The organism is Pseudalkalibacillus sp. A8, from assembly GCF_045920555.1.
Lineage (GTDB): Bacteria > Bacillota > Bacilli > Bacillales > Fictibacillaceae > Pseudalkalibacillus.
The window spans coordinates 749,462-807,132 of record NZ_CP174509.1; the positions used below are offsets into that span (position 1 = coordinate 749,462).

At 41.2% G+C, this 57,671-nt stretch carries 60 protein-coding genes and 1 pseudogene (2 of these 61 running past the window's edge); 37 read left to right on the forward strand and 24 right to left on the reverse strand.

From position 1 onward, the window contains the following. On the reverse strand, positions 1-260 hold the 5' portion of the coding sequence (gene asd / locus ACJROX_RS03995) for an archaetidylserine decarboxylase (protein ID WP_408009471.1). Its footprint begins 595 nt before the window's first position; 260 of the gene's 855 nt are visible here — the first part of the coding sequence; the start codon lies at positions 258-260; its stop codon lies off the left edge, out of view. Between the two features lie 234 nt (positions 261-494). On the opposite strand from asd, the gene ACJROX_RS04000 reads away from it, so the two are divergent. The 3 genes from ACJROX_RS04000 to ACJROX_RS04010 all read left to right on the forward strand — a co-directional run bounded on the left by ACJROX_RS04000 (position 495) and on the right by ACJROX_RS04010 (position 2,629). Beyond that, positions 495-1,844: a TrkH family potassium uptake protein gene (locus ACJROX_RS04000; protein ID WP_408009472.1), complete on the forward strand. Its 1,350-nt coding sequence runs from the start codon at positions 495-497 to the stop codon at positions 1,842-1,844. Between the two features lie 161 nt (positions 1,845-2,005). After that, positions 2,006-2,209 (forward strand): small, acid-soluble spore protein, alpha/beta type, encoded by a 204-nt coding sequence (locus ACJROX_RS04005; protein ID WP_408009473.1) that lies wholly within the window; start codon positions 2,006-2,008, stop codon positions 2,207-2,209. 159 nt (positions 2,210-2,368) lie between these two features. Continuing rightward, the gene (locus ACJROX_RS04010) at positions 2,369-2,629 is read left to right on the forward strand and encodes a hypothetical protein (protein ID WP_408009474.1); all 261 of its coding nucleotides are present in this window, start codon (positions 2,369-2,371) and stop codon (positions 2,627-2,629) included. 32 nt (positions 2,630-2,661) lie between these two features. Here ACJROX_RS04010 and ACJROX_RS04015 read toward each other — a convergent pair whose 3' ends face one another. The 8 genes from ACJROX_RS04015 to ACJROX_RS04050 form a co-directional block, all read right to left on the reverse strand. Continuing rightward, positions 2,662-3,318, reverse strand: coding sequence for an amino acid ABC transporter permease (locus tag ACJROX_RS04015; RefSeq protein ID WP_408009475.1), 657 nt, complete (start codon positions 3,316-3,318; stop codon positions 2,662-2,664). Continuing rightward, positions 3,311-4,096 carry a transporter substrate-binding domain-containing protein gene (locus tag ACJROX_RS04020; protein WP_408009476.1) on the reverse strand — a complete coding sequence of 262 codons (786 nt, stop codon included), beginning with the start codon at positions 4,094-4,096 and terminating at the stop codon, positions 3,311-3,313. The genes ACJROX_RS04015 and ACJROX_RS04020 overlap by 8 nt, the downstream gene beginning before the upstream one ends. Positions 4,097-4,311: 215 nt before the next feature. Beyond that, the gene (locus ACJROX_RS04025; RefSeq protein WP_408009477.1) at positions 4,312-5,412 is read right to left on the reverse strand and encodes an ABC transporter ATP-binding protein; all 1,101 of its coding nucleotides are present in this window, start codon (positions 5,410-5,412) and stop codon (positions 4,312-4,314) included. Between the two features lie 129 nt (positions 5,413-5,541). Further along, positions 5,542-6,432, reverse strand: coding sequence for a PucR family transcriptional regulator (locus ACJROX_RS04030; protein WP_408009478.1), 891 nt, complete (start codon positions 6,430-6,432; stop codon positions 5,542-5,544). Between the two features lie 142 nt (positions 6,433-6,574). Further along, positions 6,575-6,760, reverse strand: a complete 186-nt coding sequence (locus ACJROX_RS04035) for a hypothetical protein (RefSeq protein ID WP_408009479.1) — start codon at positions 6,758-6,760, stop codon at positions 6,575-6,577. Positions 6,761-6,763: 3 nt separating this feature from the next. After that, entirely contained in the window at positions 6,764-7,981 is a 1,218-nt protein-coding gene (locus ACJROX_RS04040) for a YheC/YheD family protein (protein WP_408009480.1), read from the reverse strand. Then, positions 7,978-9,351 carry a YheC/YheD family protein gene (locus tag ACJROX_RS04045; RefSeq protein ID WP_408009481.1) on the reverse strand — a complete coding sequence of 458 codons (1,374 nt, stop codon included), beginning with the start codon at positions 9,349-9,351 and terminating at the stop codon, positions 7,978-7,980. The genes ACJROX_RS04040 and ACJROX_RS04045 overlap by 4 nt, the downstream gene beginning before the upstream one ends. After that, positions 9,344-10,744 carry a YheC/YheD family protein gene (locus tag ACJROX_RS04050; RefSeq protein WP_408009482.1) on the reverse strand — a complete coding sequence of 467 codons (1,401 nt, stop codon included), beginning with the start codon at positions 10,742-10,744 and terminating at the stop codon, positions 9,344-9,346. Before ACJROX_RS04050 ends, ACJROX_RS04045 begins: the two co-directional genes overlap by 8 nt. Before the next feature lie 119 nt (positions 10,745-10,863). Here ACJROX_RS04050 and ACJROX_RS04055 point away from each other — a divergent pair, with 119 nt between their 5' ends. Both ACJROX_RS04055 and ACJROX_RS04060 read left to right on the forward strand, forming a co-directional pair. Further along, the gene (locus ACJROX_RS04055; RefSeq protein WP_408009483.1) at positions 10,864-12,003 is read left to right on the forward strand and encodes a DUF445 domain-containing protein; all 1,140 of its coding nucleotides are present in this window, start codon (positions 10,864-10,866) and stop codon (positions 12,001-12,003) included. Positions 12,004-12,067: 64 nt separating this feature from the next. Further along, positions 12,068-12,430: a YlbF family regulator gene (locus ACJROX_RS04060; RefSeq protein ID WP_408009484.1), complete on the forward strand. Its 363-nt coding sequence runs from the start codon at positions 12,068-12,070 to the stop codon at positions 12,428-12,430. A gap of 235 nt (positions 12,431-12,665) precedes the next feature. On the opposite strand, the gene ACJROX_RS04065 is transcribed toward ACJROX_RS04060, so the two are convergent. Beyond that, complete coding sequence (locus tag ACJROX_RS04065) at positions 12,666-13,487, reverse strand: aminoglycoside N(3)-acetyltransferase (protein WP_408009485.1); 822 nt, start codon at positions 13,485-13,487, stop codon at positions 12,666-12,668. 150 nt (positions 13,488-13,637) lie between these two features. Here ACJROX_RS04065 and ACJROX_RS04070 point away from each other — a divergent pair, with 150 nt between their 5' ends. The 3 genes from ACJROX_RS04070 (at position 13,638) to ACJROX_RS04080 (ending at position 16,999) form a co-directional block, all read left to right on the forward strand. Beyond that, a complete protein-coding gene (locus ACJROX_RS04070; RefSeq protein WP_408011571.1) occupies positions 13,638-14,486 on the forward strand; it encodes a Cof-type HAD-IIB family hydrolase in 849 nt (282 codons plus the stop codon). A gap of 521 nt (positions 14,487-15,007) precedes the next feature. Further along, positions 15,008-16,495 carry an aldehyde dehydrogenase family protein gene (locus tag ACJROX_RS04075; RefSeq protein ID WP_408009486.1) on the forward strand — a complete coding sequence of 496 codons (1,488 nt, stop codon included), beginning with the start codon at positions 15,008-15,010 and terminating at the stop codon, positions 16,493-16,495. Between the two features lie 159 nt (positions 16,496-16,654). After that, the gene (locus ACJROX_RS04080; protein ID WP_408009487.1) at positions 16,655-16,999 is read left to right on the forward strand and encodes a c-type cytochrome; all 345 of its coding nucleotides are present in this window, start codon (positions 16,655-16,657) and stop codon (positions 16,997-16,999) included. An 89-nt stretch (positions 17,000-17,088) separates the two neighbouring features. On the opposite strand, the gene ACJROX_RS04085 is transcribed toward ACJROX_RS04080, so the two are convergent. After that, positions 17,089-17,598 (reverse strand): NUDIX hydrolase, encoded by a 510-nt coding sequence (locus ACJROX_RS04085; protein WP_408009488.1) that lies wholly within the window; start codon positions 17,596-17,598, stop codon positions 17,089-17,091. A 157-nt stretch (positions 17,599-17,755) separates the two neighbouring features. Beyond that, positions 17,756-17,941, reverse strand: a complete 186-nt coding sequence (locus ACJROX_RS04090; RefSeq protein ID WP_408009489.1) for a YhzD family protein — start codon at positions 17,939-17,941, stop codon at positions 17,756-17,758. 141 nt (positions 17,942-18,082) lie between these two features. On the opposite strand from ACJROX_RS04090, the gene ACJROX_RS04095 reads away from it, so the two are divergent. The 9 genes from ACJROX_RS04095 (at position 18,083) to ACJROX_RS04135 (ending at position 29,256) form a co-directional block, all read left to right on the forward strand. After that, complete coding sequence (locus tag ACJROX_RS04095) at positions 18,083-18,982, forward strand: ABC transporter ATP-binding protein (protein WP_408009490.1); 900 nt, start codon at positions 18,083-18,085, stop codon at positions 18,980-18,982. Next, the gene (locus ACJROX_RS04100; protein ID WP_408009491.1) at positions 18,975-20,243 is read left to right on the forward strand and encodes an ABC transporter permease; all 1,269 of its coding nucleotides are present in this window, start codon (positions 18,975-18,977) and stop codon (positions 20,241-20,243) included. The genes ACJROX_RS04095 and ACJROX_RS04100 overlap by 8 nt, the downstream gene beginning before the upstream one ends. 198 nt (positions 20,244-20,441) lie before the next feature. Next, the gene (locus tag ACJROX_RS04105; RefSeq protein WP_408009492.1) at positions 20,442-21,671 is read left to right on the forward strand and encodes an exonuclease SbcCD subunit D; all 1,230 of its coding nucleotides are present in this window, start codon (positions 20,442-20,444) and stop codon (positions 21,669-21,671) included. 8 nt (positions 21,672-21,679) lie between these two features. Continuing rightward, on the forward strand, positions 21,680-24,661 hold the full coding sequence (locus ACJROX_RS04110; protein ID WP_408009493.1) for an AAA family ATPase: 2,982 nt from the start codon (positions 21,680-21,682) through the stop codon (positions 24,659-24,661). A 21-nt stretch (positions 24,662-24,682) separates the two neighbouring features. Then, positions 24,683-25,354 (forward strand): response regulator transcription factor, encoded by a 672-nt coding sequence (locus ACJROX_RS04115; RefSeq protein ID WP_408009494.1) that lies wholly within the window; start codon positions 24,683-24,685, stop codon positions 25,352-25,354. Next, positions 25,351-26,688, forward strand: coding sequence for a sensor histidine kinase (locus ACJROX_RS04120; RefSeq protein WP_408009495.1), 1,338 nt, complete (start codon positions 25,351-25,353; stop codon positions 26,686-26,688). Before ACJROX_RS04115 ends, ACJROX_RS04120 begins: the two co-directional genes overlap by 4 nt. Positions 26,689-26,719: 31 nt before the next feature. Further along, a complete protein-coding gene (locus ACJROX_RS04125) occupies positions 26,720-27,925 on the forward strand; it encodes an MFS transporter (protein WP_408009496.1) in 1,206 nt (401 codons plus the stop codon). A gap of 19 nt (positions 27,926-27,944) precedes the next feature. Beyond that, positions 27,945-28,913 (forward strand): 3'-5' exoribonuclease YhaM, encoded by a 969-nt coding sequence (gene yhaM / locus ACJROX_RS04130; protein WP_408009497.1) that lies wholly within the window; start codon positions 27,945-27,947, stop codon positions 28,911-28,913. A 70-nt stretch (positions 28,914-28,983) separates the two neighbouring features. Further along, positions 28,984-29,256 (forward strand): sporulation YhaL family protein, encoded by a 273-nt coding sequence (locus tag ACJROX_RS04135; RefSeq protein ID WP_408009498.1) that lies wholly within the window; start codon positions 28,984-28,986, stop codon positions 29,254-29,256. A gap of 424 nt (positions 29,257-29,680) precedes the next feature. On the opposite strand, the gene ACJROX_RS04140 is transcribed toward ACJROX_RS04135, so the two are convergent. Continuing rightward, positions 29,681-30,583 carry a peptidylprolyl isomerase gene (locus ACJROX_RS04140; protein ID WP_408009499.1) on the reverse strand — a complete coding sequence of 301 codons (903 nt, stop codon included), beginning with the start codon at positions 30,581-30,583 and terminating at the stop codon, positions 29,681-29,683. 191 nt (positions 30,584-30,774) lie between these two features. On the opposite strand from ACJROX_RS04140, the gene ACJROX_RS04145 reads away from it, so the two are divergent. Beyond that, positions 30,775-30,885, forward strand: coding sequence for a YjcZ family sporulation protein (locus ACJROX_RS04145; RefSeq protein WP_408009500.1), 111 nt, complete (start codon positions 30,775-30,777; stop codon positions 30,883-30,885). A 96-nt stretch (positions 30,886-30,981) separates the two neighbouring features. Further along, entirely contained in the window at positions 30,982-31,071 is a 90-nt protein-coding gene (locus ACJROX_RS04150; RefSeq protein WP_225065281.1) for a YjcZ family sporulation protein, read from the forward strand. A gap of 143 nt (positions 31,072-31,214) precedes the next feature. Here the strand turns inward: ACJROX_RS04150 and ACJROX_RS04155 are convergent, their stop codons facing one another. Continuing rightward, positions 31,215-31,400: a hypothetical protein gene (locus ACJROX_RS04155; protein WP_265738482.1), complete on the reverse strand. Its 186-nt coding sequence runs from the start codon at positions 31,398-31,400 to the stop codon at positions 31,215-31,217. 113 nt (positions 31,401-31,513) lie between these two features. Between ACJROX_RS04155 and ACJROX_RS04160 the strand changes: the two genes are divergently transcribed. Then, complete coding sequence (locus tag ACJROX_RS04160) at positions 31,514-32,101, forward strand: YpmS family protein (protein ID WP_408009501.1); 588 nt, start codon at positions 31,514-31,516, stop codon at positions 32,099-32,101. A gap of 434 nt (positions 32,102-32,535) precedes the next feature. On the opposite strand, the gene ACJROX_RS04165 is transcribed toward ACJROX_RS04160, so the two are convergent. The 3 genes from ACJROX_RS04165 to ACJROX_RS04175 form a co-directional block, all read right to left on the reverse strand. Then, positions 32,536-33,072 (reverse strand): DUF3267 domain-containing protein, encoded by a 537-nt coding sequence (locus ACJROX_RS04165; protein WP_408009502.1) that lies wholly within the window; start codon positions 33,070-33,072, stop codon positions 32,536-32,538. A 616-nt stretch (positions 33,073-33,688) separates the two neighbouring features. After that, on the reverse strand, positions 33,689-34,321 hold the full coding sequence (locus ACJROX_RS04170; protein ID WP_408009503.1) for an HTH-type transcriptional regulator Hpr: 633 nt from the start codon (positions 34,319-34,321) through the stop codon (positions 33,689-33,691). A gap of 367 nt (positions 34,322-34,688) precedes the next feature. Further along, complete coding sequence (locus ACJROX_RS04175) at positions 34,689-35,105, reverse strand: YtxH domain-containing protein (protein ID WP_408009504.1); 417 nt, start codon at positions 35,103-35,105, stop codon at positions 34,689-34,691. Between the two features lie 194 nt (positions 35,106-35,299). Here ACJROX_RS04175 and ACJROX_RS04180 point away from each other — a divergent pair, with 194 nt between their 5' ends. Beyond that, entirely contained in the window at positions 35,300-35,497 is a 198-nt protein-coding gene (locus tag ACJROX_RS04180; protein ID WP_408009505.1) for a hypothetical protein, read from the forward strand. Between the two features lie 142 nt (positions 35,498-35,639). After that, on the forward strand, positions 35,640-36,059 hold the full coding sequence (locus ACJROX_RS04185) for a YkvA family protein (protein WP_408009506.1): 420 nt from the start codon (positions 35,640-35,642) through the stop codon (positions 36,057-36,059). Between the two features lie 70 nt (positions 36,060-36,129). Here the strand turns inward: ACJROX_RS04185 and ACJROX_RS04190 are convergent, their stop codons facing one another. Both ACJROX_RS04190 and serC read right to left on the reverse strand, forming a co-directional pair. After that, entirely contained in the window at positions 36,130-36,651 is a 522-nt protein-coding gene (locus ACJROX_RS04190) for a tryptophan transporter (protein ID WP_408009507.1), read from the reverse strand. Positions 36,652-36,821: 170 nt separating this feature from the next. After that, entirely contained in the window at positions 36,822-37,907 is a 1,086-nt protein-coding gene (gene serC / locus ACJROX_RS04195) for a 3-phosphoserine/phosphohydroxythreonine transaminase (protein ID WP_408009508.1), read from the reverse strand. A gap of 100 nt (positions 37,908-38,007) precedes the next feature. Here serC and ACJROX_RS04200 point away from each other — a divergent pair, with 100 nt between their 5' ends. After that, a complete protein-coding gene (locus ACJROX_RS04200; protein WP_408009509.1) occupies positions 38,008-38,949 on the forward strand; it encodes a hypothetical protein in 942 nt (313 codons plus the stop codon). A 304-nt stretch (positions 38,950-39,253) separates the two neighbouring features. On the opposite strand, the gene ACJROX_RS04205 is transcribed toward ACJROX_RS04200, so the two are convergent. Beyond that, entirely contained in the window at positions 39,254-39,676 is a 423-nt protein-coding gene (locus tag ACJROX_RS04205) for an HIT family protein (RefSeq protein ID WP_408009510.1), read from the reverse strand. Positions 39,677-40,618: 942 nt separating this feature from the next. Here ACJROX_RS04205 and ACJROX_RS04210 point away from each other — a divergent pair. From ACJROX_RS04210 to ACJROX_RS04220, 3 genes are read left to right on the forward strand one after another with little or no spacing between them, the layout of a single operon-like run. Further along, on the forward strand, positions 40,619-41,356 hold the full coding sequence (locus ACJROX_RS04210) for an ABC transporter ATP-binding protein (RefSeq protein WP_408009511.1): 738 nt from the start codon (positions 40,619-40,621) through the stop codon (positions 41,354-41,356). Between the two features lie 2 nt (positions 41,357-41,358). After that, the gene (locus tag ACJROX_RS04215) at positions 41,359-42,597 is read left to right on the forward strand and encodes an ABC transporter permease (RefSeq protein ID WP_408009512.1); all 1,239 of its coding nucleotides are present in this window, start codon (positions 41,359-41,361) and stop codon (positions 42,595-42,597) included. 18 nt (positions 42,598-42,615) lie between these two features. Continuing rightward, entirely contained in the window at positions 42,616-43,356 is a 741-nt protein-coding gene (locus ACJROX_RS04220; RefSeq protein ID WP_408009513.1) for an EcsC family protein, read from the forward strand. A gap of 152 nt (positions 43,357-43,508) precedes the next feature. Here ACJROX_RS04220 and ACJROX_RS04225 read toward each other — a convergent pair whose 3' ends face one another. Continuing rightward, the gene (locus ACJROX_RS04225; RefSeq protein WP_408009514.1) at positions 43,509-43,943 is read right to left on the reverse strand and encodes a ferritin-like domain-containing protein; all 435 of its coding nucleotides are present in this window, start codon (positions 43,941-43,943) and stop codon (positions 43,509-43,511) included. A 172-nt stretch (positions 43,944-44,115) separates the two neighbouring features. Between ACJROX_RS04225 and ACJROX_RS04230 the strand changes: the two genes are divergently transcribed. Beyond that, a complete protein-coding gene (locus tag ACJROX_RS04230; RefSeq protein ID WP_408009515.1) occupies positions 44,116-44,643 on the forward strand; it encodes a type 1 glutamine amidotransferase domain-containing protein in 528 nt (175 codons plus the stop codon). Further along, on the forward strand, positions 44,636-44,971 hold the full coding sequence (locus ACJROX_RS04235) for a DUF3243 family protein (RefSeq protein ID WP_408009516.1): 336 nt from the start codon (positions 44,636-44,638) through the stop codon (positions 44,969-44,971). The genes ACJROX_RS04230 and ACJROX_RS04235 overlap by 8 nt, the downstream gene beginning before the upstream one ends. 59 nt (positions 44,972-45,030) lie before the next feature. Here the strand turns inward: ACJROX_RS04235 and ACJROX_RS04240 are convergent, their stop codons facing one another. Both ACJROX_RS04240 and ACJROX_RS04245 read right to left on the reverse strand, forming a co-directional pair. Next, on the reverse strand, positions 45,031-45,936 hold the full coding sequence (locus tag ACJROX_RS04240) for a diacylglycerol/lipid kinase family protein (RefSeq protein WP_408009517.1): 906 nt from the start codon (positions 45,934-45,936) through the stop codon (positions 45,031-45,033). Between the two features lie 63 nt (positions 45,937-45,999). Further along, the gene (locus ACJROX_RS04245; RefSeq protein ID WP_408009518.1) at positions 46,000-46,512 is read right to left on the reverse strand and encodes an antibiotic biosynthesis monooxygenase family protein; all 513 of its coding nucleotides are present in this window, start codon (positions 46,510-46,512) and stop codon (positions 46,000-46,002) included. Positions 46,513-46,680: 168 nt separating this feature from the next. Between ACJROX_RS04245 and ACJROX_RS04250 the strand changes: the two genes are divergently transcribed. The 4 genes and pseudogenes from ACJROX_RS04250 to ACJROX_RS04265 all read left to right on the forward strand — a co-directional run bounded on the left by ACJROX_RS04250 (position 46,681) and on the right by ACJROX_RS04265 (position 51,092). Continuing rightward, entirely contained in the window at positions 46,681-48,816 is a 2,136-nt protein-coding gene (locus tag ACJROX_RS04250; RefSeq protein ID WP_408009519.1) for a transglycosylase domain-containing protein, read from the forward strand. Positions 48,817-49,075: 259 nt separating this feature from the next. Further along, complete coding sequence (locus tag ACJROX_RS04255) at positions 49,076-49,204, forward strand: hypothetical protein (protein ID WP_408009520.1); 129 nt, start codon at positions 49,076-49,078, stop codon at positions 49,202-49,204. Positions 49,205-49,216: 12 nt separating this feature from the next. Continuing rightward, on the forward strand, positions 49,217-49,714 hold the full coding sequence (locus ACJROX_RS04260; RefSeq protein WP_408009521.1) for a cache domain-containing protein: 498 nt from the start codon (positions 49,217-49,219) through the stop codon (positions 49,712-49,714). A 77-nt stretch (positions 49,715-49,791) separates the two neighbouring features. Continuing rightward, positions 49,792-51,092: pseudogene (locus tag ACJROX_RS04265) on the forward strand (methyl-accepting chemotaxis protein). 100 nt (positions 51,093-51,192) lie between these two features. Here ACJROX_RS04265 and ACJROX_RS04270 read toward each other — a convergent pair. Further along, positions 51,193-51,936 (reverse strand): hypothetical protein, encoded by a 744-nt coding sequence (locus ACJROX_RS04270; RefSeq protein WP_408009522.1) that lies wholly within the window; start codon positions 51,934-51,936, stop codon positions 51,193-51,195. A gap of 333 nt (positions 51,937-52,269) precedes the next feature. On the opposite strand from ACJROX_RS04270, the gene hemE reads away from it, so the two are divergent. The 5 genes from hemE to ACJROX_RS04295 all read left to right on the forward strand — a co-directional run. Continuing rightward, the gene (hemE, locus tag ACJROX_RS04275; RefSeq protein ID WP_408009523.1) at positions 52,270-53,301 is read left to right on the forward strand and encodes a uroporphyrinogen decarboxylase; all 1,032 of its coding nucleotides are present in this window, start codon (positions 52,270-52,272) and stop codon (positions 53,299-53,301) included. 20 nt (positions 53,302-53,321) lie between these two features. Further along, complete coding sequence (gene hemH / locus ACJROX_RS04280; RefSeq protein ID WP_408009524.1) at positions 53,322-54,260, forward strand: ferrochelatase; 939 nt, start codon at positions 53,322-53,324, stop codon at positions 54,258-54,260. Positions 54,261-54,262: 2 nt separating this feature from the next. Further along, entirely contained in the window at positions 54,263-55,648 is a 1,386-nt protein-coding gene (gene hemY / locus ACJROX_RS04285; RefSeq protein WP_408009526.1) for a protoporphyrinogen oxidase, read from the forward strand. 612 nt (positions 55,649-56,260) lie between these two features. Beyond that, entirely contained in the window at positions 56,261-57,520 is a 1,260-nt protein-coding gene (locus ACJROX_RS04290) for an ATP-binding protein (RefSeq protein ID WP_408009527.1), read from the forward strand. 145 nt (positions 57,521-57,665) lie between these two features. After that, positions 57,666-57,671: the 5' end (the start) of a CapA family protein gene (locus ACJROX_RS04295; RefSeq protein WP_408009528.1), read on the forward strand. It continues 1,107 nt past the right edge of the window; only the first 6 of its 1,113 coding nucleotides appear in the window; its start codon is at positions 57,666-57,668; its stop codon lies off the right edge, out of view.

Here is a 57,671-nt window from a genome sequence, read left to right on the forward strand (position 1 = left end):
GTACCATCTGCAGGGCTTACAAATGAATCGATATGGCGATCAACTGGCCGTACATGCAGCTTGATTTTCCTCTTGAAGAATTCATTTAGGTTTTTGAATTCATGAATTGGTTTTTCTACATTGCTCATATCGATTCCATAAATCCGAGCATATGTATTGATTGCATATTTACTGATTCCAGACTTCATAAAAGAACCTATAAGATAAGTAAGTGCATGATGAGGTAAACAAAATAAGAGGTATTTCAAAAAAATTTTCATTCGCTTCTCCTAAAAATCGTACTTCTACCATTTATAGTATTAGTATTTTTATGTTATGAACAATACCAATATTATACTGCTTTATCCCTACCGTGTTAATAAGAAATTAATAAATTAAATAAATCAATTCAGAAAGAGGGGAAGACTATTTTAATAAATAGGGTTTTCAGGAACCCATAAATTAGGTACGATAGATTCGTCATGAGTCCAAAATTCCTAAAAGGTTGTTAGAAAATGAAAAGAAATCGGCGGCTACGTAGAATCCGTTTAACTTCAGTACAATTAATCATATTATTTTATCTATGCGCAGTAGTTTTAGCTACTTCATTGCTTAGTTTGCCATTTGCTCATCGTGGCGGTATAGAATGGTCGTTCATAGATGCATTATTCACTGCAGTAAGTGCCATCAGTGTGACTGGGTTGACAGTTGTGAATACAGCAGAAACGTTCAATGAATTCGGTTATTTCATACTGGCATTCGTTTTACAATTTGGTGGGATCGGTATTATGACCCTGGGTACCTTTATTTGGCTGCTTGCTGGGAAGAAAATTGGACTTAGGGAAAGACAATTGATTATGACCGACCAAAATCGATCAACACTTTCAGGGCTTGTCAGATTAATGCGTGAAATCCTTTCTTTAATTTTAATTATCGAAGCAATAGGAGCCTTGATATTGAGCGTTTACTTTTTAAATTATTTCGATACTTGGCAAGAAGCAGTGATACAAGGTATGTTCGCTTCCGTCAGTGCCACAACCAATGCGGGATTTGATATTACTGGACAATCCATGATTCCTTTTGCTCATGATTATTTTGTGCAATTTATCAATATACTGCTTTTAATTTTAGGTGCTATTGGATTTCCAGTTTTACTGGAAGTCAAAGAGTATTTGTCGTCTAAAAATGGAAAGTATCAGTTTTCGTTATTTACCAAATTGACTACAGCGACGTTTTTTATTCTAGTTGCAATAGGAACTGTTCTCATCTGGTTGATTGAATGGGATCAATTTTATAAAGATAAATCCTGGCATGAAGCATTCTTTTATTCCTTGTTTCAATCCGTTACCACTCGAAATGGCGGGCTTGCTACGATGGATGTAGGTTTATATACAGAACCAACTCAACTTTTACTATCGGGATTAATGTTTATTGGGGCTTCACCGAGTTCCGTTGGTGGTGGAGTAAGAACAACGACTTTTGCCATCATTATTCTTTCTATATTGACTTTTGCAAAAGGCAACCAAACAATTAAGGTTTTCAAAAGAGAATTAATTGAAGAGGATATTATTAAGTCATTTATAGTCTTCAGTGTAGCCATAATCATCTGTGGATCCGCCACGATTGGATTAATGGTTATTGAATCTTTTCCGTTAATGCCTGTTATATTTGAAGTAAGCTCGGCTTTTGGTACGACGGGATTATCTATGGGGATCACACCTGAATTGAGTACTTCAGGAAAAGTAATCATCATACTTTTGATGTTTATCGGACGTGTAGGAATTCTTTCCTTCTTGTTCATCATACGAGGAAAGATTGTAAAGGAAACGTATCATTATCCAAAAGAACATGTCATCATCGGTTAAAGCGATCAGGCGAAGTGCCTGGTCGTTTTTTCTTTCCTATTGGTATCACGTTTATTTTCCAGGTGATATGTCAATAGCTGTCTAATAATTTCCAATTAAATTATATGAATAAGGCATTCTCAATAACGCAAACTATGTATACCAAGGAGGAGGTGAGATACATGGCTCGTAACAATAACAGAAATCAATTAGTAGTACCAGGTGCTCAAGCTGCATTAGACCAAATGAAGACTGAAATCGCTTCTGAATTTGGTGTACAACTTGGCGCTGACACAGCTTCTCGTGCCAACGGATCTGTTGGTGGAGAAATCACTAAGCGCCTTGTTCAACAAGCTCAATCACAAATGGGTGGAAGACAACAATAATAATACTTGGCTTCCGAAGGGGTGGAGAGATCCATCCCTTCTTTCTACATTTTCTTTACAATTGACTCTGTAATTCTGAATATAGAAATTAAAAAAATCAACATTAACCTCACCCTTCAACAAAATCTTACAATAATATTTCTTAAAGGAGTAGGTAACATGTCAATGTGCCCTGTTTGTAACCAACTGAGTGCTACGCAATATCGATGTCCTTCATGCTTAGGGCTGATGGAGGATAACGGTAGAGTAATGGACTACTATGATGATTATAGTCCATATTATGAAATCGATGCTCTGAAAATGGAAGATGGTTATCCAGAGGATGAACAGGAAAAACAATGTCCGCATGTGTTCTATTGCCCACAATGTGCTTCAGATAATATTCTGTTGATCCATGAGTGGAGAGCGGAGTTTAATTAAAAAGAGCAACAGCACAAATCGCTATTGCTCTTTCAGGCACTTACCCTTAGCTTGCGCTCAAGGTATGTCTGTATGAAACTCAGGATGGTTGTCAATGCCCAATACATAAATAAAATCTCTAGGAAGATCCAGAAAACTTCTAAGTTTGAAGCAGCAACCTGTTCAGCTCTACCTGTCAGTTCTTGTACTGCTAAAACTGAAGCAAGGGAAGAGGCTTTCACGATGTCGATCAGCGAATTCCAAACTGGCGGGATTGATCTTCTCCAGGCCTGAGGCAGGATGATTTCTTTTAAAACCTGAGCAGTATTCATACCTAAGGAATAACCCGCCTCCCATTGTCCTTTTGAGATAGACAAAATAGAGGCACGATAGGATTCGGAAATATAGGCACTAAAGTGCAGGGTCAACCCGAGAATCGCAGCTTGCCAGCCTGTAAAGGCATACAGCCATGTCAATCCGAAATAGATGACAAGAAGTTGGGTAAGCAATGGTGTCCCACGGAAAAAAGATACATAAAATCGAGCAAACCCAGAAAGTATCTTTGAATTCGAGATCCGGAATAAAACGATCACCAGCCCTAACGCTAAAGATGCAAAGATAGCAATGACACTCAACATGACGGTAATTTTAACTCCCTCCAGTAGGAACGGGAGGGAGTTAATCATCAAATCTAAGGTACCTTTATTCACTTACATCTTCCCCAAAATATTTTTCGGAGATTTCAGCGATGGTGCCGTCTTCTTTCATTTCTTGCAATGCATTATTCACTTTTACGATAAGGTCTTCCTGGTCTTTACGGAAAGCGAAGGCCATTTCATTTTCATTGAATGTATCACCGACAGATTTCACTTCATAATTGCTGTCCTTCAATTCTTGTTGGATGAAAAGTCTGTCATTCAATGCTGCATCGATACGTTTGACGTTCAAGTCAGCAAGCACCTGGGCAATCCCTTTATAATATTTGATTTTAGCACCAGTTTCTTCAGCCGCTTTTGCATAATTGCTTCCTTGTGTCGTACCGACGGTCTTTCCTTTCAGGTCTTCAATCCCTTTGATTTCATCATTGCTTTTATGGACGATGACCTGACCGCCTGATTTCGTATAAGGCTCAGAGAAAGCATATTTTTCTTTTCGTTCGTCAGTAATCGTCACTTGATTGGCCACCATATCAAAGCGTTTGGAGTCCAAAGAAGAGAACATTCCCTTCCACTCGGTAGGGATGAATTCAGGTTTCATACCGATTCGCTTCGCGACTTCACGGGCAATCTCCACGTCATATCCAGTCACTTCATTCGACTCAGAATCACGATAACTGAATGGGGGATAGGTCGCCTCCGTGCCGATCTTCAATACTTCACGTTCGTCGTTACCTGTACTTTCCTCATCGTTGTTGGATGCCCCGCATGCTGTAACGGCGCTCAGCATCAGAAAAGTCAACAGTGAAAGCAAAAAATATTTCCTATTCATGTATATTTCTCCCTTATATGTTATTTAATCCCGATTAAATTCATAGGGTAACTACGATTCATAAACTATATTCTAATCAGATATACCAGGGAAGTCAATCATAAAGTAGTATGTACATTTTCAAGTGAAACCATGAAGCCAGCCTACCTTAAAATCAAACGAAAAACACCATCGAGCAATGATTGCTCAGATGGTGTATCGTTTTTTGTTGGAGATTAATCACGAATTCTGCTTTCTGTTTGTGGATCGAAGAAATGACATTTGTTCATGTCAAAAGCGAGCTCAAGCTTTTGTCCGTTTTGGATATCTGAACGAGAGTCAACCCGTGCAATGAAGCTTTGGCCAGCAACCGTAGAGTAAAGGTAGGTTTCAGCACCCATTAGTTCTGCAACATCGATCGCTGCTGTAATCTTCGAACCTGTGGAGGCTTCGGTGAAAACTGGTTCATCATGGATGTCCTCTGGACGGATTCCAAGGATGACTTCTTTCCCAGCATAACCTTTTTCACGTAAGAGTTTCATCTTTCCTTCAGGAACATTGATTTTGATATTGTCCATCACGAATGATTCGTCCTGAAGCTTACCATGCAGGAAGTTCATTGAAGGAGAGCCGATGAAACCACCGACGAATACGTTTTCTGGTGTATCATAAACTTCCTTAGGTGTTCCGAGTTGTTGGATGACCCCATCTTTCATGACAACGATTCGAGTTGCCATTGTCATCGCCTCGGTTTGGTCATGTGTTACATAAATCGTTGTCGTTTGTAGGCGTTGGTGAAGCTTTGTGATTTCCGCACGCATTTGTACACGGAGTTTCGCATCCAAGTTGGAGAGCGGCTCATCCATCAAGAAAACTTGAGGGTCACGGACGATTGCACGACCTAGTGCGACACGCTGGCGCTGACCACCTGAAAGTGCTTTAGGCTTACGATCTAAATATTCTTCAAGCCCTAAAATACGAGCAGCATCTTTTACACGCTTGTCCATTTCTTTTTTATCAAACTTACGAAGTTTCAAGCCGAAAGCCATATTGTCATAAACATTCATATGAGGATATAGGGCATAGTTTTGGAAAACCATCGCGATATCCCTGTCCTTAGGAGCGACATCGTTCACGCGTTTTTCCCCGATATAAAGATCCCCATCCGATATTTCTTCTAAACCAGCAATCATACGGAGTGTTGTTGATTTACCACATCCCGATGGACCAACGAACACGATGAATTCCTTATCTTTGATATTCAGGTTAAAGTCTTGTACTGCGATTACTTTCTTGTCGTATTCCTTCACGATACTCTTCAATTTGATTTCTGCCATTTAATAAAGCCCCTCTCTTGAAAACGTTTTCCTTAATACATTCAAGTGTAGACCTATGTGGGGGAAACGTAAATTGGAGGGATGCACAAAAAATCAAAGATTGATTAGGCGATTTGTACAAACGGTTTCTTACTCTTCCATGGACAGAAGTAAATAGATTGTGACCGCATCCTCGAATGTCTTCGGATCCAGTCCAGTAAGGTCGGTGAACTTTTCCATTCGATATTGGAGACTGTTCCGGTGGATGAATAGTTTTTTTGCTGCAAGTGTGTGATTCAAATTACAATCGAGCAGGGTGTTGACTGTTTTTAAAAGGTCGGGCTCCACATGACTTAGTATTTTCTCATATATATATCGGGTATCCTCTTGTTTTGACTGATGGAGGAGGACCATTGGAAAAACGCTGGAAAGTGTATGTATCCGTTTGCTTTGTGGATGGTCGGCAATACATTTATAAAAGGAGGATTCTTTATCGAATTGCTGTTTCGCCTCTGTTAAATCAGTGAACGTCGAACCGATGAACAGGTACGATTTCATATAAAAATCACTCTCAATGGAGTCAAGTAATTTAACTAACTGATCTATAGAAGCATAAGTCTCAGAAGTGGGCTCTACGAACACACCTGTATAACGATCTTTCCAAACAGGGACCACCTTCTCAGAAAGCATGTTTTGAAAGGCTTCGACGAATAACTCATGTTCAACATCCTGGCTGCGGATACTGAAATGCAAAAAACGTCCTGGCTCAAAATCGTGGTTGGAATCAGGAGTACGATTATTATAAAGCAATTCATACCAGGCTTGTTGCCTTTCATCTTCTTGGATAGGTCTTTCCGATAATGGGGTCAGAAATACTTCAAGCAATTTTTCTGAATCAATCGATAAGGTGTCCAAGTCTATTCCGATCTCTTCACCTTCGGAGGTGCGGTACCAAGTATAATCTTCAGGGTCCTCGACGTCAGTTGCTCGTACAAACGCTTTTCTACCGAATATCTTCTGTAATTTTTTTATTTCAGACATGAACGTTTAAATCCCTTCAGCTTAGTCGTACATACATTATAACAATTCAATCAGGATAAAAGGAAAATGGAAGTGACCTAAGGAAAAATGACCTTGAAAGATCGGTATCCTTTCAGGTCACTCCACTAATCCTCTGTATTTATCAGTGTTTATTTTTCTCTTTGTATTCAACAGGCGGCTCTTCTTTTATAAGCGGACGGTTTTCATCGATTTGTTCAGGATCATGCCGGTTGATGACCGTTCCGCCAGCCATACCTTCATTGATCATGCGATCGACATCCATATGTGCTCGATCTCTTCCTTCGTATTGTGAACCTTTTTCAGTCATCGTTCACCCTCCTTTTACAATAGTATGAGTGGGGGAGGGTCCTTTTATGTCAGAAGCGGCAAAACCGGTCATCCATAGTATTTGCTGATACCAGCGCTCAATGGATTTTTTTTGGATATCATTCTCATCAAACACCATCGGTTTCGAATTGATTTCAAAAATCCAATAGCGATTTTCTGAATCTACACCGAGATCGATTGAAAACTCACCTATTGGACCAGTGGCACGATCAAGGGCTTTCCCTATTTCAGAACTCATTCTGCGAATGATTTTCATATCAAGGGGCGCTGTCTCAGCAGGAAGTAATTTTCCGCCTGATGGAACATGTGTCGTCAATCGGCTTCGACCTGTACACCGTATGCCATAACCTGTTACATGCCAATCCTCCTCTAATTTTTGGACAAGAATACGATAGTCAAACGGTCTTGCATGATACTGTTTCCTCTTCACAAAAGGCTGCATGATCAGGTCTTTTCTATTGTGTATGATGCTCCATAAATGATCAAGGTGTGTATAAGCTATTCCATTATTCGATTTATATGAAATGGTTCCATCCTGTTTCCATTCTAAAGAGAAAATGCCTTTTCCTTTAGATTTTGCACAGGGTTTGATCATAATCTGATTATGTTCATTTAGAAAGTCTCTAAGCTGTTGTTTGGATGAAAGACGCATTGTTTCTGGTAAAAATCGCTGTAAATAGGGGTTATCGTTCATGATCAAGTAGGTTTGCCACTTTGAAAAAAAGCAGTGGTTGAAATAACGGATAGAGAAATTATCCAACCATGCTATTAAGCTTTGGAACTCCTGGCTGGCTTCGTCTTTATGATAAGGGATCCTGTTATAGACAAAATCAGGAGGAGGAATCTTTACTCGTCTCCACTTGCTATCACCCGGACTTAAGGTATAGCCGTGAATAGATGAAAGGGAAACGTCCATGGCTGAAAAAACGACGGCTAAGCCACCCTGCTCATGTACATATCGGGTCAATCGAATGAATGTATCGATATTGCCAATAAAGGGTAGATTTTTTTTAGAGGACGTTAATATCCCGATGATAGGGCCGGCTTTGTTGAAATCATTCTTTTTTAGAGTAAAGCTGAAATCTTTCTTTAAAGATGGTGAAAAGGGAAGGGGGTCATCTGCCGCTCCCCATACGACCATAACGTTTTGTTCATGGTGATACCATCTTTTAGAGTCAATGTCCCAACTGATACGGATCATTTCTTAATGGCAACCTGTCTCTGGATAAGTTGTTCATACAGATAAATGGAGAATTCGAATGGCAGGGCAGACGTTTTTTTATCATACACACTCAAATTTGGATGGCTGAAAATACCGCGGCCCGGCTTGGCATTCGCTTCAAACAGCCAAACTGAACCCGACGTATCGATACCTAAGTCAAAACCGATCTCCCCGACAATTCCAGCCATATTTTCTGTTAAGGTTTCACTTAATAGCAATACTGCACGCTTTATATCCTGCGTAATGGACTTGGATTTTCCCAGTTCATTGATGATATCCTGCAAGGTAAGGATTTTACCGCCACTCGTTACGTGAGTTGTAACACTGCCGGTTCCTGCAAGTTTAGCAGCCAGGGCACTCACTTCCCAAGCTCCATATCGGTTCCTGTTCGTATGGACTCTGAAATCAATCGGTTTTCCGTTCCAACTCAAAAGATTGATGCCACGTTGGGCCATATAACCTTCAAGCCCTTTCGAGAATTGTTGGCGTAATAATCTTTTCAAGGAACTATATCGCCTCAATCTATTTTGACCATTCGTACGGAACTTACAATAGTAGCTTTGATCCTTCCTTCGTTTGAGGATTTGCTGGATCCCGATTCCAAGGCTCCCGTTCGTCGGTTTTATATAAACATTTCTATAACGGTAGAGTAATTCCTCGATCTGACCTTGTGTAGGAGCATTGACAGTCTCCGGCAAGTAATGTTGAACTTGTTTGTTATTTGCCATAATTTCATGGACGGACCACTTATCGAAAAAACCTGGATTGAACCAAAGCAGGTTCATCTCCTTTTCAAGCCTCGTTTTCGTATCGTGGGTGGCAGGTAACCCTTCGATCCGACGGTTTGGAAGGCGATCATAAACGACATTCGGAAAAGGAAGGGTATTTTGTCGCCAACCTGACTGATCATAGATATAAGCGTTGATCTGCTTTTCTTCCCAATTGATATGATGTGTTCCGAATACATAGGCAGTAACACCGAGCTGCTTGGCTTCTGAAAGGAGTTTGGCAAACAACGAAGACCGTTCGCCTATCGGCTTATAGGTGCCACCTGTGAAGCCGGCAGTAAAAATGCCGACGACTGGACCAATGTGCAGAATATCATTTGATTCATAAATATGGTGCTTCTGGTCTTTTAATAAATTCAACTTCTTACAAAGCGCTGTTGAAACCATATAGTGTTCTTCACGATCAGGATTAGGTTGAAAGGTAACAGGTAATTGCCGTTGCCCATACATGACTTTTACGGGGAAAGAGCGGTTCTTCACCCATTGCTGAAAAAGGCTGAATGGGGTATAGACGATAGCCTCATTCGCGTCGATATTGGGAATCGATTGAGGGTTAAGCATGATCATACTCCTTTCGGAACTCGTTAGTCTTGAAATTTGTATATAAATAGTTGGCAAAAAGGAAAATTCCTCGAGCAGACGGACGGATATCAGCTTGTTTTTGGGCTGACATATACTGTTTAGAGGGTTTTGTATTCACTTCCAGAATCCATGGATGACCCATCAGATCTACACCGAAGTCGATGCCGAACTCTCCGAAAATACCATCTGCCAACATGTTTATGCTCTTAGATGTTTCTAATGCGAGTTCGTATAGGAGTGCCTTTATTTGACTAGCTTTCATTTTTTCGAAATGGTTAAGAAGCATATCTGACAAGAGGTGAATTTGGCCACCACATGCCATATTCGTAACGATGGAATTGGTATCACTGACCCTTGCGATACTTGAGGTTACACACCAATCACCTTTTTCGTTACGATTACAGAGAATCCTAAAGTCGACATTTCCGTTTGAATGGGTAATCAATGATATTCCTTGTTGGATAATGTAATCTTCCATAGGAACAAATTGATTGATGAACTTCAATACACCTTCTGTGGATAGTAACGGAATCGGAAGATCGATCTTTGAGGTTGATTCCAATTTGAATTTTCCTTCTTCAGTTTTATTGATCCGAATAATTCCTCTTCCTTCTCGGCCATGGTTTGGCTTCAAATACAGCGAGTTATGTTTTGCCATCAATTTTATCAATGTTTCCTCATCAAGCTCTTTATGGGTTTCAGGTAAGTAGGCAGCTAAAGCATTACGTTCTACTAATATGTGAAATACATCCCACTTAGATATGAAATGATCATTAAAATATGGGATCCCCCACTCCTGACAATGTTCGAAAAATTGAACGCATGCTTCGGAACGTTCCACGGTACGGTTTGAAATACGATTATGAATGATGTCCGGGTACGGGAACACTTGCTGGATGAGTTTTCCTTCTTTCATCGTATATCCGTATATACAATCGGATAGGACATCCTCTAAAGAAAACAAATAAAACGTGACAAGATGATCGCGACATAGGGAAGCGATCTCTTTAGAAAAAGCAGTGATATTGCCGAAAGGCTTTGCCATGTGATCGGTCTTTTCAGCAAACACTGCAAAAATGGGCCCTATTCTCAATTCTTTTGATAGCTGATCGTATGTGAGTGTATGGTATTGATCAGGTTCAGGGAAATAATGTTCAAACCGTATCTCCTGGGGGACCAATAACGTGAAGCAAGTTTCATCCGTCTTTACTTTACAAGTAACTTGTATCCGTTCACTTCCATATCTCACCCAGACTTTTTCGTTTAATTGAATCCCGAAATATGTGAGTAAATGGTTACTTAGCCAGATCATGTAAGGGTTTGAGGAAGATGTTTGTGTATATGTGAAATAAACTCTCATTTTCTTGTCCATGATGCACCCTCATTCATCTGCAATTAAAAAAATAATGATTTCTTTATAGGCAAGTGTGGATATCGTATACTATGGTAAGGCACGCTAAACGGTGACATTTGTACGGAAGGTTGGTATTGATGGAATTTATATTGATTATATTAATGATGGTCGCAATTGGAGCGGCGATCGGGGGCTTTACTAATTCACTAGCGATCAAAATGCTGTTCCGTCCTTATCAAGCGTTATACATCGGGCGCTTCAGGCTTCCCTTTACACCAGGTCTGATACCGAAAAGGAGAGAAGAGCTCGCGGTCCAATTAGGTCAGATGGTCGTCAACCACCTGATCACAAAAGAAGGACTGCAACAGAAATTAGCCCAATCCCGCTTTAAAAGTGAACTTGTCAAATGGGCACAAACAGAAGTCGGTAAACAGCTTGAAACGGATAAATCAATGAATGATTTTGCTTCAGGACTTCTGAAACAAGACCATTTCAATGAAAAAATTGATAATAAACTCAAAACCTTTTTACAGAAACGTGTTCGTGGTACATTTGAGCAATTGGAAGAAAAACCGATCAAGTCTCTCATCACAGAATCAATGAATCAACGGATCGAATCGTACATACCAGACACAACTAAGTTCATTCAAAACAGGATGATAGATTTTGTGACAAGTGCAGAAGGAAAACGGCAGCTGAAACAACTGATTGATGAATTTCTAGCTGGAAGGGGCATGCTAGGTAACATGCTCAATATGTTTCTTGGCAATGAAAGCCTGATTGATAAAGTCCAATCCGAGTTGATCAAAATTCTAAGGAAAGATACGGTTGCATACATGATGGAGCGGGTTCTGGTGAAAGAATGGCATACTCTTAAGGAACGCCCTTTGTCAGAATTTATCGAGCTGTTGAAACTGAGGGAGGGGCAGGAAAAGGCGATAGGATGGGCTGTTGAGCAGCTAGACACAGAAACGCTCTTTTCGAAGCCTATCAGTGAATTGATCCAACCTTATCGTCCTTATATCGATAAGGATCTGGTCCCAGAAATCGTCGATCGTTCATTAGGTTGGGTAGGGAACCACATGGAAAAGATCATGGAGAAGCTGCAGTTGTCAGAGTTGGTCCGTCAGCAGGTCGGTACTTTTTCTGTCCAGAGATTGGAGGAAATGGTCCTATCCATATCGAGAAGGGAATTGAAGATGATTACCTATTTAGGAGCATTACTTGGTGGGATCATCGGCTTCATACAGGGTCTTTTGGTTTACTTTATGACATGAAGCCTGTTATAGTTGTAACGGTGCTTAAATGTTACGGCATTGATTAATTATTAGGAGGCTAACTATGAGTAAAAATGTCCATGATGCGGCATACAATTTAGAAAAAGCATTGCGTGAAAGTGATGACTTTAAGGAGCTTCAAAGCTTGTATGATCAAGTAAATGCTGACGAAAGCGTCAAGAACATGTTTGAAAACTTTCGTAACTTGCAAGTAGATCTTCAACAAAAGCAAATGCAAGGACAGCAGATCACAGAAGAGGAAGCACAGAAAGCTCAACAAACATTCGAGCTTGTCCAACAAAATGAAGTGATCTCCAAATTGATGAGCGCAGAGCAACGTGTAAGCATGCTTATCCAGGACATTAACAAAATCGTTACGAAGCCTTTGGAAGAATTGTACGGAACTCCAGAGCAACCTGAACAATAAAACGAGTATTGGAACGGCTGGCATTTCGCCAGCCGTTTTTTAAAAGTTTGGCTCTATAGTACTCATTGTTGCATTAGCGAAATTCACTCCCTTTCCGCAGGCGATCCGCAAGCCTCCTCGCGTGCCTCGCTGCGGGGTCTCGCCTGGCTCGCTTTCCCGCAGGAGTGTCGTGAATTTAAAAGCAATTTTCTAAAGCATTAACCTTTAACAACGCCCAAAATTTTAGCCTTAAATATCAATTTGACTTTGCGATCTTTTCGTTATTTTTAAACCAATTAACCGCAAAATCGATGGATTCTCTCTGTTTGAACAATTTGCAGTCAGCAGAACCGACTTTCCCAGTCAGGATGTTCTTATTTTCTTTCTCGAATGCTTTTCCGATTTCTCCAAACGGTTCATCATCGTAATCAATCTCCAAGTAGTTTTTCCATAGACGCTTTCCATTTTCAATGATAGGTGCGCCTCGCGATACAGTTTTTCGTACTCCAGATCGGTGCTCAGCAAGATGGAAAGATGTATGTGTATCGAAGTCAGTCCCTAAAAACAACACATATGAATGATGCTCATAAGCTTTAGCGATTGGCGATTGCTCACCTAAACCATTATCAAGCGAATGATTGCTTGTAATTTGTTCTGCAAATTTCCCCCATGCTGCAGCGGACATATTTGGATGATAGCTACGAAGCACCTCTGGATAGGTACGGAACTGCTCGGGTATTATACCTAATCCTCTTGTTTTCGTCATCCTCGTATCAAATGCCGGCATTGTCCCTCTAATTGTTTCCCACCAATCCTTTGGTACAGGAGGGTTGATCCAATAAGCTGGATCAGAGAGATCTGCCGAATGGGCCTGCATGATTAATGTCCCTTCTGGTGTCACCGCATCCATCAAAGCCTGGATGACAGCTTGCGAACCACCGCAAACCCAGCCTAAAGACTTCAATGAAGCATGTACCATCAATGTCATGCTTTCCTTAACCCCGAGATTTTGGAGGTCCTCTTTCAGACTTTTTCTTGTTCTCGGTTGATCAGTTTCTTGTATGTTTTTTTGTTCCATGACATGTTCCCCCTAATAAATTCAGCCACAAAACTAATTCGATATAGATGTTTGATGTCCTGTCTTGACTAAAGTTCTATTCGTTCCTATTTTGTCATAGAGATGAGAAGAGGAGAAGTCTAGATTGGAGGGATTATCCTGGTTTATCGACTGCTTGCTTTAGACATCGATGGTACCCTGCTCAGAAGTAATTTTAGGATTGATCGTTCGACGAAAGAAGCAATTGATTATGTGAAAAACAAGGGGGTGTATGTGACCCTAGCTACAGGACGGAATTTTCCATCGGCACAAAAAATCGCAAAGGCATTGAAACTGGATAGCGTCCTTATTACACATAACGGTGCCTTGATAGCATCATCGATTGATGAACCGATTCACGAGGAACGGATTTCTGCTAATGATGTGCGTAATATTGTCCAGATCGTAGAGAAGTACGATGCGCATATTCGACTGTTACATGAACGGTATTCTTTAGGAAACCAGGTGCAGCAAAAATCCCATATCGTCGCTAAAATGACGATGGGCATCGGAGATCCATTGTTCTATCCGGTGACCTTCACAGAGAATTTGAGTGATCATTTAGAAGAAAAGCCGATGTCTGTTCCAAAGATCGATATCCAATTTTTCAGTGATGAAGAGAAGGAAGCCGCCTCTCAAGAGTTGAAGGAAAAGGTAGATTGTATATCAATTACCGCTTCAACAAGATGTGATTTCGAAATCATTCCAAAATCGGTCAACAAGGCTGTAGGCTTACAGATCCTCGGAAAACATCTCGGTATTTCTATGGATGAAATGGTCGCAGTAGGTGATTTTGTGAATGATATGGAAATGATCCAGAATGTCGGTCTTGGCGTTGCAATGGGGCAGTCCTCTGAAGAAGTGAAACACGCAGCAGATTGGGTGACCCGGACGAATGATCAGCATGGCGTCGGATACTTGGTCCGAGAAGTGTTCCGAAAACAAATGAAGATGCAAATCGAACAACCGATGGAACATTGATGTAAGGAGGCTGAAATCAGCCTCTTTTGTCTTTCATTTAAAGAGGAATGCCTAAAATCATCACAACAACCTTTAGCGGACATCAGAGCCCGAAAAAACTCCATAAAAAGCACCCTCCAATGCCCAAATAGCGAACCAGATGTCCGGTTATTTGATCCTAGCAAACTGGGGCCGTTGTTAGGGTCTATTCAAAATAGAATCGTACCAGACACCAATAATTCAAAACCCAATCGTTCGGACAAGCAGTGTTAAAATAAGGTTACAAATATTACGAAGTGAAATTCCTCAACGCTAAATTTACTTTTTCCTCCTTCCCTTCGAGAAATATCGACATTGTAACAATTGCTAAAATGCCTCTATAACGATTTTTCTCCATATCTCAATCAGGGCTGCATAGTAATTTAGCGTAATTTGACGATATATCTCGACAATAAAAATGTTAAAAATTTATGAATTGAAAGGGTTTTCATCTTTCTTCGAGAAATAGTGTGGTGCATCTTAAATATTGAAGGAGGATTATGATGGAAAAAGTATTAGACGCTCAGTTGAAGCCGAAAGTCGCTGAATTTTTGAATGGAACGAAAAAATTGTTTATCAATGGGGAATGGGTTCCTTCTGCATCTGGTAAAACATTTAAAACATTAAATCCTTCCAACGGTGAAGTCCTAGCTATCGTAAGTGAAGCGGAAAAAGAAGATGTCGATCGTGCTGTACGTGCTGCACGGAAAGCCTTTGACGAAGGTCCTTGGTCTAAGATGAGTGCTGCATCGAGAAGCCGACTGATCTATAAGCTAGCAGATTTGATGGAAGAAAATAAGGAAGAATTAGCACAATTAGATACACTTGATAACGGAAAACCGATTCGTGAAACGATGAACGCGGATGTACCGCTTGCAATCGAGCACTTCCGTTACTATGCTGGATGGGCCACGAAAATCGTAGGACAAACCATTCCGGTTTCCGGTAAATTTTTCAACTATACTCGCCATGAGCCACTAGGGGTGGTGGGACAAATCATTCCTTGGAATTTCCCGCTATTGATGGCTGCATGGAAAATGGGAGCAGCACTAGCAAGCGGATGTACGATCGTATTGAAACCTGCCGAACAAACGCCACTTTCAGCGTTATACCTGGCTGAACTGATGCAAGAAGCAGGATTCCCAGAAGGTGTTGTGAACATCGTTACTGGTTACGGTGAAACGACAGGCGGACCGATCCTTGAGCATGAGATGGTCGATAAGATCGCCTTTACAGGTTCGACTGAAGTCGGTAAGCATATCATGCGTACTGCTGCAAACGATCTTAAGCGAGTAACGCTTGAGCTTGGTGGAAAATCACCGAACATCATCCTGCCTGATGCGGATATGACAAAAGCAATACCTGGTGCATTATCCGGTATCATGTTCAACCAGGGCCAAGTATGTTGTGCTGGATCCCGACTATTCATTCAGAAGAAATCGTTCGATAATGTCGTGGCAGACCTTGTCTCTCACTCTGAAAAAATCAAGCAGGGTATGGGACTTGATCCTGATACGGAAATGGGGCCACTTGTTTCTGAAGAGCAGCACAACCGTGTATTAGGCTATATTGATAGAGGTAAGTCTGAAGGTGCTGAATTATTGACTGGTGGAACGAAGCCTTATGATCAAGGTTACTTTGTATCACCGACAATCTTTGCAGACGTCAATGATTCAATGACAATCGCGAAGGAAGAAATTTTCGGACCTGTCGTTGCAGCAATGCCGTTCGAGGACTTGGATGAAGTAATCGATCGTGCAAACCTATCCGAGTACGGACTCGCTGCAGGTGTATGGACTGAAAACGTCAAGAACGCACACTATGTAGCAAATCGATTGAAAGCTGGAACAGTGTGGGTGAACTGCTACAATGCGTTTGATGCCGCATCCCCATTCGGTGGATACAAGCAATCTGGTATCGGCCGTGAAATGGGATCCTACGCGCTTGATAACTATACAGAAGTCAAGAGTGTATGGATCAACATGGGCTAAGCAAATATAAGAAGACGGACTAGTTGGGGGCTGGTCCGTTTTTTAATGGGAGCCGATACACCTTGCTCCTGTAATCCGCCGCTCAAAATGGAAAATTAATGTTTTATAAAAAGGATTTAGGGAAAAATGAAAACATCAAAATATCAGTGGGGTGTTTAAATGTTACGATTATTATCAGTCCTTGCCTTTTCACTGTTCCTAGTAATAGGACTTGCAGCATGTGGTGGTGGAGGAGAAGAGAATGGAGGGAATGAAGAAGGTGGTGGCGGTGGATCTGTAGATGTGGCTGCTGCTGAAAAATCCTTTGAACAGAACTGTGCTTCTTGCCATGGACAAAACCTTGAAGGCAGAGGAAACGCTCCCTCTCTTGAAGCAGTTGGAAAAGAAATGAGTCGAGATGAGATTCTCCAGAAAATCCAAAACGGCGGTGGTGGAATGCCTGGTGGATTAATTAAAGGGCAAGAAGCTGAAAACGTTGCAGCTTGGCTAGAAACAATGGAATAACAAAATACTTAAATCATTACGCCGATGACCTTAAAGGAACGGTTCATCCCTTATAAGGTCATCGTTTTTACACTTGTGCCAGGCTTTCTTTATTTATATCGAATCAACCCGTTCAACTTACATAGCAATAGTGCATATCCAAGTTCTCCATCCAGGATTTTTCCGTCACGGATAGTTTTGAACACTTCACGGACAGGCATTTGGACGACCTCGATTTCCTCGTCCTCATCAAGCTTTTGATTACCAAAACTCTTTACGGAGTCTGTAAAATACAAATGGGAAAAACGATTGGTAAAGTAAGGTTGAGGATGGAATGTACCTAAGTATGTAAAATGCTCAGCCACGATCCCTGTTTCTTCCCTCAATTCCCGTTTCGCCCCATGTTCCGCCGCCTCGTTTAATTCAAGTCCTCCCCCTGGAAGCTCGAACGTCAGTTTATCCATCTGGTGTCTGAATTGCTTTACGAGTGTAATATTACCTTCATGGAAAACGACAACTGCAACGGAACCAGCTTTCTTTTCTTCAATGAAAAGAGATCCTGATTTTGTTTCAAATACAGTAGATTCTCTATGTTGAAGCAATAGTTTATGGAATTTCATGCCTGCCTCCTTCAATTCTGGCTGAAATAGATGGTCTGCTTCGGCCGAAATAGCAGTTATATCACCTATTTTCAACAAGATAAGCGTGTATCTTTCAGTAACACTTTATATCGGAAAATAAAAACGGCATCTTGAGTAGATGCCGCTTTTATGTGTGTCATCTGTGGAATAAGACAAGTTCTCCAGAAGGTGAGGTCACTCTGCTTGTGTGATTTTCATAATCATTATCTGCTAGTATATCCTGTCCGATCCTTTTTGCCTCATTATTGTCAGTAGCTTCAAAGGATTCTTCATAAATCTTTTCGCCCTTGTTGTCAAAAACGGTTATGATGTACATTTTCATGTGATATTCCTAACCTCCTTTTCCTGCTTATATTCTAGACACTACCCGAATCTCCTTCTTGTTAATTATTTGGTAAAACAATGAAAACGATGAAACTTTTTTACACAAAAATCGTTAGATAACTGAGAGGGAGTGAAAACCGTGAGTTTACATATTGAAAAAGTGACCAAGAATTTCGGAGCATTTACCGCTGTGGACAATGTTTCCTTTCAAATACCAGAACATCAGATATTCGGCCTTTTAGGAGCAAATGGTGCGGGTAAAACGACGACGTTCCGAATGGTGATCGGATTAATGACACCGACGGCTGGAAAGATTACGTGGGACAATAAACCATTATCCCAAAAGGATTCCCATTTGATAGGATACCTGCCGGAAGAAAGAGGACTTTATCCAAGTCTGAAAGTTTCCGATCAATTACTCTATTTGGGGCGCCTGAAAGGTATGAAGAAATCGGAGATCCTGCTGCAAATGAAAAAGTGGCTTGAACGCTTCAAAGTACCTAAATATGAAAATAAAAGAGTAGAAGAGTTATCGAAGGGGAACCAGCAAAAAATCCAGTTCATTGCGGCCGTTCTCCACAAACCGAAAATCTTGATCCTTGATGAACCATTCAGCGGACTCGACCCGTTCAATGTCGAAATGTTGAAAGAAGCTGTACTCGAACTGAAAAAGGAAGGGACGACAATCGTTTTCTCAAGCCACCGGATGGAGCATGTCGAAGAGCTTTGTGAACATCTCTGTATCCTTCACAAAGGGCGTCCTGTCGTTCATGGTTCATTGAAAGAGGTGAAACGGTCTTTCGGAAAAAAGAACGTGACCGTCCATGCTGATTTTAATCTCAGTTACCTGAAGGACATTCCAGGGGTCTTGAAATATAAGGCGGTTACAGAAGGTGTCCATCTCCAAGTCGACAATGAAGAAGTATCGCAAAAAATCTTTGAAAGTATCACCAGCAAAGGGTTCGTCCGTAAATTCGAGCTGGAAGAGCCATCATTGAATGATATTTTTATAGAAAAAGTAGGTGCATCTTATGAATAAGCTATGGATCGTCATGTTACATACTTATAAAACGAGGATTCGGACGAAGGCATTTATAATAACAACAATCGCATCGCTCTTATTGATCCTGGGGCTTACAAACATGCAAACAATACTGTCAGTTTTTGATGGGGAAGAGGATAAGAACAAAGTTGCCGTACTTGATGAATCAGGTAGTTTTTATGAGCCATTGAAGCAACAAGTTGAAACCACTTCAGATAACATCGATTTGATAAAAATAGACCAAAACGCACAAAAAGCAGAAGAACGTGTCCTGGATGGGGAATACGATGGGCTTCTGGTTCTAGAAAAAAATGAAAAAGGCTTACCTGCAGGAGTTTTGAAAACAGCAAGTGTGCCTGAAGCGAATTGGATCAGCAATATTGAAAACAATCTGCAGCAGACGAAGGTCATGGTTGCAACACAGCAACTTGGTGTGGATCCTGCCGAGCTGACGACCTTATATGAACCGGTGTCATTTCAAAAAGAATCTTTGCAAGAAGGAGCTAAGACTGAAGAGGAGTTGAACCAAGCTCGTTCCATCGTCTATGTCCTCTTGTTTATGATCTACTTTGCAGTTCTGTTTTATGGAAGCATGATTGCAACAGAAGTGGCGACAGAAAAATCATCAAGAGTGATGGAAATACTCATCTCAAGCGTATCTCCTGTCAAACAGATGTTTGGAAAGATTTTCGGGATCGCACTTCTAGGGTTGACGCAGTTTTTCCTTATTTTTTTAGTCGGATTCTTATCGCTTAAATACAGTCCATCACAAGAAAAAGAATCAACACAGCCAATGACTGATTTCTCGTCATTCATCCAGGTTGATCAACTGCCGATTTCGACTGGCGTCTATGCTATCATCTTTTTCCTGCTCGGATTCCTGTTGTACGCGACGTTGCTTGCAATGCTCGGTTCATTAGTGAATAAGGTAGAAGAGGCTAACCAGGTGATCACTCCGGTCATCCTGATCATTGTCGTCGCATTCATGGGGGCGATGTCAGGGCTGGCTACTCCTGAGGCAGGGTTTGTAGCCGTGATGTCATATATCCCGTTTTTCACGCCGATGATCATGTTCCTGAGAGTTGGAATGCTCAATATACCTGTATGGGAAGTCTTGCTCGGTATCTTTACCCTTGTCGCTACGATCGGTATCTTTGCAGTCATTGCTGCTAAAGTCTATCGCGGCGGTGTCCTGATGTACGGCAATTCAACTAGTTTGAAAAATTTCAAAAAGGCGATACAGTTAGCGAAAAAATGATAATCAGATTAAAGGACTCTATCTCTGGATAGGGTCTTTTTCCACTTAAAGAACGAATCAGTGCAACTAAGGCTCAGCCATCGCTGAAAACTTGGCTTAGCCAAGTTTTCTTTGCAATACAGTATGACGAACAAATGCTCGTATGGATGTGGTAAAATAGCAGTAAAGATCTCTCTCAATGGAAGGATGGGGGTAACAATGCGGAAAATAAGTTTTTTACATACTGCAGATTTACATATTGATACGCCTTTCAAGGGGTTGGGCCATTTACCGGAGCCTATCTTCCATATCATCAAAGATAGTACGTTCCAGTCCTTCGAACGCATTGTTGGACTTGCGATTGAAAAGCAAGTCGATTTTATCATTATTTCAGGTGATTTATATGATGGCGCGAATCGGAGTCTGAAAGCGCAATTGTTCCTGAAAACCCAGTTTCAAAGACTGGAGAACGAGGGAATCGATGTTTTTGTCATCCATGGAAACCATGACCATTTAGCTGGCGAATATGTCAAACTTACATGGCCTGATAATGTCCATTTCTTCAGCTGCAAGGAACCAGACATGATCCCTTTTGAAAAAGATGGGGAGATCCTGGCCCATCTCTACGGCTACAGCTTTCCGAAGCAAACTGTCACGGAAAACATCTCCTCAAAGTACAAAAAGGTGGATGGTGCCGCATTTCATATCGCTTTACTGCACGGAACGAGCGGCGGAAGCACAGATCATCACACATATGCTCCTTTCATGCTGAATGAATTGAAAAATCAACCATTTGATTACTGGGCATTAGGTCATATCCATAAAAGGGAGGAGTTGTCCCATTATCCACATGTCATCTATCCGGGCAACATTCAAGGATTGAATAGGAAAGAGAGCGGTAAAAAAGGATGTTATCTAGTTGAAATGACAAAGGCTGAAACCACGTTGACCTTCCTGGATTCTTCTACTGTACGATGGGAGTCTGAAAGTCTTTCCACTCCGCATTCCGATACGGTGGATGAACTGATCGATCAGTTGCTCCTTGTAAAAGAAAAGTTTCGAGCAACAGAAGTGAATACGATTTTATCGATCGAGCTTTCTGGTGAAAGTCCTATCCTCCAATCACTCTACGAAAACGATAAACTAGATGACTTGCTGGATCATTTGCAAGAGGGAGAAGAGGTGGAAGAACCATTTGTATGGGTGAATCGGATAAAAGCAGAACCTATCGATACAGATGTTCAAAAACACCTGGGAAGTTCCGGATTCATGAAGGAGATTTTCACAATCTTCGAGGAAATGGAAAAGGTCGATTCTGTTCTGGAACCTCTCTTGAAGCATAAAAAAGCGAAGAAATTTTTGGATGATGATAGTTTTGAAGACGAAGAAATTTTAGAGGAAGCGAAGAGGCTTTTGATCGAATCAATGGCACTGCAATCAGAAAGGTAGGGTTGTCGATGAGAATCAAAGACTTACATATTTATGGATTCGGTCGGTTTGAGAATGAATTCATCCAATTTGAAGACACAGATCTTCAAGTCATCTATGGGGAAAATGAATCAGGTAAATCAACGTTGATGGCTTTCGTGGATTATATGTTGTTCGGTTTTCCGAAGAGAAGTGAGAAGCGGTTGAGGTATGAACCTAAAACGACACAAGCGTATGGAGGAAAGCTGCGTATCGAGACTGCTGATCATGAGGTCCTCACAATAGAAAGGAAAGGGGGCGCATCAGGTACGGTCACTATTTTAAAAGAAGATGGAAACAGTGTAGATGAAGGATTCTTAAGCCAGTTATTAGGAGAAGTGAACCACCAGACCTTCCGTGATGTCTTTTCGTTCAATCTGGACGGATTGCAAAAGGTGAATGAAATTAAGTCAGAACAGTTAGGGGAATACCTCTTTAATGCCGGGTTGACAGGTGCTCAACAACTTAATGAAATCTCGGCTGCCCTGGAAGACAACCAAAACAAACTATTCAAACCAAATGGGAAGAACCCGGTTTTGAATCAGAAGCTTAATAAGCTTCAAGAGTTGGAACAAAATGTGAAGCAATGGCGTAAAAAGCTGGATGAGTATAATCGTATGAGGTCTGAATTAGCGGATAAAAGAGAGGGATTGGCAGAATACGAAGGAGCAAAAAACAGCCTTGAACTTAAATTGACAGAGCTTTATCATATCCAATCGATCAACCCGCTCATCGAACGGATAAATACGATTGAGTGCCAGTTGACGGAGCTGCCTGGCGCTACGCCATTTCCTGAGGAAGGGTTAGAGCGATTTCGAAGTTTGAAGGAAAGACAGATCGAGTTGACCGGTGACTGTGAGCATACAGAAGATTTGATAAGGAAAAATGAAGAGGCAATCCATACGTTGCAACTTGACGATAAATTGATGTATCAGTCATCTAAAATCAATGAACTGGAGAGTTCTTTCCGTCTGTTTAAAGGAAGGCTTGAGGATTATCACAAGTTGAAAGAACGAATCGATTACTTGGAGCATGAAATAGATGATGAAATACGAGCAATCGGTCAAGAATGGACGGGAGAGAGGATTCAATCGGTCAACACGGATCTCGTAACAAAGCAACAATTAATGACGAGAATAAAAAGGCTTGATCAATCGAATGAGGATCAAAAAAGACTCGATGAGGATTTGTTGCATACTCGAGAAAAGCTGGAGGAAAATGAAGCGAAAAGGGAGAGAGTAAGAAAACAAATCCTCCCAGAGGAAACGGTCCAGTCTTATCGGGAAAAAGTGACAAGCTTATCAAGTCAGTCGCCTGATTTTCTCAGGAAACGGGTCGAAAATATTAAAAGTCTTCAACATGCATCTGAAGAAAATCCAACCAATCGAATCATCATTTGGGCAATGATCGTTCTTGGAGTGGTGTTGACCGGTATCTGGATGATGCAAGGCGATTATGTCGCGGGTCTGATCATCGGTATCAGTTTGATCGGAACGGGTTTTCTTCTTCGTAAAAATGACGGATCAGGTAAAAGTGAGTTACTCGAACGGCAAATTTCCGATCTTGAGAATGAGCTGGACAATCATCATGAAAGTTATGACGCCTCTGAACTCGATCGACTGAATCAATTGATCATCAGTCAACAGCAGCTTGCCGTCCAACATGAGCACCTTAAGGAACACGAACGGGAACTTGAAAAAAGATATCATGAGGTCGCCCGTCGTTATGACAAATGGGAGATCGAGCATCATCAGGTAAAGGATGAAGTGGCTGAATGGAGGGAATTGTCCCATATTCCAATTAATATTCCGGACAATATGCTTCTTGAAATATTCGATCGGATCAACCAGTTGAAGAAAAGGTTGACGGAGCGATCCCATCTGAAAGGTAGCCTTTCCCAACTCCATGAAGAGATCACTGGGTTTGAAAATGCGGTAAAGGAAATCGCCACTACTATTCATCTTGATTCTACCCAGTCGATTGATAACATCATGTCCCAATTATCAATTCGCTTGGATGAGGAGAAGAAAAAACGGGAGGAAAAGGAAGCCTTAGCACGTTCAATTGACGACCTTAGAGAGCATTATGAAGGATTGACGAAAAAACTTGCCCAGTATACACAAGAGATCCAGGCATTGTTTCAAAAAGCTGAGGTTCAGGATGAAGAAGCTTTTCGACAAAAAGGAAAAGCGAATGATAAATATGAGAAATGGACAGAACAGCTCCAGATGGTCCGCTCCCAGCTTGAAGCAACAACTGATCGGAAAACAATTGAACACCTTGAGAAGAATCCAGATGAAGTGTTGAATCTTTCATCCCGTCTGACAGAGTTGGAAGAAGAATATGATGGGATCAATAGTGCCATCGACAGGTTACGTGATGAATGCTCCCGGCTTCAGGCATCTATCACCCATCTAGAAGAAGACGGAACATATTCGAATCAACTTCATGCCCTGCATCTTGCCCAAAGTGAATTTATTGCAGAAGCTAAGAAGTGGGCAGTTTATCGCACTGCACAATATATACTTGACCGAGCGAAACGAAACTATCAAGCAGAAAGACAACCAAGAGTCATCAAAAGGGCTGAGAATTATTTTTCTGCACTGACAGAAGGGGGATATAAACGGATCATCGCCCCAAAAGGAGAAGCGAGCTTTCTTATCGAACGTAATGATAGAGTGGTTTTCAGACCGGAAGAGTTGAGCAGAGCAACAATGGAACAGCTCTATTTATCTTTAAGGATAGCATTGGCAGAAGAATATGAAAATCAAGGTGAATTTCCTTTGATTATGGATGATATACTTGTAAACTTCGATGAGAAGCGCCGGAACTTGGCCTTTGACCTCATCAAGTCTATTGCAGGGGAGAGACAGGTACTTTATTTTACATGTCACGAAACAACCGCCGCATACTTGGGCGATCGTCCATTACGGTTACCTGCAACAGCGGAACTTGAAATACAAACTTATTAGTTTCAGCAGGAGTTGAGCGATATGGAAGGCTATACGATTTATCTAGTGGAAGATGAACAGGATTTATCGGCTATACTAAAAGCGTATATGGAAAAAGAGGGTTGGAAGGTCACAGTCTTTCATGACGGTACTAGTGCATTGGAGTATCTAGATAAACCGCCCCACCTCTGGGTTTTGGATATCATGCTTCCTGGTGTGGACGGATACGAAATTTTAAAACAAATAAGAGAACGGACAGATGTCCCCGTTATCTTTACCTCAGCAAGAGATCAAGATCTCGATCGGGTCCTCGGATTGGAATTGGGAAGTGACGACTATATTGCAAAACCGTTCTTGCCGAAGGAACTTGTCATACGGGCGAAAAAGCTGATGCAGCGTGTTTATGAAGGACCAGGCGGGAAGTATCAGAATCGCTTGGTGAATGATTATTACATCCAGCCGATTGAACGGAAAATAACCTATAAAAATGAGGTGGTCGACTTGACCACGAAAGAATTCGAGGTCGTCCTATTTTTGACAGAACACTTGAATGAGACGAAATCACGGTTAGACATTCTTGAAAGTGTATGGGGGAAGGATTATGTCGGGTCCGAACGCGCTGTCGATGACGTAGTCCGCAGAATTCGCAAGAAGATGCCTCGCCTTAATCTTGAAACATTATACGGCGGTGGTTATAGGATTGAAACCTCGTGAAAAAACTTAGCATCGCACAGCGGATCTGGCTGTCCTTTTTCCTGCTTGTGTTCGTCGTCGGATTATGTGTCGTCATCATTTACCCTTTATCTATGCGTGAAGCGCTGACAGATGAATCGTATCGGATCATCAAAGAACAGCAAAACCTCATTCTAGAGGGGCCGACTGGTCCAGAACAAGAATTACCGGATACGAATCTCAATTTCATAGAGCGGAGAGAAGCTGCAAGATCTGTTGGACACCTTTTACTAGGTGATCAATCGTTCGTCATTAAAGGCGATACTGTACCGCAAACTGTTTTGCGTCATATGTGGGAAAAAGCCATCGTGCTTGAAGATGATGAAGGTGATTTCCAGCTGTCTTACCGTGATGCTACACTTTTTTATGTAATCAAGCCGATTGAAGTGAATGGGAGCCCCGCCTTCATGGTGTCATATATGTGGGACACTTATCGTGATCAACTCGTACAACGTTTATGGGAAAGGCTGATCTGGATTTTCGTTATCGGTATCGCAATTAGTATCATACCTGCGATTTGGCTATCCAATTACTTGAGGAAGCCATTAAGAGCTCTTGGTGCAAGGTTTGAACAGATTGGCAACCGCAATTGGCGCGAACCGTTCGAGCTGAGAGGAGATCAAGATTTTCAGCAGCTCTCAGAACAATTTGAACGGATGAGGCAGAACTTGATAAGGAATGATCAGTCACAAAAGCGGTTCATACAACACGCCTCCCATGAACTGAAGACACCGATCATGACGATCAAAAGCTATGCCCAGTCCGTTAAAGACGGTGTTTTTCCTGAAAAAGGCCTTGAAGAGATGATGGATGTGATCATCACTCAGACTGGTCGTATGGAAGAACGCGTGAAAGATATGATCTATTTCTCGAAGCTTGATACACTGCAAGACGCAGAACCTAAGAAAGAAACCATCCGTTTCGGTTCATTGATACATGAAGTCCTCGATCGCTTCTTATACCAAAGGGAAGATATCCAAATCAGATTGAACGGAGAAGAAACCGAGTTCAATGGGGATCGGAGTCAATGGGAAGTCGTGTTCGAAAATATCGTCCAGAATGCGCTGCGTTATGCAGAATCCTACATCGATATTACTTGTGAAAAATCGAATGGAAGAACGGTCATGACCATAACCAATGATGGCGACCCCATACCGGATGAAAGTCTTGATAGACTATTCGAGCCTTTTCAGAAAAGTCATAAAGGACAATTTGGCCTGGGGCTTGCTATTGTCAAACGTATCGTCGAACTTCATAATGGAACTGTAAAGGTTCAAAATAAAGATAATGGGGTTTCAATTATCATTGTCATTTAAGTGAACCGATTGTATATAGAAGGATGATTGCATGGAAGAGGTAAAGAAGAAATACAAGGGGCCAATGCTCCTGTTAATGGTTAATTTATTCATCATCATGGTCGGAATCGGACTTGTCATTCCGATTCTGCCCTATTATGTAGAAGCGTTCAACGCGACAGGAAGAGACCTCGGATTGCTGGTCGCTTCATTTGCGTTTATGCAATTTCTCCTGGCTCCGGTTTGGGGAAGATTATCAGATCGGATCGGCCGAAAACCGCTGATCACATTAGGAATGTTCGGTTTCGCTGCAGCCGAATTCATTTTCGCTTTTGCTACGGATCTCTGGATGCTTTATGCTTCAAGAATTTTAGCAGGTACATTCGGTTCTGCAATCATGCCGACTGCAATGGCCTATGTCGCGGATGTCACTTCGGAAGAGGATAGAGGAAAAGGCATGGGCCTCTTAGGAGCAGCGATGGCTTTAGGGATTGTCATAGGGCCTGGAATCGGTGGATGGCTTGCAGAAATCAAGCTCTCACTCCCGTTCCTTGTAGCTGGGATTGCAGGGTCCTCTGCTGCGATTCTTTCGGTGTTCATGCTGAAAGAAACACTATCTCCTGAAACGATGGAAGAAGCGAAAAATGAAGAGAAGATGAACCAATTCAAAAGAATGTGGATTGCTCTGAAAAGTCCTGTCGGATTTCTACTTATCCTTGTCTTTGTCATGAGTTTCGCGCTTGCTAACTTCACTTCGATTTTCGGATTTTATGCGTTAAAAAGATACGGGTATGACCCTGCTGAAGTGGGGATCATCGTAGCAGTCACTGGTGTGATTGGGGCGGTGGCACAAGGGACGTTGGTAGGCAGATTGACGAAACGGTTTGGAGACGACCGTGTTGTGACGGGTTCGTTGCTTTTGAGTGGGATCGGATTCATCCTGATGGTTTTTGCATTCAACTATGTCACCGTAATGTTGACAGTCTCGATTTTCTTTTTAGGGAATTCGGTTTTACGGCCAGCCCTTAATTCTTTCATTTCAAAACTAGCGGGTAAACAACAAGGGACGATCATGGGATTAAACAATTCGTTTTTAAGTTTAGGAAACGCTGTAGGCCCAGTGCTTGCCGGGTTTTTATTTGAAGTCAATATACATATACCGTATTTGCTTGGGGCGGCAGTCTTGCTTGGAGCATTGGCTGCCGTGAGAGTATGGACTTCTAACAGAGTAGAACACACGGTTGAAAATAGCAGCTGAAAAAAGAGGAGGTAAGAGAATGAAAAGAGGGATCCAAGAATACCAAGTAGGGGACATATTTGATGATTATCTATTGATCAAATCTGCAACGAAAGGGGTTACTAGTACCGGAAAGCCGTTTTTAACCTTGATTCTCCAGGATCATACAGGGGAAATCGAAGCAAAACTATGGGATTCAACTCCAGGAGACGAACAACAGTATCTGCCCGAATTGATTGTCAAAGTTATGGGGGATATTACGAGTTATCGGGGGAAAGCCCAACTTAAGGTAAAACAGATCCGGTTGACGAATTCACAAGACGGCGTAAGTGTTCATGACTTTGTGGAAACAGCCCCGATTCCACAGGATGAAATGACTGAAGTGATAACGCAAGCTATATTTGAGATGAAAAATCCGAATATCCAAAGGATTACGAGACACTTGGTCAAAAAGCATCAGAAGGAATTCCTCGAGTTCCCGGCTGCAACAAAAAACCACCATGAATTTGTATCAGGACTGGCCTTCCATGTCGTTTCAATGCTCAAACTTGCTAAGTCGATCGCCCAATTGTATCCGTCAATAGACACGGATCTCTTGTATGCAGGGGTCATCTTACATGATCTTGGAAAAACAAAAGAACTATCCGGACCGGTAGCGCCGAGCTATACGCTTGAAGGAAACCTGTTGGGCCATATTACAATGATGGTAGAAGAAATCGGCGAAGCTGCGCGGGAACTTGAGATTGAAGGCGAAGAAGTTTTGATCCTTCAGCATATGGTATTGAGCCACCACTCAAAAGCAGAGTGGGGAAGCCCGAAACCGCCGTTAGTACGGGAAGCTGAAATTCTTCATTATATCGATAACATCGACGCGAAAATGAACATGATGGATCGTGCTTTAAGCAAAGTGAAGCCAGGAGAATTCACAGAACGTGTCTATGCACTTGATAACCGTTCATTCTATAAACCTTTGACGGAACAGAAAAAGTCAGTTCCAACTAATTTGTAAATAGTCATAAACAACCGTTTTCCGTCATACCTTTGTAGTAACTAAGCTTGTCTACAAAGGAGGAAAGTCGATGCGTCGCCTATACGTTGTCGCTACGGTTGTTTTATTTTTTGTATTGTTACAATTCACAGGTGTATACAGCAATCTCAAGCCGATTCTCACAAGTGTACCATGGTGGATGTACTTCGTATTAGCAGGAATAGGTTACTCCGGCTACCGGGCCTGGTTCCATACAGTCGAAGACAGAAAACTGGACAAGGTACACATTGAAGAAGAAGGTAAAATCTACATGGAACGGATTGAGGAAGAAAAGCAACGGCGAAATCAAGCATCTGGCGAATAATATGAAAAAGGCTGCCTTTAGGGCAGCTTTTTGCGTTTCGTTGAGATAATTTTTGAGTTGTTGGGATATTTTAAAGTTTGTAGCGTTTTGTCATCGAGTTGTCGAGATAATGAAGTCAAAACCTTTGATGAATGATTTTGCTATGCAAAACCTCCCATCCATCTAATTTCTTCTTGTCATTTCGTTTTTGATTTAGAATAATGAGAAATCACCACAGAGTGCATGACCCGATTTCATCATCTCTGCATAAGTCTAAAATGATTCAAAGACATGAAAGAGGACTGACAAGCGTCAGTCCTTCATTTAATAAATTGATTGGGGTAGAATTTCTTTGTCAGCATTGTCTAATCATATCCTCATGTACGTCCAGGTACACGCGGATGTTTGTTTGCCTTCCTTGCTTCCTCGAACTTCTTACCACTTCTTACTGTTGTTGCTCAGCGTCATCTTTCTTGAAAAGGTCCTTGTATTCTTCATCCTTCACGTCAATTTTCGCATCATTCATAGCTTTATCGATCGGATTGTTTTCAGGGTCCTTTTCGGCTTTTTCTTGAGCTTTTTGCTGAAGCAAAGTTTTCTTGATTTGATACTCTGCATCCTCATAAGATTGTGTCTTTTGGTCTAACACTTCAATGATATGGAACCCATATTGAGATTTGACTGGGTCAGAAATTTTTCCTTTTTCTAGTGTGAATGCCACTTCATCAAACTCCGGAACCATTTGGCCGCGTGGGAAAAATCCTAAATCTCCGCCTTTATCCTTGGATCCAGGGTCAGTAGAATATTCCTTCGCTAGTTCAGCAAAGTCTCCACCTTCATCAAGCTTCTTTTTTACTTCTTTAGCTGTCTTTTCATCTTTAACTAAGATATGTCGGGCTTTAACCTCTTCAATTTTGAATTCTTCTTCATATTTCTTTTTCATTTCTTCTTCAGAAACTTTGATTCCATCCGTTTGGGCTTTGAAGAATACGAGGTTTCGCTTAACAACTTCGCGTAGCTCGTCCTCTCCTTCAATACCACTTTGTTTCAAAGCATTCTCGAAACCTTCTTCACCGCCAAATTGGCTTTTAAGGTAATCAATCTCTTGATCGAGTTCTTTATCACTGACTTCATATTTTTCAGAAAGAACTTTGTATTGAACAAGTTCTTGTAAAATTTGTTCGGATTGAGGCTGTTTCTTCATCTCATTATAGAAATCTTGTTGTGAGACATCTCCGGCACTAGTTTCGACGATAACTTTGCTATCGCCGGCTTCGCCATTATTACTACATGCAGCCGTACCAAAAATTGTTGTTGCTGCAGCAACTGTCAGGACCCACTTTTTCATCGACATACACTCCTATGATGTAGAAATTTTTTCACAGTTTCTACTATAGCATATCCAGCCGTTAAAAATACACACTACACACCAAATATGAGAAAAAATACACATTTATTGGAATTGCTTGTGCATCCGCCCGTTTTACAAAATAAGGGCATTAGTCTAATCAAGATCGGCATTTGACTTATACACTATAAATGTACACCAAAGGAGGGATTGCAATGGGTTACGGACATGGAAGTAGTTTTGCCTTGATCGTAGTACTGTTCCTTTTGTTAATCATTATAGGAGCTTGCTATATCTGCTAAAAATTTAGAGAATTTTCGGAGTGAAAGGATAGAAGCCTATGCTTTGGCTTACCTCAATGCATAGGATAACGTAACACCGGAATAGGGGGTGACATCATGGGTGGATACGGCCATGGAAGAGGATTTGCGTTGATCGTTGTATTGTTCATCCTATTGATTATCGTAGGCGCAGCTTGGATTTGCTAATACGTAAATATGAATGAAAAAGAGGCTGACTATCGATGTCGGCCTCTTCTTTAATGAGTAGCTCTCAAATACAAAAGTCCTATGTGATGTTTGTACATATGTCTATCTGGGGAATAATGAAATATTATGAAGCATAAATTGCTTCAATGCACATAAATCACTTCAATGTACGAGCTCACGAGAAGTATCGTAATCATGATATTGATCCACCGAAACACATTCACTTGTTTTTCAGCGGGAATATTTTTTTGAATACATAAGCGATTCGTAAGAGTATTGAACAAGAATAGAACGATACATGCGAATGCTATATAATAGATTGCGATCATTGTCATAATTGAAACCTCCGAAACTAAGAGATTGTATTACTAACATACCAAAATATTAAATAAATGAACAGTCACAACTATCATAGATTATGAGAGGACAGGAGGAGAGCCTTTTGAAATTCAGATGGAAATACGCATTTTTCATTCTACTTACAATAATGGTAATCGTACCAATCATCGTTGGAACCTTAATATTCATGGGGGATAAACAGGAAGAGAAGTCCAGCCGTGATTTATCTAGCCAGGGTGAGCCAATTTTCGATATAGAATCTTCAAAATCACAATTGAACTTTCTGATAAAAGAGCAATTGGCTGAATTGAAGTCTGACAGGAATCCGAAGTTCGATTATAATGTTACACTTAGAGAGAATGTCCAAGTCAAAGGATATTTCACGTTTTTTACAAATGAAGTCCAATTTACGATGGATTTCAAACCTCAAGTATTGGAAAACGGTGATCTTTTGTTAAAAGAGGAATCCATCAAGTTAGGGGCATTGAAACTGCCTGGATCGAAAATATTAGAGTTCATCAAGGGAAGTACAGATTTACCTCCATGGGTTGAAATTAATGACAAAGAAGAAACAATATTACTGAAACTCACACAGATTAAATTGAAGGATCAATTGTTTTTAAAAGCTGAATCCTTTGATCTGGAGGAAGACAACATCCGATTCAAGGTTTATTATCTTACAAAAAAATAAGATGAAAAAAGAATGGCCCCTCACATCAATCCAGATGTTCCCAGGCCATTCTTTTTATTGACTTGATTTCTGTGAATTTCACTCCCTGCACAAGATCTCAACACAAAAAATGAAATCATTTTCGTGTCTGCGATGAGAATTCTTAGAAGCTTTCCTTATGCTGGCTTCGACGTTCACCACAAGACCACAGACTCATATTTCACCCTTGTAGTTTTGCGCCGAGTAACCGCAGGCACAGGACGTACTTGTACAGGATATACTGACTTCGACGTTCACCATAGGACGTGGTGGTACTTAGTCGAAGTTCATTATTATACTCGAAGATCCTTAATGGTTGTTGGCCTGCGGGGTTTCGCATGGCTCGCTTTTCCTGCTGGAGTGTCGCGAATTTCGCTTAAAGAAATCTTCCTTAAGATTTAACAATACCTTTATTTTTAATAAGTACGGCGTACAATGATCTGGAATCCTGTATCACCGTCTTCCAAAAATGAATCCTTAGGTGCGTTCCATAGATGTATGATATAAATCATATCTTTTACGCATAAAAAGATATTCAATGTTGAAACAATCGCAAACAAGTGTAATAGTTCTGGAAATACCACCGAGCCGATCAATGAAAGCAACGTAATGACGATCAGCGGAAAAGCTACGGCGATCAGAGCCACTCTTCTTGAAAGGACTCCGGGTATACGACAAAAAAATGAAAAGCGATTTTCTCCAATACCGAAACTTGCTTTATGACCGGTAAACCAAATCGGTAGACAATGCAAAAATGTATGAAAAGGTATGATCAATATTGTGCTCAACAGCAAGGGCATCAAACCTGTTTGAAAGTAAATCGTTTCAGGATGAAACATTCTAAAAACCATAAAATAAACGATAAAATACGTTAGACTGAATAGCGTTGACATCAGTAATAGGCGTAGTTTACCGAAATCTTTTGTTATATTTATTGATTTGTAACAATTCATGATGGATCACCTTCTTTAAGTAGTAAAGTGTGTGGGAAAAGGTGAAAACCTTACGTTCTCCAGTAAAAGTTAAACTTAGCTACAGCTAATTCCAGACCAGATTTACTAAGCTTCTTTTAAAAACCACGTACATACATTACGATGTTTCCAGCGAAAAATCAATAGATTTTACAAAAAAATAATAAACGTATGAAGCAGTATTTTCAGAAGGGCCAGTAATAGGCAAAATAAGATGGTGAAAAAGAAACAGGGAAGGCAGTTAAGTGTGAATATTGAGTGTGTAAGATGGCTGATTATGAAACAGAAAAATCAGAAAAACTTGAAGCTCTTGAGGAAATCGATGGATTTAAAAAGTAATCCATGATTCGTATAAATCATGTCCGAATATTTAAAAGAAAGGGGGGCAGAGGATCATGGAACTTTGCTAAGAGCTTGAGGGAAGGAAAGATGAATTAAGAGAAGCCGGTATGGTTGATATGACTCCTCTATTAATTCATTTGTAGGGATACTAAATCTGAAGGTCGATCCTTTCATGACAGCAATTTCATTGATTAAACAAGGATATTTTGAAAGCTTGACCGACGAACGATCAGCCTGATGAAAAATACAAACTTGATCAGGTAGTGGTTGGTACTTTGTTGATTTCTTCTTCTTTTTCAGATGGAAGCTGAAGGTTTACAGTGTTGTTTTCAGGATTGGCAGATACGAGTCGATCATCAATTTCATCAAATTCGCTATCTATTTTTTTTACCGTCGTACCAAGGATAGACATGAAATCTTCCCCATACACACTACGGATCACTGCCATCAATTCATCAAATTCAGGGAATTTTCCATATAGCTCACGAATCTTGAGTGAAGCACCGAAAATTCCATAATTTTCGGGTTTGTAATCCTCAATCGTCCTTAATAATAGATCTCTTCCCGTGTCGGTAAGTTTTACATACGTGTTGCGTTTGTCATTTTCTTTCTTTGAAAAGGTCAAGTAGCCTTGTTCTTCAAGTTTTTTGGAAAAGTTAAATGCTGTTGACACGTGCATAACACCGAACTTGGAGATATCAGAGATCGAAGCTCCTTCAAGATGGAAAGCAATCCAGAGAATGTGGTGTTCGTTGATATTAAGACCGAATGGTTTAATCCACCCTTGCCAATCTTTCTCAACACATTTCCACATAGCTTTACTAATCTGGGCAACTTTATGACTGAACATCATCGCTTCTTTCATTGAAAAATCTTTCTTATTTTCCATAATGAACCTCCATTCTGCTTTATATTATGACAGGAATTGTTAGATTTATAAAGATAATTATCTAAGTGTTCACAACTTATTCCCAATAATTGTTGTCTAATAAATCTTTTGAGTAGGAATTTATAAGTATTATTTCGACAAAAAAGAACAAAACCTTTTTATTTTTGACAAATTTTTATAAAAATTCGCTGATTTTCTATTGAAAAACTTTATTATTGTAATAAACCTTCACTCATTTAATATCGGTAAGATGGATTTATTTTTTTAGGAATTTTTGATCAGAGGACACAAAAGAGGAGAACAATATATAAAAACTGGCCCGAAAGACAAGTGTGAAAACACTTGCTTGAGCCAGTCATTTTAACGTTTATTTTGTTTCTGCTGTTTCTGGTAGATTTTTTGTTTCTTCCTGTAGCTCTGCAACGGTTTCATTGATTTCCTCGACATCATTTTTGATGTTTTCAATGTTCGGCTCGATTTCTTTTCTCCAAGATTTGATGTCTTCCTTCAAATCAGTCGCAACTTCTTTGAATGCATCTACACCTTCTTTTGAAACTTGAATGATTTGTTCTTTCAAACTGATACCTTCTTTTTTAACATCCGTCAAAGTTTGTTTCAATTTATAGGTCGAGTCCTTAATGTCTTTACGGATTTCCCGACCTGATTTTGGTGTAGATAACAATGTTGCTGCTGCAGTGACGATACTTCCAACCGCAAAGCCAATTAATACTGATTTTTGTTCTTTTTTCATGATTACAAATTCTCCTTTCGTGATCTTTCTCATTTTCAAGGGCCAGGGTGTCAGGTCCCGTCCAAACAAGATAAGTCCTTGTTACATTATTCGTGAGCGCCTTTTAGAAACCTTCATAAATCGTTCGACCATTTCTACAAAACTATCCCACGATATCGACAATCTTAAACAATTCTCGAGGAATAAACCTTTCCTCTCCCTCATAGGATGGTATGGGGTGATGAGTAATGATTTATGGAATTATTGTACTTGCTATTCTCGGGTTGCTTTTATTTTATTTCATGATCAGGATGTTTCTTGATACGAAACGCTATTCATTTAGAAATGTCCGTGTACACAAAAAACAGAACATCTGCCGCATGTTCGGCGTCATTGGAAGCCTCTGCCTATTGCTTGTTGTCCTCTTTTTTGTCATCAAATTTTAATGAGTCTCCATTTAGCTTTTGTTAATCATTCATTGTATATCCGAAAAACTGGCTATCGGCATTTGCATCTTGGCAAACTCTTCTTCTCGGATTAATATGAAGGAAGATGTGGAAGATAAGAGAGAAGAAGGAGGCGTAAGAGATGTGGAAGAAGATCAAACTTTTCATGTATTTCAGAAAAATGATAAGACGTGCACGTACGTTGATCAAGAATCGAGAAGAAAGCGGCCAAATGGTTCAGAACGTACGTGCAAAACTTCAAAAGGATGATATACAAGAAGCTTTAAAAGGTTTTTTGGACAGGATACAGGCTCTCATTCGTCTCGCAGATCAGTATCGATTAGGAAACTACCGGGATATCTCAAAAAAATCAATGGTATTGGTGATCGCAGGGTTGCTCTACTTCTTAAGTCCGATCGACGCCATCCCTGACATCATCGCTGGACTGGGCTTAGTTGATGATCTCGCCATCATCAGCTATGTGTGGAAGACCGTAAACAATGAGATTGAACAATTCCTGGAATGGGAACAGGAAAGCACAAATAAAACCGACACCCTATGATGGGTATCGGTTTTATGTTTGTGAAGTATTCTCCAGCTCGGCGCTGGAGCTTTTTTAATTATAGAATTCATTATTGTGTTTGGTATTTTAAATTGGAACGCTTTGTAATAGTCTGCATGAGCGGAAACAGTACAGTCATTGCAATAGTATTGACTACCGCAGTCGGTATGACGACGGTAAGGAATAAAGCGATGAATGGTGCTGGTAAGCTTGTCATAATTGCTGCTGCTGATAAGAAGATCGCTCCGCTGATCAGCGTTCCTACAGCTGTTAAAGACGCTGCAAGTATTACATTCCCATGAAATTTCTTAAAGCTCATATATAAAGCGAAAATGATGAAAGCTGTAATCGGCTTATCAATCAAGTTAGCAAGCTGACCTCCTGGAAAGCTCGTTGTCAGCGCTGAAATGACACCAGTTGTCAATGCTGTCACACCGACACTTTTTTTATCCGGGAATAAAATGATCGCTAGGAACATCATTGTCAATAGCATATCGATTTTCATTGCCCCTAGTATCCCAGGAATGACTGCGTGAAGCACAAACCCTACAGCTAATAGTACACCTATTAAAGATAATTGAATGGATTTCATAATAAACCTCTCCTCTTCTCAACTCAACTTTTCTCGCTAACTCCAATAGTGCACTCATGCCTATTGCGAGTAAAACGGATGCCTTTATTCTACCAGTAATTTATAGGTAAAGAAAAGGTTCCTTGCTAAAATTCCAGGTTACAGTTTATGGTAAAGATTTGCGGAAGCGTTCAAGAGTGCTTCTTTTTGAATTTTTCCATATAATTCACTAAGCGCTCACATGATGCCAAATCGACTCCATTGTAAATGGAAGCACGACAACCACCGACAGAACGGTGACCTGAAAGGCCGACAAACCCTTCATCTTCAGCACCTTGTAAGAAGGATTCGCTAAGTTCTGGGTTAGGCAGGTTGAATGTGATGTTCATTTGGGAACGGCTTGATTTTTCGGCATGTCCAGAATAGAAACCATCGCTCTCATCAATCGCCTTGTAGAGGAGGGATGACTTTTGTTCACTTCGATTAATGAATTCAGATAATCCTCCTTGTTCGATCATCCACTCAATGGTTAAGCCAAGCAGGTAGATCGTATAGGTTGGCGGTGTATTGTGCATAGAGTTTTTGTTACTATGGATTTTATAATCGAGCATGGCAGGTAGCTGTGTATTCGTTTCAGCCAGTATATCTTTGCGAATGATTACGACTGTAGCACCAGCTGGACCGATGTTTTTTTGAGCACCTGCATAAGCGAGTGCGACTTTTTCCCATGGAACTGTACGGGAACCGATATCACTCGACATGTCAATGACTACTGGAACATCCGGAAGCTCTTCGAAGGTTTGCCATTGGGTGCCGTATATCGTGTTGTTGCTGGTAAGATGGAGATAACCGGTATCCTTATCCAGCTTATTCCAATCAGACTTTGCGGGTATATATGTAAAGCCCGACGCCTCACTGCTTGCAGTGATTTCCGTCTTCCCGATTTTCAAGGACTCCTTATACGCCTTTTGGCTCCAAGAACCTGTTAGGATATAGGATGCCGTTTGGTTTTCTTTGAGGAGATTCATTGGGACCATGGTAAACTGGAGGCTTGCTCCACCCTGTAAAAATAAAATTTCGTGGGTTTCAGGGATGTTTAAAAACCTTCGCAGCGATTGCTGTGCATTTTCGTGAATGGATTGGTATGCTTTACTTCGATGACTCATTTCGAGAATTGACAAGCCTGTATTCTGATAATTGACCAGTTCTTGTTGTGCACGTAACAGGACCTCTCTAGGAAGAGCTGTAGGCCCAGGGTTGAAATTGAATGTTTCCATGACTTTCGAACTCCTTTGTCCAAAGATAATGTAGCATAGTAAGACTTCTGAAAATTCATTATACTTGAATCACACCATAGATATAAGGGGGATTTAGAAATTGTACAAAGAATACAAAGAAAATAAACCAATCGACCTTAGTCCATATGATCATCCGGATATATATCCAGGACCACGTCCAGATTCTTCCTTCATTTATTATGAAGGGAAAGCACACCGGATCATTGAAAAGAAGGGCGTATCCATTGAAGATCTGACGGTCGAGTATTCAGATTCAGACCACATGTTGGGATCTTTTCATGAAGGCTCAGATCATACACTTTCAATCGGTGATTTCCTCCATGAACAAGAATTGCCTCCAATTGAAGAGAAAGTCCCTCTTGTAGCATATGGTTCGAATGTCTGTTTAGCTCAATTACGGTATAAATTCAGTTTAAATAAAAAATTGAATGATTTTGTGCTTTGCTTACGTGGATCGATGTTCGATTCTGACATTATTTATGGGTCCTTCCTAGCCCCATATGGTTCTTTACCGGCAATCATAGCTCCCGTCAAAAACGCTACAACTGAAATATGGCTGACATTCGTTGAACCTGCACAACTTGAGCATATGAACCGGACAGAAGGCGGGTATGTGTTGCGCGAGCACCATGGTAAAAAGTTCATGACGGCTACTGGTGAACAGTTTGAGGCGATTTATGCGTATTATTATCCGCATGCATTTGAATTCGATCAGCAATGGTACCGATTTAAAGATATAAGAGGAAATTCCAGTTTAACAGCAAAATGGCAAGCTGAAATCCTTGACCTCATTAATGGTGAATTCGGATTTAAAGGAACAAGAGAAGAGTTCCTACACCAACTCAGATGGAACATACCGTTTTATCGGGAGTTGCAAAATTGGTTAAAGCAATTCGATACCCATTTTGACCATCCCGATTGGGAAGAGCCGAAAGTGATCGAGACAGTAGGGGATTTAAAGCGAACCTTTTTGAGTGGCAAATCGCCGGAATCCGAAAGATTGTTGTCGATTTATAAGTAGTAGAAGGGGGCTGACACAAGGGTCACCCCCTCTTTGATCCGATCCAAAAGCGAACATCTACAAAAAAGGAATCCAAAACGACAAAAATCAGAAATTACCTTCAAAAATAAGATATTATCTACAAAACGCTTTTAAACATAGGTTCTTTGTTGTTTCCCGATATTCACTCTCTTTCCGCGGGCTCCGCAAGCCTCCTCGCTGTGGGGTCTCGCTTTCCGCAGGAGTGTCGTGAATTTCATTTGAAGAATCTTATTACAATTAGTCTCAAAAAGAGCAGTCCCGTTAAACTGCTCTTAATACGACTTTATTTGATAGATTCTGAAATTTCATGTGCGATCTGTTGGAGATCTTCAGAGGAGTAATCATCTGAATGAGGATTCCAAACAGCTCCGAAACCGTCTCCATCACCATACCGAGGCAGGATATGTACATGATAATGGAAAACGGATTGTCCGGCTGGTTCCTCATTATTATTTAATAGATTCAAGCCGATCGGTTGGAAACGTTCCTTGATCGAATTTGCTATTTTAGGTACGACAGAAAATACTTTTTCAGCAGCCTCGGATGGCAGTTCATAAAGGTTTTTATGGTGCTCTTTCGGAATGACAAGGGTATGACCTTTCGTTACTTGGCTGATATCAAGAAAAGCTAAAACATGCTCATCTTCATACACTTTTGAAGCAGGGATATCGCCGTCGATGATTTTACAAAAGATACAATCTTCCATATGATCCACACCTTTCAAGAGAATTGTTTTCCTATGTAGTAATTGTATCATAGCTGGAAATGAACATGAAAAAAGGCTGTTTTCGTATAGATTGTTGTTTTTTCCACGTTAAGAAAGTATAACTTTTCAGCTGGATAACTATTCGGCGTAGCAGAAAAGTTTAGGAACTAAGTATAAGCGCAACTAGGGCTCAGCTTACGCCAAGGCTTGGCTTTGCCAAGTTTTCTTTACAATTTGGAACTCGCTTTCCACGGGCAATCTGCAAGCCTCCTCACTTGCACATGGATCTCAACACAAAAATGAAATCATTTTCGTGTCTGCGATGAGAATTCTTAGAAGCTTTCCTTGTGATAGCTTCGACGTTCACCACAAGACCACGGACTTAAATTCCATCCTTGTAGTTTTGCGCCGAGTAACCGCAGGCGCAGGACGTGGTGGTATTTAGTCGAAGTTCATTATTATAGTCGAAGATCCTTTTAAAAGAGTGCAGGGTCTCGCTTAGCTTGCTTTCCTGCAGGAGTTTCGCATATTTCCACTGCTATAGTTTTTCATTCCTCTCCTTTTCAACATTCAGTTAGCAACAAACTTTTAGCCAAAAAAATGAAGAGCCCTATCTTGATGATAGAGCTCTCCGGAGAGGTCAGAGAAGAAAAGAGAAACAAGAGATAATGAACAATGGCTTGGGAAAGTGGTCATTGTTTAGAAGAGTTGTCCGTAAACGATACAAATAGCATCACGCCGTTTGTACACCCTTCATAGAAGTTGGATTACACAACAGCAATCTCTTTCTCTTTTCTTTTGAAGAAGGGGGGATGCCTTCTTCATTCTCATCTTTTCCAAATTTGTCCAAGTTAATACAGGTGAATATTCATACAATAAGCATGGAATGTTTTTATTTGATAAAATAACATAAAAACAACCGAACGATGGAAGGGGTCAAGTATGAAGAGTGTCTTGGACGTAGCACAATTGACAGGTGGATACAGCCAGCAGCAGCCTGTTCTACATAATCTTAATTTTCGCGTGGAACAAAAAGAAATCGTTGGATTGATCGGTCTGAATGGTGCAGGAAAAAGCACGACAATCAAGCATGTGCTTGGTTTGATGGAACCGATTGAAGGAACGATCAAGGTGAACGACAATATAATCAATGAAGGTCCTGACCGCTACCGTTCCCAAATCGCTTATATTCCTGAAACACCGGTCCTGTATGATGAACTTACATTATGGGAGCATCTTGAGCTGACATCAATGGCCTATGAAATCGATCAGACAGAATTGAAAAGTAGGGTTGGACCCCTGTTGAAGGAATTCCGTATGGAAAACAAGCTGAAATGGTATCCGAACCAGTTTTCTAAAGGGATGAAGCAGAAGGTCATGATCATGTGTGCATTCCTGGTCCGTCCTTCTTTATTTGTTGTCGATGAACCATTTGTCGGCCTCGATCCGCTTGGTATCCAGTCGTTCCTTGATCTCATCGTCCAGGTGAAGGAACGTGGGACGGGAATTCTTTTATCCACCCATATCCTTTCAACAGCTGAACGTTATTGTGACCGTTTCATCATTTTACATGAAGGAAAGATCCTGGCTGATGGAACTCTTTCTGAAATACAGACAAAAATGAGTATGCCCAATGCTACGTTAGACGAAATTTATGTCCAAATTACAAGAGGTGCCTGAGTATGGATGTGAACACGCTATGGAGGGAACGTGCCAGCAGTTTCTGGAACATGGCCATACGCTATCTTAGATATATCGGCAACAGCGGCTTCCTATTCTCAGTGTATGTCGGTATCATCCTCGGAAGCTATTACTATGGTCAGGTGTTGATGGTTTTGCCAGAAGCTTTTCCTGCTGCAGAATTTGTCACGGTCCTGGTTTTTCTCCTCGTCAGCAGAGGAAAGATTCGTACCTTTTTAAAGGTTCCGGATGCTAATTTTCTGCTCCCAGTTGAAGAACGTTTCAAACCTTATCTAAAAAAATCACTTTTATACAGTTTTTTGATGCTAGCCTTTAATGTTCTCGTATTGATGCTTGTATTAGGGCCTCTCTATTTCAATCGGATTAATTCGGATCGGACAGTTTATTTTGCAAGCCTGATAATGATTCTGATTTTGGCAGGATGGAATATCTTTTCGAAGTGGGAAGAATTGCGGGTTCCAGATGGCACGAAACGTAAATTGCTGCCGTCCATCCGGATGGTGATGCTGCTTTTCACTTTATATACATTATTTAAAGAAGCGTGGTTGTTTACAGCTGTCCTGATCATTGGATTGAGCATCCTTTATATTGGTGTGTATCGGCCGCTTTCCCAAAAGCATACTCTTAAGTGGGAGCGTCTGATCGAGCTTGAAGGAAATGCGCTCATGCTGTTCTATCGAGTTGCGAACATGTTTGTGGATGTTCCGGAAATCAGCCGCAAGGTACGTAAGCGGACATGGGCCACCCCGCTTTTAAAAATGTTAAGCGGGAAAAGTGAAAGTGTGTATGGATACATGTATTCGAGAGCGTTCATCCGATCGAATGACTACTTCGGCATTTATGTGCGGCTCACCTTGATCGGGATTTTATTGATGCTCGTATTGCCTTCAGGATTTCTACTGTGGGCAGTAAATCTGCTGGTTCTTTACATGACTGCGATCCAGCTGACAACATTATGGCCGCACTTTGACATGAAAGTATGGGTCGATCTCTACCCGATTTCAAAGAGAGAACGATATGATACCTTCCAGCGCTTGCTTTTCCGGGTCATGCTCTCACAAGTGAGCTTATTTTCCGTAAGCAGCTTTCTGAATCATTTTTCCATCATGGATACGGGAATCATCTTGATTACTGGTGTTGTCCTGATTTTTGTTTTTACGAGAGTCCTTCTTTTCAAACAGCTCGACAAACGATTCATCATTACTGAAATGGGACGTTAGTGAAGTGAGGCTGATCAGATGAATGCAAAAAAAGATATTGAGCAGGAATTAAGAGAATGGGAAAGAATGATATTGAAACGCTCGCCCATATATAAAAGAGCAGCAAAAAGAGTTCAGGGGCAAATCAATAGAAAGATTCCTGAAAAAGTTCATACAGCGGTGACGAACGCTATCCGAAACATGGTGAAGGCGACATTATTCAGCAATGAATATACGACAAAAAAACCGGCAGTTGCTGGAATGAACCTTGAGGAACGCGATGAATTGCTCCTCGAACGGAAAAAAGCCTATAAGAAAACAGCGATGGTAGAAGGGGCAGGGACCGGTGCAGGTGGAATCCTGTTGGGATTAGCGGACTTTCCATTGCTATTAGGCATTAAAATGAGGTTCCTGTTTGAGTCAGCAAGGATTTATGGGTTCGATACGCGGGATCACCAGGAGCGGATTTTTCTTCTGCATGTGTTTTTGTTGGCCTTTTCTAGTGATGAAGTGCGCCGTGAAACCTATATGGCCATCAAAAATTGGGAAGAGACTAAGCACAAGTGGCCATCTAAGGCGACGATGAATGACGATTATGACTGGAAAACCTTTCAGATCACCTATCGAGACCACATCGATCTAGTAAAACTGCTGCAGATGATACCTGGGTTCGGGGCAATCGTGGGAGCATTAGCGAATTACAACTTGCTCGACCAGCTCGGTGATACAGCGATGAACTGCTATCGATTGAGACTTTTGCAGGAAATGAAGGCGGAATAAAAAAATGGCTCCTTTCGTATTATAGCTCTGGTTTGGTGATGTTCTTATAAATATCGATATATCAGATTAACCCATCCTAGGGAGGATCTATGTGACCGCTAAAAAGTAAAAAGGACACTGCCTCAACGGCAATGTCCCGAATAAGATCAACTTTATGAAAGTCGTGGATCGCTTAACAGTCGGTCCATTTCTTCCATATGGTGCGTTTCGTCTGCGATCAAGTCTTCAAGCTTGACGACAAGTTCTGTCATGTTTAAGTTAGCCGCTTGTTCTTTACGCTTTTCATAGCGATCGATCGTCTCTTTTTCAGCATTACGTGCTTCTTTCAACATTTCATGCACATCAGTCAATTGTTTTACTTCAGCCGGCTTTGTTGTCGGCGTTCCTCCTAGTACACTGATCTTTTCAGAAAGGTACATGGCATGACCTTGCTCATCTGAAATTTCACCTTCGAAGAAAGGTTTCAAGACCTGCCGATACATCCCGGAAACAACAGCAGCATTATACGTGTACATGATGACTGCAGCATATTCGTGTGCCAGGTCCTCATTTAGTCCATCGATAAGTTCTTGTAGTTCTTTATCCATTAGTTGATCATCCTTTCTAAAAAATAATTCGACTTTTCCTTATCCTGCTACGAATATAATGTACCCTTTGCCCCGAAATATTAAACTAGTTTTCAAAATTGTGGAATGTTTAAATAAGGTATTTTCGGGAATTAGAACACTGTCAATGATTTGGAAAGGTTGTGAATACGAAATGAGTAAAATTGCAGTATTAATGACCGATATGTTTGAGGATGTCGAGTATACAGATCCGGCACAATCATTTATTGATAATGGACATGAACTAACTGTCATCAGTACGGAGAAAAAAGAAGTTAAAGGCAAGCAGGGAGACGTTTCAATTCAAGTCGCCAAGACGATCGATCAAGTAAACCCAGAAGATTTTGACGCCCTTTTCATACCAGGAGGCTTTTCTCCTGATATATTGAGGGGAGATGATCGTATCGTTGCATTTGCCGGAAAGATGGTTTATTTACGAAAGCCTGTATTTGCCATCTGTCATGGTCCTCAAATCCTTGTCACGGCAAATGTATTGAATGGACGCAGTGTGACCGGCTTCAAATCCATCCAGATGGATCTTCAGCATGCAGGAGCCAATGTTTTTGATGAACCGGTAGTCGTGTGCGGCAATCTGGTAACAAGCAGACAACCAGATGATATTCCACAGTTTATCGAGCAATCCAAAAAAGTATTGAAACAAGGAGTGGAAGCGCATGTCTGAACGAAATCATATGGTCGATAAAGATGAAAACCTGCATGAAAGTGAAGTTCGCTCTACAGTGGATCGAATTCCTGAGGAAGAGCGTGAACAAATTTTACAAAACTTCGATGTTTTCAAAGAATATCTCGGCAAACGTGTACGGGTCGGTGAAAAGCTCGGAATGTCGGAGGAGCAACTAGCGAAGACAGCAGAAAAAGTTGCTGATTATCTAGCTGAAAATGAAGAACCGAGAAACAGGGAAGAGAAATTGCTCAAAGAGCTATGGAGCGTCGGAGATAAAGAGCAGCAACACATGCTGGCACACATGCTTGTAAGGATGGTTGAATAATAGAACGTTGAAAAGGCAGCCGGCAGGCTGTCTTTTTTAATACATAGAATCAGCTAATCTCAAAGTGGTTCCAGGGGGTATTCACCTACTGCCATCAGGATATGGCCAGGTAAAATGGTAATCGTGGAAGGGGTAGAATACCCTCGTTCTCCATCACAATCGATAATTTGCGTTGGAGCCGCCTCAATTGAAATACGATCCGTTTGAAAGTAGAGAATTTCCTCACTGTTCGGGACATCGTTCATAACCTTTGCCCTTAACATATCGAAAAAAGTTTGGAACCGGTTAGACTCGATGATCATGACCTCAAGCTTTCCATCTTCAATATTGGAACCCGGAAAGAAAGCCCGGATCCCACCAGTAAACGGACCATTCCCAATAAGAACCATGGCTGCTTCACCTTCATAGGCGCATTGATCGGATTCGAGCTTTAAATGAAAGGTTTTCTCCTGACTGATTGTTTGGATCGCACTTAAATAATAAGAAAGCCGTCCGAAATTTTCCTTGACTTTAGGATTAATATTGGTCGATATTTCTGTGATAAGGCCGATTCCCCAAAAGTTCAAGAAGTATTGATGATTGCATTTGCCGACATCGATCGACCTGAAGTGTTGCATGCATATTTGTTCAGCTGCATTCAGAGGGTCTTGGGACAAACCAATTGCCCTGGAAAAATCGTTACAGGTTCCACCGGGTAGGATCCCGAATGCAGGACGCTGTTCAAAAGGGCTTATGGCATTGATGAGTTCATAAATCGTCCCATCGCCTCCGGCACCGATGATCAAGTCTGAATGCTTCCCTTTTGCATTTATGTATTTACCAGCATCTCCAGTTTCATTTGTATAAACTACATTTACCGTCGGAAAATGGTGTTCAAGCCTCGTAATGATTTGTTCCATCTGTTCATGCATGCGTTCATTTCCAGCTTTTGGATTTACAATCAGGTCAACTCGATTGATTTTCAAGGTCAAACCCCTTTCCTTACAGGTATTGAAGGGATATAAAAAGGGGTTGTAGGTCAATCCCTTTTACTGTGATGATTCTACCATTCTGAAAGATGTAATGTATGGTTTTCCAGTGAACATACTTTGTGGAAGGGGTTCATTCGCATCCCGATTCTTATGGGCTTTTTCGTATGAAGAGGATTGTCTCCAGGCCTCGAAATCGCTTTCGTCTTCCCACATGCTAGAGACGATGTAGGTTTCTGAATCTTTTGGCCTTAAAATAACGAGGCCGGCACACCCAGGCTCATTTTCTACCAGCCCAGCCCTCTGTTTGAAACGATCTTCAAATACTGGACGCCCTTCAGAAGTGACCGGGATATTGTTGAAGACGATGAACTTGGCTCCTTCAAAACCTCCTGCTTCTTCAATCGCTTCGTATGATTTGGGGAATTCAAACACACTGTCCCTCTTCGTTTTATGTATAAGAGCCGCATCTTCTGCTCCTTCTAATAAATAGAAACTACCTTCTTCACCCTGGTACTTTTCCAAAAGGGATTTCAAATAATCAGCCGTCCCATAGGCGATATGATAATTCATTTATTCATCTTCCTTTCTAATACGGTTTTAGTATACACAAAAAGAGATTTATTCATGATTTACCCTTACAAGTGAAATACTAAACGAAACAAAACTATGGAAATACGCGTAAATATTGAGTAAAGTGGTAAAAGTATCTTATCTACCCCTTTAAGGAGTTGATGCGTTGTGTGGAAAAAAGCAACGCGCATATCGCTTTGGGCAATGGCCGTCATCCTATGTTCCTTGCTCGTTTATGTGGCGATTGTGTTTGCCGGAAATTATGTAATTGATGAAAAAGACCTTGTGATGAGTTCGGCATCTTCCCTTGTCGATGAGGATGGGGAAACGATCACGAAGCTTTACGCTGAAAATCGTGAGCTCGTCAAGATTGAAGACGTTCCGAAACATGTTCAGGAAGCGTTCATTGCAGTAGAGGATAGACGTTTCTATGATCATCCAGGAATTGATTTTCAAGCAATCAGCCGTGCATTGTACAAGGATGTTTTATCAGGAAGCAAGGTTGAAGGGGGAAGTACGATCACTCAGCAGCTGGCAAAAAACATCTTTTTATCACATGAAAAAACGCTGTTGAGGAAAACGAAAGAAGCGACGATTGCCATTAACTTGGAGCGTAAATATACGAAAAAGAAAATCCTTGAAATGTATTTGAATCAAATCTATTTTGGCCATGGTGCATACGGTATACAAGCAGCCTCTAAGCTTTTTTTCAATAAAGACGTAAGTGAATTGACGCTCGAGGAAGGGGCAATGTTAGCAGGACTTCCGAAAGCACCGAATGGATACTCGCCGATTGCCAACCCCGAAAGAAGCAAAGAAAGAAGGGATACGGTCCTTTCACTTATGCAGAGGCTCGACTATATTACTGCAGAAGAAGCGGTAAGAGCACAAGGGAAAACGATTGCTCTCGATGTATCCCGCTTAGAGAAAGAACCGGCATATTTGACCTATATCGATATGGTTCTAAAAGAAGTGAAAGAGAAATATGCGCTATCAACGATGGAAGTATTGAAGGGGGGCTATAAGATCGTCGTACCGATGAGCCCTGAAGCACAGCAGTCTTCCTATAAAGCGATGCAGAATGATCAATATTTCAGAGGCTCTGATATGAAGGAATCACCTCAAGGCGCATTTGTCCTCATGGATTCACATACCGGCGGTGTCATGGCTGTCCAAGGTGGCCGTGATTATGTTGCACAAGGATTCAACCGTGTGAACGCCAAGCGCCAGCCTGGTTCGACGTTCAAGCCATTAGCAGTGTATGGACCCGCGATGGAAACGAATGATTGGGAACCGTATTCTCTTTTGAAGGATGAACGATTGAAATACAACGGCTATGAACCTGAAAATTATAATGACGAATACCTTGGGAAAGTATCGATGTATAAAGCGATCGAAGACTCCTTGAATGCTCCTGCTGTCTGGCTTTTGAATGAAATGGGACTGTCGAAGTCACTGAAATTCATTCGAGAATTAGGGATGGATGTAGAAGAGCGTAAACTGGGAATAGCGTTAGGAGGCTTAGACGAGGGGGTCACTCCCTTACAGATCACGAGAGGTTTCTCAGCTTTTGCAAATCATGGAGAAATGGTAGAGCCTTTCTTTGTGAAGGAAATCTATGATCGGGATGGGAAATTGATTGGTAAAGCGGATGTGGAGAAGAAAAAGGTCTTTTCAAAGCAAAATGCATGGTTCATGACAAAAATGTTAGAGGCAGTGATTAAAGAAGGGACTGGAAAAAGAGGTCATGTCAATACTGCCTTGGCTGGAAAAACAGGAACGACAACTTTTGAAGAAGTGGAGGGCGGAAACAAGGATCTCTGGTTTGCAGGTTATACACCTGATGCGGTCGGGGCTGTATGGATCGGCTATGATCGGACGACGAAAGATCGCTATATGACAGGGAACAGTTCGGATGCGACCTTGATGTTCAAAAACATCATCAATGAAATCCCGGAGCAAAAGAACTTGGCCTTTCAAAAGCCAAAAGGTGTGGAAGATCTTGAACCGCCGATCGAAATGGTCGAGGTGGACGATCTCAGTGCCCAATATGCTTTCGGACGCTATGGGGTACCGGGGATCCAATTGAATTGGACTCCATCTGAAGATGAGCGGCTGATGTATAAAATTTATATAAAAACTGATAATGGAGCGGAAAAGATTGATACCGTTGAAGGAGAAGGATCCTACACTGTGGTATCGACGAAGTTGTTCGCCTTCCCGGAGTTCTTCATCGTTCCATATGACCCGTTGACCAAGCAAGACGGGGAACCGTCAAATACCGTTTCATCCTCCCTCTTTTAAAGGAAAAGCTTCACCGACTCAGATCGGTGAAGCTTATTTGATGTCTGCGACTGATGGGTCCATTGATGTGTGCAATGCACCGAACCAAGGTCCTTCTCTCCCATGATTTTCAAATAGTGCCAGGCACCAAACCAAAGTCCTTCTCCTCCAAGGGTTCTAAGATGGTGCCTGGCACGCTTCAAAACTTTCGATAAAAGTATGTGTGGGTTTGGACGATACAAAAGTAGACAGTTATTTTTACTTCCAAGGGGGATAGGGAATGTTCAAAAAATTACAAAGCAAGCTTATGCTTATAATGGCTCTTATTTTATCTTTATCTTTATTATCTGTAGATTTTCTTACCTATGATCGGGTAAGTGATACGATGAAAGATAATGTAGAAGCATAGACACAAGCGAAAGTGGATCAGATGTCGGATCACATCAGTCTATATTTGAACAATATCGAACAAACGATGGAACGATACAGTCAGGATGAAAGAGTCATTTCAGCTCTGAAGTCTTCGAATGACGGATCCGAAAATGAAACTGCTGATTGGGAGGCCGTTAAGCGTGACTTCAACCAATATTTAGGGATAAATGAAAATGTGGCCTATCTATACATAGCAAGTGAAAACAAAAAAATGAAAATAACACCGCATGTCGATCTTCCGGATGATTATGATCCGACATCAAGGCCATGGTACCAAAATGCGTCAGAAGAGGATTCGAAAGTGATCTGGACAGACCCATACGAGGATGCCGGAACAGGCGATTATGTGTTGACCACTGCAAAAACCGTGAAGGATCCAGCATCTGGCGAGGTTCTCGGTACGGTTTCCATGGACATGAACCTTCTGAATCTGGCGAATGTCGTTTCGAATACGAAACTGGAATATGACGGTTACCCGTTTTTGTAGACCAATCTGGACTCGCATTGGTCCATCCGGATCTCAAAGGTGAAAATATTCGGAATAAAAAAGAATATGTTAAAGACATGTATGTTTCTGAAAAAAATGCTGTTGATGACAAGGAATCTGATGGTTTTGTCAACTTCAATACCATTAAGTTGACTGGTTGGAAGGTCGGGACTTCGACACCAAACGAAACATTGACGAAGGAAGCAGGATCAATCCGAAATACGATTTTATTCATCGCATTGATCATCATAGTCGTATCGATCATCGTAAGTTATTTTGTAGCAAAAAGTATTACGAGTCCCGTTCGAAACTTACGGGATGAATTGAATAAAGTTGAATCAGGTGATTTGACGGTCAAGGTGCAAAACACCAACCAAGACGAACTAGGTGATTTGACTAAACATTTCAACTCTATGATCGATAAGATGCGTCAATTGATCAAAGCGGTCCAAAACTCTTCTTTTAAAGTGACTGAATCTGCTGAAGGATTAAGTGCTGTCGCAGAAGAGACAATTGCCTCGAATGAAGAAGTGACACATGCGGTGACTGATATTGCGAAGGGATCCTCCCAGCAAGCATCCGATGTTGAATCGACTCATCTGAGGGCAGTGAATTTATCGGATGATATTGAAAAAATCAACAACCAGGTGAGTTCGATGTTAGCCCTATCGAAAAATGCAGATACAGTCAGTAAAAAGGGAATGGAACAGATCAAGACGTTACGCTTGAAGAATGATGAATCCAATGAAGTGTTGATTGCAGTAGAGAATGTCATCAATGATTTGAACAATAAGGTAAAAGAAGTAGAAGAAGTCATCGCTACGATTACGGAAATCTCTGAAAAAACAAATCTGCTAGCTTTGAATGCTGGAATTGAAGCCGCAAGAGCAGGTGAAAGCGGAAAGGTTTTGCTGTGGTCGCAAACGAAGTCCGGAAGCTTGCAGAACAATCTTCAGTCGCTACTGAGCGGGTGAAAAGCATACTGAAAGTGATTGAGAACGAATCCAAGCGTGTAGGCATTGAAATGAACCATACGAAAGTCATATCCAACGAACAAAACAAGGTTGTCGAGGGTACAGAAGAAGCCTTCGAACAATTAGGTGAATCTCTCGGTCAAATGCTCCACTTCATTTCCATGATTGGAGATGATGTTAGGAATTTGAACCAGCATAAGGAATCAGTTATGGAAGCGATTCAGAATATTTCGGCCGTAGCTCAGCAGGCAGCGGCATCATCTGAAGAAGTAAGCGCTTCTATCGATGAACAGCAACGGGCGCTGAATACAGTAGGTGAATCAGCTGAAGCACTGAATGCTGCTAGTAGTGAGCTGATCGAACTGATCAAACAGTTCAAAGTGGAACATGAAAATAATGAATAATAGCTATTAAAAAGCAGGGGCTGGCACACTTTGGTCAGCCCCTTCATTATACTCTAAAAAAAAGACCGTCCCAAACACTTTAAATGTTCTGGACAGTCCCTTATGTCTCTTCTATTCGATCTTTTGTTTCGGTTTGTGATTTTTTTCGGCGGTTCAGATGCTTTTCAACCAGATAAAGCCCGAACATCAATAGGACTAAGCCGTTTCCAATGAATTGGAACACAAGCTGGTACGACGTCTGGAACTTGAAAAAGATCAGTACGGCGATATAAAAAACGATGAAAGGCACAAAAATCAACCGTTTCATGCTTTTCTTCTTGATTAAAAAGAAATCTTTCAAACGGTCGCATAAAAGTACGACAACTGCCCAATAAAATAATGAATAGGATAAGTTCAAGGAACCGCCAGTTCGTTGGACGAATAAAGTCGAGAAGATCAGGTGAATCCCCAACAACATCAGAATGACTATGAAATAAAGGCAGATGTATAAGATCATCCGGATCATGAACAAATTCGGTAGTTGATTGAACAACAGACGTTCCTTTTGCCGTAACCGAAGCTTGGCATAGAGGAACATGAATACGATCGTACCAGCAATGATACTAAAAATATAGGAAGACTCTAAATCATATAGGTAGAGACTTGCTATGGATTCGATTGTCAAATCTGAAAAGAACAATCTTTTGAAGAAGACGATCAGATATACAATTCCGTATCCTATAAAGAAAATAGATGCAAACTTGAACCATTGGGGGCCGTTCGCGTCTTGTTTTTTTAATTTCTTTCTCTCCTGACGTAATGAAGTCATCTCAGGATTCCTCACTTTCATCCATTCGAAACTCACGAAAGGAATTTTACATTAAAGCTCTGTCTGTTCATTATTGAATGACGGCTAACTGAATAGACTAGTCAACTGGCCTGGCACGTTTAAGAAATGAACTGCCAATATGAAAAGGTTTAGCGTTCAAAGTATACCCAATAACGCTAAATATGAAACAGAGCGGTATTTTGCGACTAATTTATGACAGTTCGCAAGGGATAGTATACAACGATTCTCAGAACAAGTATAGTAATAATGGCTACAATATGACATTGATTTTAATTTCTTTTACAATGATAAGTATGAAAACAATGTAACGGAGCAGCAGTAGGCTTTGCTGATGAAAGGTGATTGATCATGACAAAATTATTTAACGACCAGTTATTGAAAGCATGCAGGGGGGAAGAGGTTTCTCATGTTCCGGTCTGGTACATGAGACAAGCGGGACGTTCGCAACCGGAGTACCGTAAAATCAAAGAAAAATATTCTCTTTTTGAAATTACACACCGACCAGAATTATGTGCGGAAGTGACACGTTTGCCTGTAGAGCAATATAACGTCGATGCTGCAATTTTATATAAGGATATCATGACACCACTGCCTGCAATCGGTGTTGATGTAGAAATCAAATCGGGAATTGGTCCAGTCATCGAGAATCCGATCCGGTCTATGGCGGATGTGCAGCGTCTCGGGGAAATCGATCCTGTACAGGATGTCCCATATGTATTGGATACGATCAAATTACTGCGGGAACAACTATCGGTACCGCTGATCAGTTTCGGCGGGGCACCGTTTACACTTGCAAGCTATATGATTGAAGGCGGTCCATCAAAAAACTATTATAAGACAAAAGCATTCATGTATTCGGAGCCGGAAGCATGGTTTAAGCTGATGGACAAGCTCGGCGAGACGACGATCCGTTACGTGAAATCCCAAATCCATGCAGGAGCCCAGGTCATTCAGATTTTTGATTCATGGGTCGGTACACTGAATGTTGCGGATTATCGTACATTCGTAAAACCGGTGATGGAAAAGATCTTTACTGAGCTTAGAGAGGAAAATGTTCCACTCATCATGTTCGGTGTTGGGGCAAGCCACCTGGCGAATGATTGGAATGAGCTTCCATTGGATGTGGTCGGACTTGATTGGAGATTGCCGATCAAAGAAGCGAGAGAACGCGGAATCAACAAAACCGTCCAAGGGAATCTAGAACCGGCATTGTTGTTAGCACCTTGGGAAGTGATCAAAGAACGGACGAAGGAAATCCTTGACCAAGGGACAGAGTCTTCTAAATTCATTTTCAATTTAGGACATGGAGTTTTCCCAGATGTGAATCCAGATACATTAAAAAGACTGACAGCATTTGTTCATGAATATACTTCGAAATAGATGAAAACGGGGTGAACATTTTGACGAAACAAAAAGTAGGGGTTCTTGTCATGGCCTACGGTACACCAAGAAGTCCTGAGGAAATCGAACCATACTACACACATATCCGAAGAGGGAAAAAGCCCCCACAAGAAGACCTTCAGGATTTGATCGAACGTTATGAGGCGATCGGAGGGGTTTCCCCGCTTGCTAAAATAACGAATGAACAGAAACAGAAGTTAGAAGATCAATTGAATGAGATGCATGAAGATATCGAATTCAAGGCATATTTAGGATTGAAGCATATCGATCCATTCATAGAAGATGCCGTTCAATCCATGAAGAGGGATGGCATCAAGGAAGCAATCAGTATAGTTCTTGCACCACACTATTCGACGTTCTCCGTCAAATCCTATAATGGACGTGCAATCGAAGAGTCGGAGCGGATTGGCGGCCCGAAAATCCATCCGGTGGATGCTTGGTACGATGAGCCAGGCTATATCACCTATTGGGCAGATCGAATCAAAGAGACGCTCAATCAGATTCCTGAAGAGAGTCATAAACGTACAATCGCTATTTTTTCAGCGCATAGCTTGCCGCAGCGTATCACACAAATAGGAGACCCATATCCTGAACAATTACAAGAGACGGCCGATTTGATCGCTGAAGAAGCAGGGATCAAGCATTACACGATCGGCTGGCAAAGTGCAGGGAATACACCGGAACCTTGGATTGGTCCCGATGTCCAGGACCTTACACAGGACTTATACGAGCAAGAGGGTTATAAGCACTTCATCTATTGTCCTGTCGGTTTTGTCGCAGAACACTTGGAAGTTCTCTACGACAATGATTATGAATGTAAAGTGGTCACCGATAAATTGGGTGCATCCTATTATCGGCCAGAAATGCCGAATGCAAAGCCAGAATTCATTCAAACGTTAGCTAGAGTCGTTACGAACAAGCTGGAAAGCCGGGATTAGAAATGAAACATGTTGTTATTGTCGGTGGGGGGATTACAGGTCTTTCTGCCGCTTTTTCTTTGCAAAACGAAATAGACGATAAGCAACTTCCGATCAAGATTACGCTCATTGAAGCTCAAAACCGATTAGGCGGGAAAGTCCGAACGGAATATCATGATGACTTTGTGATCGAACGAGGCCCTGATTCCTACTTAGGACGGAAGAAAGCGATGACGAACCTTGTCGAGAGGCTCGGAATCGACCATGACCTCGTGAACAATCAAGCAGGACAGGCCTATATCCTTCATGGCACGAAGCTATATCCGATGCCAGAAGGGGCTGTCATGGGTGTTCCTACTGAAATCAGTCCATTTTTATCAAGCGGGTTATTCTCTTTAAAAGGAAAAGCAAGGGCAGGTCTGGATCTTGTCTTACCGAAAAGCCAGCTTCAAGGGGACCAGTCTGTTGGTGGATTCTTTAAGAGAAGACTAGGTGATGAAGTAGTCGAAAACTTGATTGAACCGTTATTGTCTGGAGTTTACGCAGGGAATATCGATAAAATCAGTTTGGAATCGACTTTCCCGCAGTTTCAGGATATTGAATCAAGATACCGCAGCTTGATTCTAGGAATGAAGCAAACAAAGCCAAAGAAGTGTGAGAAATCCACCAAGGGCGCCTTTTTAACGTTGAAAAAAGGACTGTCGTCGTTAGTGGAGGCATTGGAAGACTCCTTGAATGGAAAAATCGAATGGAAGATGGGGACAGCGGTCGAAAAATTGAACCGATCCGATAGCAGGTATACGTTGCAATTGACTGATGGTACAACTGTCGAGGCAGATGAAGTCATCGTAACAGTGCCGGGAAAGAAAGCGGCCTCTTTTTTCAACCAGGAGATAAAAGAATTGATTGGTGAAGTCCCTGCTACCTCTGTTGCTACGATTGCTATGGCTTTTCCTGAGTCAGCCATCCCAGAATCAATCGATGGGACAGGCTTTGTCGTCTCTAAGAAATCCCCTTTTACAATCACTGCATGTACTTGGACCAACCAGAAATGGCCGCATACTACACCTGATGGCCATGTACTGTTACGGTGTTATGTGGGCAGGGAGCATGACCAGGCAATCGTTGACGAATCAGATGAGACGATCCTTTCCAAAGTATTGGCGGATCTGTATAACATCATGAACATCGAGGCAAAACCTGAATTCTTCTATATTACGCGGTGGAAAAAAGCGATGCCTCAATACCTTGTTGGGCATCTTGAAAGGAAAGAACTCTTGCATGAAAGATTGGAAACACACTATCCTGGTATACAGCTCGTAGGAGCATCACTTGATGGTATAGGGCTGCCGGATTGTGTGGTGGCCGGAGAAAATGCAGCAGAGAAGGTCATCAAGTCATTGACTTAATGGCTTGTTATTCTTCCATTAGGGAATTAACGTAATTCCTCCCTTTCCGTGGGCGAAAGAAAAGCGGAAGCGACCCACTTAGTCACGTAGGTCACTGGAAAACTGACGAGGAGGCTCGAACCAAACAAAGACTTGGTTCTGCGTGGGCTCAAACATAAGATGTAAATCATTTGATCCGGATTTTCATGCTCGAGTTGTCTTATGAACCGTGTCGCCAGCCGCAGGTAGTCTGAAGTGATTCAAGTGACTGGTCGCTTGAGCTGGACATCACTTCTCTGCATTCCAACTGCGTGGTCTCGCCTGGCTCGCTTTTCCCGCAGGAGTGTCGCGAATTTCAGTTAAATAAAAATTCGCTATTGAAAAATCAACAACAGGATTACAGCGGCAACTTAATAAGAGTAGAATAGAGGAAATTGGCTGGCATATCGTCAGCCCTTTTTATTTGCTCTGTTATACTTAATCGTTAATTTTTTGCGAAATATACTCCCCTTCCGCGGGCAGTCCGAAAGCCTACTCGCTTGTCATGGATTACGAAGTATCCTTTAAGAAGGAAAAGTTGTCTGCTATAATGGCAAGAAACACGATGTAACGATTTAGATAGAGGTAAATTGGATGGCTGACTTAATCAAACCGATCTTTGTAAACATTTCAATAATAGTATCGTTAACCTTCATTGCAAATCTGATCTATCCTTTCAACGCAAAAGGTGGAATCTCCCTGAAACAAAAGTTGTTTTTCGGGTTGATCAGCTCTATAGCTGCAATTGGTTGCATGTATTATCCAATCGATGGCTTCAGAACAACCGTATTCGATCTACGGACAGTACCCCTAATCGTCGCCACACTTTATGCGGGATTGATTCCGGGTACTATGTGCAGTTTAGTGATCATATTTACTCGTTTAAGTATCGGCGGTGAATATGCATGGGTTGGCGTACTTATTACAGTTGTTGCTTTAGCCATCGGTTTCGCATATTCGCGTATGTTCAATGAAGCTCTTAAGAAATGGAAGCCAGGCTTGGTCGCTGGATTTTTATTTTTTCTTCTTTACGTACTCATCCTTTATATCCATGTAGACTTTTTACCCGTTCGATTTTATTTCATATATTTCTTCTCTTTTTATACACTTTACTTTCTATTGATCCTTTTAATCGACCGGTTAATAAGAATAAATTTGCAGTTGGAAGAGACGATCTATTTAGGGAAGCTTTCTGTACTTGGACAGATGGCAGCCTCTATTGCACATGAAATCAGGAATCCTCTAACGACTGTACGGGGGCTGATCCAGTTTCTCTCCTGCCATACGAAGGACGATCAGTTGAAACAACATGCACCTTTGATCATTGACGAATTGGATCGAAGTAACAAGATCATATCTGATTATCTTTCTTTAGTAAGACCAAGTGAAATGAAGTTGCGTAATGTCGACTTGAAAGAAGTTGTGGAAGACATCACCCATTTATTATCACCTCTTGCCGTCTTTAATAGTGTGATAATAAAACCTGAGCTTTCCAAGCAGCATTTAGTAAAAGCAGATGACCACCAATTAAAACAGTGTTTGATTAATCTTATAAAAAACGGGATAGAGGCGAGTGAGGGTGGCGGAACCATTTCTATAAGAGATGAAGTGAACACTGTCGATACCGTAGATCTCATCATTGAAGATACAGGGAAAGGAATGACAAAGGAAGAAGTCCAAAAGGTAGGACTTCCGTTTTATACTACAAAAACCAAAGGGACTGGATTAGGGACGATGATCACATTCCGTCTGATCAGAAATATGAAGGGATCTATTTCTTACAATAGTACACCGGAAAAAGGAACATCTGTAATCGTTAGACTACCTGTCGCCACAAATGGGGAAAAGGAATGAGCGAGATGTTCAAGCTTGTTCTATGCTTTTGAAAAAACTTTCCTGATATAACAAAATTGTCAAAAAGTCAAGTCTTTATTTATCCAAAATCAGGCAATATAGTATCCTTATGGATTTATAATTTTGTTAGGAAAGGTAATGATAGATGAAA

Bases quoted from the DNA above. Each gene is read 5' to 3' on its own strand.
- ACJROX_RS04255 (WP_408009520.1), top strand. From the start codon at position 49,076: ATGTTCAAAAAATTACAAAGCAAGCTTATGCTTATAATGGCTCTTATT.
- ACJROX_RS04135 (WP_408009498.1), top strand. From the start codon at position 28,984: ATGCGTCGCCTATACGTTGTCGCTACGGTTGTTTTATTTTTTGTATTG.
- ACJROX_RS04125 (WP_408009496.1), top strand. From the start codon at position 26,720: ATGGAAGAGGTAAAGAAGAAATACAAGGGGCCAATGCTCCTGTTAATG.
- ACJROX_RS04010 (WP_408009474.1), top strand. From the start codon at position 2,369: ATGTCAATGTGCCCTGTTTGTAACCAACTGAGTGCTACGCAATATCGA.
- ACJROX_RS04085 (WP_408009488.1), bottom strand. From the start codon at position 17,598: ATGAAATTCCATAAACTATTGCTTCAACATAGAGAATCTACTGTATTT.
- hemE (WP_408009523.1), top strand. From the start codon at position 52,270: ATGACAAAATTATTTAACGACCAGTTATTGAAAGCATGCAGGGGGGAA.
- hemY (WP_408009526.1), top strand. From the start codon at position 54,263: ATGAAACATGTTGTTATTGTCGGTGGGGGGATTACAGGTCTTTCTGCC.
- ACJROX_RS04100 (WP_408009491.1), top strand. From the start codon at position 18,975: ATGAATAAGCTATGGATCGTCATGTTACATACTTATAAAACGAGGATT.
- ACJROX_RS04220 (WP_408009513.1), top strand. From the start codon at position 42,616: ATGAATGCAAAAAAAGATATTGAGCAGGAATTAAGAGAATGGGAAAGA.
- ACJROX_RS04175 (WP_408009504.1), bottom strand. From the start codon at position 35,105: ATGAGAAAGATCACGAAAGGAGAATTTGTAATCATGAAAAAAGAACAA.
- ACJROX_RS04185 (WP_408009506.1), top strand. From the start codon at position 35,640: ATGTGGAAGAAGATCAAACTTTTCATGTATTTCAGAAAAATGATAAGA.
- ACJROX_RS04210 (WP_408009511.1), top strand. From the start codon at position 40,619: ATGAAGAGTGTCTTGGACGTAGCACAATTGACAGGTGGATACAGCCAG.
- ACJROX_RS04030 (WP_408009478.1), bottom strand. From the start codon at position 6,432: ATGTCTGAAATAAAAAAATTACAGAAGATATTCGGTAGAAAAGCGTTT.
- ACJROX_RS04060 (WP_408009484.1), top strand. From the start codon at position 12,068: ATGAGTAAAAATGTCCATGATGCGGCATACAATTTAGAAAAAGCATTG.
- ACJROX_RS04165 (WP_408009502.1), bottom strand. From the start codon at position 33,072: ATGAATTGTTACAAATCAATAAATATAACAAAAGATTTCGGTAAACTA.
- ACJROX_RS04045 (WP_408009481.1), bottom strand. From the start codon at position 9,351: ATGCTTAACCCTCAATCGATTCCCAATATCGACGCGAATGAGGCTATC.
- ACJROX_RS04035 (WP_408009479.1), bottom strand. From the start codon at position 6,760: ATGACTGAAAAAGGTTCACAATACGAAGGAAGAGATCGAGCACATATG.
- ACJROX_RS04040 (WP_408009480.1), bottom strand. From the start codon at position 7,981: ATGATCCGTATCAGTTGGGACATTGACTCTAAAAGATGGTATCACCAT.
- ACJROX_RS04020 (WP_408009476.1), bottom strand. From the start codon at position 4,096: ATGAATAGGAAATATTTTTTGCTTTCACTGTTGACTTTTCTGATGCTG.
- ACJROX_RS04090 (WP_408009489.1), bottom strand. From the start codon at position 17,941: ATGAAAATGTACATCATAACCGTTTTTGACAACAAGGGCGAAAAGATT.
- ACJROX_RS04230 (WP_408009515.1), top strand. From the start codon at position 44,116: ATGAGTAAAATTGCAGTATTAATGACCGATATGTTTGAGGATGTCGAG.
- ACJROX_RS04290 (WP_408009527.1), top strand. From the start codon at position 56,261: ATGGCTGACTTAATCAAACCGATCTTTGTAAACATTTCAATAATAGTA.
- ACJROX_RS04055 (WP_408009483.1), top strand. From the start codon at position 10,864: ATGGAATTTATATTGATTATATTAATGATGGTCGCAATTGGAGCGGCG.
- ACJROX_RS04205 (WP_408009510.1), bottom strand. From the start codon at position 39,676: ATGGAAGATTGTATCTTTTGTAAAATCATCGACGGCGATATCCCTGCT.
- ACJROX_RS04025 (WP_408009477.1), bottom strand. From the start codon at position 5,412: ATGGCAGAAATCAAATTGAAGAGTATCGTGAAGGAATACGACAAGAAA.
- ACJROX_RS04115 (WP_408009494.1), top strand. From the start codon at position 24,683: ATGGAAGGCTATACGATTTATCTAGTGGAAGATGAACAGGATTTATCG.
- ACJROX_RS04050 (WP_408009482.1), bottom strand. From the start codon at position 10,744: ATGGACAAGAAAATGAGAGTTTATTTCACATATACACAAACATCTTCC.
- ACJROX_RS04245 (WP_408009518.1), bottom strand. From the start codon at position 46,512: ATGAATTATCATATCGCCTATGGGACGGCTGATTATTTGAAATCCCTT.
- ACJROX_RS04215 (WP_408009512.1), top strand. From the start codon at position 41,359: ATGGATGTGAACACGCTATGGAGGGAACGTGCCAGCAGTTTCTGGAAC.
- ACJROX_RS04155 (WP_265738482.1), bottom strand. From the start codon at position 31,400: ATGATCGCAATCTATTATATAGCATTCGCATGTATCGTTCTATTCTTG.
- ACJROX_RS04075 (WP_408009486.1), top strand. From the start codon at position 15,008: ATGGAAAAAGTATTAGACGCTCAGTTGAAGCCGAAAGTCGCTGAATTT.
- yhaM (WP_408009497.1), top strand. From the start codon at position 27,945: ATGAAAAGAGGGATCCAAGAATACCAAGTAGGGGACATATTTGATGAT.
- ACJROX_RS04190 (WP_408009507.1), bottom strand. From the start codon at position 36,651: ATGAAATCCATTCAATTATCTTTAATAGGTGTACTATTAGCTGTAGGG.
- ACJROX_RS04180 (WP_408009505.1), top strand. From the start codon at position 35,300: ATGATTTATGGAATTATTGTACTTGCTATTCTCGGGTTGCTTTTATTT.
- ACJROX_RS04105 (WP_408009492.1), top strand. From the start codon at position 20,442: ATGCGGAAAATAAGTTTTTTACATACTGCAGATTTACATATTGATACG.
- ACJROX_RS04065 (WP_408009485.1), bottom strand. From the start codon at position 13,487: ATGGAACAAAAAAACATACAAGAAACTGATCAACCGAGAACAAGAAAA.
- ACJROX_RS04110 (WP_408009493.1), top strand. From the start codon at position 21,680: ATGAGAATCAAAGACTTACATATTTATGGATTCGGTCGGTTTGAGAAT.
- serC (WP_408009508.1), bottom strand. From the start codon at position 37,907: ATGGAAACATTCAATTTCAACCCTGGGCCTACAGCTCTTCCTAGAGAG.
- ACJROX_RS04235 (WP_408009516.1), top strand. From the start codon at position 44,636: ATGTCTGAACGAAATCATATGGTCGATAAAGATGAAAACCTGCATGAA.
- ACJROX_RS04140 (WP_408009499.1), bottom strand. From the start codon at position 30,583: ATGAAAAAGTGGGTCCTGACAGTTGCTGCAGCAACAACAATTTTTGGT.
- ACJROX_RS04080 (WP_408009487.1), top strand. From the start codon at position 16,655: ATGTTACGATTATTATCAGTCCTTGCCTTTTCACTGTTCCTAGTAATA.
- ACJROX_RS04225 (WP_408009514.1), bottom strand. From the start codon at position 43,943: ATGGATAAAGAACTACAAGAACTTATCGATGGACTAAATGAGGACCTG.
- ACJROX_RS04150 (WP_225065281.1), top strand. From the start codon at position 30,982: ATGGGTGGATACGGCCATGGAAGAGGATTTGCGTTGATCGTTGTATTG.
- ACJROX_RS04005 (WP_408009473.1), top strand. From the start codon at position 2,006: ATGGCTCGTAACAATAACAGAAATCAATTAGTAGTACCAGGTGCTCAA.
- ACJROX_RS04170 (WP_408009503.1), bottom strand. From the start codon at position 34,321: ATGGAAAATAAGAAAGATTTTTCAATGAAAGAAGCGATGATGTTCAGT.
- ACJROX_RS04000 (WP_408009472.1), top strand. From the start codon at position 495: ATGAAAAGAAATCGGCGGCTACGTAGAATCCGTTTAACTTCAGTACAA.
- ACJROX_RS04145 (WP_408009500.1), top strand. From the start codon at position 30,775: ATGTACACCAAAGGAGGGATTGCAATGGGTTACGGACATGGAAGTAGT.